The sequence below is a fragment of the Shewanella xiamenensis genome (assembly GCF_014647135.1).
Classification (GTDB): domain Bacteria; phylum Pseudomonadota; class Gammaproteobacteria; order Enterobacterales; family Shewanellaceae; genus Shewanella; species Shewanella xiamenensis.
Map to the genome: position 1 here is coordinate 1 of NZ_BMOP01000025.1, position 54243 is coordinate 54243.

General features: G+C 47.1%; 43 protein-coding genes and 14 tRNA genes. 30 read left to right on the forward strand and 27 right to left on the reverse strand.

Annotation, left to right across the window (positions count from 1 at the left end; translation table 11 throughout):
- Positions 1-47: 47 nt before the first annotated feature.
- The 5 genes from IEY09_RS16695 to IEY09_RS16715 all read right to left on the reverse strand — a co-directional run bounded on the left by IEY09_RS16695 (position 48) and on the right by IEY09_RS16715 (position 567).
- Positions 48-123: transfer RNA gene (locus tag IEY09_RS16695), tRNA-Val, on the reverse strand.
- Between the two features lie 25 nt (positions 124-148).
- Positions 149-224, reverse strand: a tRNA-Val gene (locus IEY09_RS16700).
- Between the two features lie 40 nt (positions 225-264).
- Positions 265-340 (reverse strand) — tRNA-Val (locus tag IEY09_RS16705).
- A 27-nt stretch (positions 341-367) separates the two neighbouring features.
- A tRNA-Val gene (locus IEY09_RS16710) sits at positions 368-443 on the reverse strand.
- Positions 444-491: 48 nt separating this feature from the next.
- Positions 492-567, reverse strand: a tRNA-Val gene (locus IEY09_RS16715).
- A 514-nt stretch (positions 568-1081) separates the two neighbouring features.
- Between IEY09_RS16715 and gltX the strand changes: the two genes are divergently transcribed.
- The 10 genes from gltX to IEY09_RS16765 all read left to right on the forward strand — a co-directional run bounded on the left by gltX (position 1082) and on the right by IEY09_RS16765 (position 3958).
- The gene (gene gltX, locus IEY09_RS16720; protein ID WP_037420556.1) at positions 1082-2491 is read left to right on the forward strand and encodes a glutamate--tRNA ligase; all 1410 of its coding nucleotides are present in this window, start codon (positions 1082-1084) and stop codon (positions 2489-2491) included.
- A 104-nt stretch (positions 2492-2595) separates the two neighbouring features.
- Positions 2596-2671 (forward strand) — tRNA-Ala (locus IEY09_RS16725).
- 59 nt (positions 2672-2730) lie between these two features.
- Positions 2731-2806: transfer RNA gene (locus tag IEY09_RS16730), tRNA-Glu, on the forward strand.
- 107 nt (positions 2807-2913) lie between these two features.
- A tRNA-Ala gene (locus IEY09_RS16735) sits at positions 2914-2989 on the forward strand.
- A gap of 63 nt (positions 2990-3052) precedes the next feature.
- Positions 3053-3128 (forward strand) — tRNA-Glu (locus tag IEY09_RS16740).
- Between the two features lie 78 nt (positions 3129-3206).
- Positions 3207-3282: transfer RNA gene (locus IEY09_RS16745), tRNA-Glu, on the forward strand.
- Between the two features lie 78 nt (positions 3283-3360).
- A tRNA-Glu gene (locus tag IEY09_RS16750) sits at positions 3361-3436 on the forward strand.
- 98 nt (positions 3437-3534) lie between these two features.
- Positions 3535-3610 (forward strand) — tRNA-Glu (locus IEY09_RS16755).
- A 98-nt stretch (positions 3611-3708) separates the two neighbouring features.
- A tRNA-Glu gene (locus IEY09_RS16760) sits at positions 3709-3784 on the forward strand.
- Between the two features lie 98 nt (positions 3785-3882).
- A tRNA-Glu gene (locus IEY09_RS16765) sits at positions 3883-3958 on the forward strand.
- Between the two features lie 368 nt (positions 3959-4326).
- Here the strand turns inward: IEY09_RS16765 and IEY09_RS16770 are convergent.
- Positions 4327-6156, reverse strand: a complete 1830-nt coding sequence (locus IEY09_RS16770) for an ABC transporter ATP-binding protein (protein ID WP_188871954.1) — start codon at positions 6154-6156, stop codon at positions 4327-4329.
- Between the two features lie 181 nt (positions 6157-6337).
- Between IEY09_RS16770 and IEY09_RS16775 the strand changes: the two genes are divergently transcribed.
- The 8 genes from IEY09_RS16775 (at position 6338) to IEY09_RS16810 (ending at position 15350) form a co-directional block, all read left to right on the forward strand.
- Entirely contained in the window at positions 6338-7963 is a 1626-nt protein-coding gene (locus tag IEY09_RS16775; protein ID WP_037428206.1) for a DNA-3-methyladenine glycosylase 2 family protein, read from the forward strand.
- 107 nt (positions 7964-8070) lie between these two features.
- Positions 8071-8637 (forward strand): methylated-DNA--[protein]-cysteine S-methyltransferase, encoded by a 567-nt coding sequence (locus tag IEY09_RS16780; RefSeq protein WP_188871956.1) that lies wholly within the window; start codon positions 8071-8073, stop codon positions 8635-8637.
- Between the two features lie 37 nt (positions 8638-8674).
- On the forward strand, positions 8675-9958 hold the full coding sequence (locus IEY09_RS16785; protein WP_037428208.1) for a DEAD/DEAH box helicase: 1284 nt from the start codon (positions 8675-8677) through the stop codon (positions 9956-9958).
- 66 nt (positions 9959-10024) lie between these two features.
- Positions 10025-10495, forward strand: a complete 471-nt coding sequence (locus tag IEY09_RS16790) for a phosphatase domain-containing protein (RefSeq protein WP_188871958.1) — start codon at positions 10025-10027, stop codon at positions 10493-10495.
- Positions 10496-10750: 255 nt separating this feature from the next.
- Entirely contained in the window at positions 10751-12361 is a 1611-nt protein-coding gene (locus IEY09_RS16795; RefSeq protein ID WP_188871989.1) for a phospholipase D family protein, read from the forward strand.
- Between the two features lie 91 nt (positions 12362-12452).
- Positions 12453-13352 (forward strand): chemotaxis protein CheV, encoded by a 900-nt coding sequence (locus IEY09_RS16800; RefSeq protein ID WP_188871960.1) that lies wholly within the window; start codon positions 12453-12455, stop codon positions 13350-13352.
- 169 nt (positions 13353-13521) lie between these two features.
- Positions 13522-14748 (forward strand): serine/threonine transporter SstT, encoded by a 1227-nt coding sequence (gene sstT, locus IEY09_RS16805; protein WP_037420273.1) that lies wholly within the window; start codon positions 13522-13524, stop codon positions 14746-14748.
- A gap of 77 nt (positions 14749-14825) precedes the next feature.
- Entirely contained in the window at positions 14826-15350 is a 525-nt protein-coding gene (locus IEY09_RS16810; RefSeq protein ID WP_188871962.1) for a CIA30 family protein, read from the forward strand.
- A 65-nt stretch (positions 15351-15415) separates the two neighbouring features.
- Here the strand turns inward: IEY09_RS16810 and IEY09_RS16815 are convergent, their stop codons facing one another.
- Positions 15416-16795 (reverse strand): Gfo/Idh/MocA family oxidoreductase, encoded by a 1380-nt coding sequence (locus IEY09_RS16815; protein WP_188871964.1) that lies wholly within the window; start codon positions 16793-16795, stop codon positions 15416-15418.
- Between the two features lie 336 nt (positions 16796-17131).
- Here IEY09_RS16815 and IEY09_RS16820 point away from each other — a divergent pair, with 336 nt between their 5' ends.
- Positions 17132-17566 (forward strand): hypothetical protein, encoded by a 435-nt coding sequence (locus IEY09_RS16820; RefSeq protein ID WP_037420263.1) that lies wholly within the window; start codon positions 17132-17134, stop codon positions 17564-17566.
- A gap of 133 nt (positions 17567-17699) precedes the next feature.
- On the opposite strand, the gene IEY09_RS16825 is transcribed toward IEY09_RS16820, so the two are convergent.
- The 3 genes from IEY09_RS16825 to IEY09_RS16835 form a co-directional block, all read right to left on the reverse strand.
- Positions 17700-18371: an RluA family pseudouridine synthase gene (locus IEY09_RS16825; RefSeq protein ID WP_037428215.1), complete on the reverse strand. Its 672-nt coding sequence runs from the start codon at positions 18369-18371 to the stop codon at positions 17700-17702.
- A 79-nt stretch (positions 18372-18450) separates the two neighbouring features.
- Complete coding sequence (locus IEY09_RS16830) at positions 18451-19005, reverse strand: protein disulfide oxidoreductase (protein WP_372841892.1); 555 nt, start codon at positions 19003-19005, stop codon at positions 18451-18453.
- Positions 19006-19024: 19 nt separating this feature from the next.
- Positions 19025-19639, reverse strand: a complete 615-nt coding sequence (locus tag IEY09_RS16835) for an acyl carrier protein phosphodiesterase (RefSeq protein ID WP_037428216.1) — start codon at positions 19637-19639, stop codon at positions 19025-19027.
- Between the two features lie 188 nt (positions 19640-19827).
- Here IEY09_RS16835 and IEY09_RS16840 point away from each other — a divergent pair, with 188 nt between their 5' ends.
- The 9 genes from IEY09_RS16840 to IEY09_RS16880 all read left to right on the forward strand — a co-directional run bounded on the left by IEY09_RS16840 (position 19828) and on the right by IEY09_RS16880 (position 28051).
- Positions 19828-20034, forward strand: coding sequence for a hypothetical protein (locus IEY09_RS16840; protein ID WP_172589791.1), 207 nt, complete (start codon positions 19828-19830; stop codon positions 20032-20034).
- Positions 20035-20098: 64 nt separating this feature from the next.
- Complete coding sequence (gene queA / locus IEY09_RS16845) at positions 20099-21136, forward strand: tRNA preQ1(34) S-adenosylmethionine ribosyltransferase-isomerase QueA (protein ID WP_037428218.1); 1038 nt, start codon at positions 20099-20101, stop codon at positions 21134-21136.
- Between the two features lie 161 nt (positions 21137-21297).
- Positions 21298-22422 carry a tRNA guanosine(34) transglycosylase Tgt gene (gene tgt, locus IEY09_RS16850; protein ID WP_011622165.1) on the forward strand — a complete coding sequence of 375 codons (1125 nt, stop codon included), beginning with the start codon at positions 21298-21300 and terminating at the stop codon, positions 22420-22422.
- Between the two features lie 26 nt (positions 22423-22448).
- Complete coding sequence (gene yajC, locus IEY09_RS16855; protein ID WP_023267664.1) at positions 22449-22781, forward strand: preprotein translocase subunit YajC; 333 nt, start codon at positions 22449-22451, stop codon at positions 22779-22781.
- A gap of 17 nt (positions 22782-22798) precedes the next feature.
- Positions 22799-24649 carry a protein translocase subunit SecD gene (gene secD / locus IEY09_RS16860; protein WP_188871966.1) on the forward strand — a complete coding sequence of 617 codons (1851 nt, stop codon included), beginning with the start codon at positions 22799-22801 and terminating at the stop codon, positions 24647-24649.
- Between the two features lie 12 nt (positions 24650-24661).
- The gene (gene secF, locus IEY09_RS16865) at positions 24662-25609 is read left to right on the forward strand and encodes a protein translocase subunit SecF (protein WP_188871968.1); all 948 of its coding nucleotides are present in this window, start codon (positions 24662-24664) and stop codon (positions 25607-25609) included.
- 261 nt (positions 25610-25870) lie between these two features.
- The gene (locus IEY09_RS16870) at positions 25871-26188 is read left to right on the forward strand and encodes a putative signal transducing protein (RefSeq protein ID WP_037420242.1); all 318 of its coding nucleotides are present in this window, start codon (positions 25871-25873) and stop codon (positions 26186-26188) included.
- Positions 26189-26508: 320 nt separating this feature from the next.
- Entirely contained in the window at positions 26509-27420 is a 912-nt protein-coding gene (locus tag IEY09_RS16875) for a precorrin-2 dehydrogenase/sirohydrochlorin ferrochelatase family protein (RefSeq protein ID WP_055648740.1), read from the forward strand.
- An 85-nt stretch (positions 27421-27505) separates the two neighbouring features.
- Positions 27506-28051 carry a YaeQ family protein gene (locus IEY09_RS16880; RefSeq protein ID WP_037420235.1) on the forward strand — a complete coding sequence of 182 codons (546 nt, stop codon included), beginning with the start codon at positions 27506-27508 and terminating at the stop codon, positions 28049-28051.
- 44 nt (positions 28052-28095) lie between these two features.
- Here the strand turns inward: IEY09_RS16880 and IEY09_RS16885 are convergent, their stop codons facing one another.
- The 17 genes from IEY09_RS16885 to IEY09_RS16965 all read right to left on the reverse strand — a co-directional run bounded on the left by IEY09_RS16885 (position 28096) and on the right by IEY09_RS16965 (position 49629).
- Positions 28096-30525: a S8 family serine peptidase gene (locus IEY09_RS16885; RefSeq protein ID WP_188871969.1), complete on the reverse strand. Its 2430-nt coding sequence runs from the start codon at positions 30523-30525 to the stop codon at positions 28096-28098.
- A 585-nt stretch (positions 30526-31110) separates the two neighbouring features.
- Positions 31111-31509 (reverse strand): rhodanese-like domain-containing protein, encoded by a 399-nt coding sequence (locus IEY09_RS16890; RefSeq protein WP_037428230.1) that lies wholly within the window; start codon positions 31507-31509, stop codon positions 31111-31113.
- A 25-nt stretch (positions 31510-31534) separates the two neighbouring features.
- Complete coding sequence (locus tag IEY09_RS16895) at positions 31535-31747, reverse strand: YgaP family membrane protein (protein ID WP_037420227.1); 213 nt, start codon at positions 31745-31747, stop codon at positions 31535-31537.
- Between the two features lie 41 nt (positions 31748-31788).
- Positions 31789-35031, reverse strand: a complete 3243-nt coding sequence (locus IEY09_RS16900; RefSeq protein WP_188871972.1) for an efflux RND transporter permease subunit — start codon at positions 35029-35031, stop codon at positions 31789-31791.
- Positions 35032-35066: 35 nt separating this feature from the next.
- Positions 35067-36080: an efflux RND transporter periplasmic adaptor subunit gene (locus IEY09_RS16905; protein ID WP_188871974.1), complete on the reverse strand. Its 1014-nt coding sequence runs from the start codon at positions 36078-36080 to the stop codon at positions 35067-35069.
- Between the two features lie 186 nt (positions 36081-36266).
- Positions 36267-36983, reverse strand: coding sequence for an SIMPL domain-containing protein (locus tag IEY09_RS16910; RefSeq protein ID WP_055648744.1), 717 nt, complete (start codon positions 36981-36983; stop codon positions 36267-36269).
- A 158-nt stretch (positions 36984-37141) separates the two neighbouring features.
- A complete protein-coding gene (locus IEY09_RS16915) occupies positions 37142-37528 on the reverse strand; it encodes a VOC family protein (protein ID WP_188871976.1) in 387 nt (128 codons plus the stop codon).
- A 100-nt stretch (positions 37529-37628) separates the two neighbouring features.
- Complete coding sequence (locus IEY09_RS16920; RefSeq protein WP_069455254.1) at positions 37629-38924, reverse strand: OmpP1/FadL family transporter; 1296 nt, start codon at positions 38922-38924, stop codon at positions 37629-37631.
- A 339-nt stretch (positions 38925-39263) separates the two neighbouring features.
- A complete protein-coding gene (gene putP, locus IEY09_RS16925; protein ID WP_037428237.1) occupies positions 39264-40715 on the reverse strand; it encodes a sodium/proline symporter PutP in 1452 nt (483 codons plus the stop codon).
- Positions 40716-40873: 158 nt separating this feature from the next.
- Positions 40874-41578 (reverse strand): DUF3379 domain-containing protein, encoded by a 705-nt coding sequence (locus IEY09_RS16930; RefSeq protein ID WP_037420207.1) that lies wholly within the window; start codon positions 41576-41578, stop codon positions 40874-40876.
- Complete coding sequence (locus IEY09_RS16935; protein ID WP_037420204.1) at positions 41571-42134, reverse strand: sigma-70 family RNA polymerase sigma factor; 564 nt, start codon at positions 42132-42134, stop codon at positions 41571-41573. Before IEY09_RS16935 ends, IEY09_RS16930 begins: the two co-directional genes overlap by 8 nt.
- Positions 42135-42214: 80 nt before the next feature.
- Positions 42215-43876 (reverse strand): BatD family protein, encoded by a 1662-nt coding sequence (locus IEY09_RS16940; RefSeq protein ID WP_188871978.1) that lies wholly within the window; start codon positions 43874-43876, stop codon positions 42215-42217.
- On the reverse strand, positions 43870-45936 hold the full coding sequence (locus tag IEY09_RS16945) for a VWA domain-containing protein (protein ID WP_188871980.1): 2067 nt from the start codon (positions 45934-45936) through the stop codon (positions 43870-43872). Before IEY09_RS16945 ends, IEY09_RS16940 begins: the two co-directional genes overlap by 7 nt.
- Positions 45936-46952, reverse strand: a complete 1017-nt coding sequence (locus IEY09_RS16950) for a vWA domain-containing protein (protein WP_188871982.1) — start codon at positions 46950-46952, stop codon at positions 45936-45938. The genes IEY09_RS16945 and IEY09_RS16950 overlap by 1 nt, the downstream gene beginning before the upstream one ends.
- A complete protein-coding gene (locus IEY09_RS16955; protein ID WP_188871984.1) occupies positions 46946-47533 on the reverse strand; it encodes a DUF4381 domain-containing protein in 588 nt (195 codons plus the stop codon). The genes IEY09_RS16950 and IEY09_RS16955 overlap by 7 nt, the downstream gene beginning before the upstream one ends.
- 60 nt (positions 47534-47593) lie before the next feature.
- Entirely contained in the window at positions 47594-48577 is a 984-nt protein-coding gene (locus IEY09_RS16960) for a DUF58 domain-containing protein (protein WP_037420190.1), read from the reverse strand.
- Positions 48578-48672: 95 nt separating this feature from the next.
- The gene (locus tag IEY09_RS16965; RefSeq protein ID WP_047535105.1) at positions 48673-49629 is read right to left on the reverse strand and encodes an AAA family ATPase; all 957 of its coding nucleotides are present in this window, start codon (positions 49627-49629) and stop codon (positions 48673-48675) included.
- A 272-nt stretch (positions 49630-49901) separates the two neighbouring features.
- Here IEY09_RS16965 and fadI point away from each other — a divergent pair, with 272 nt between their 5' ends.
- Together fadI and fadJ are read left to right on the forward strand one after the other, a co-directional pair.
- Positions 49902-51212, forward strand: coding sequence for an acetyl-CoA C-acyltransferase FadI (gene fadI, locus IEY09_RS16970; RefSeq protein WP_188871986.1), 1311 nt, complete (start codon positions 49902-49904; stop codon positions 51210-51212).
- A gap of 5 nt (positions 51213-51217) precedes the next feature.
- Entirely contained in the window at positions 51218-53347 is a 2130-nt protein-coding gene (fadJ, locus tag IEY09_RS16975; RefSeq protein ID WP_188871987.1) for a fatty acid oxidation complex subunit alpha FadJ, read from the forward strand.
- The last annotated feature ends 896 nt before the right edge of the window (positions 53348-54243 follow it).

The window sequence follows — 54243 nt, forward strand, 5'->3', positions numbered from 1 at the left end:
CTCCCGGCTGAGCTAAGCGACCCGGGGTAAATCAGTAGTGCAGAATATGGTGGTCGCTACTGGGATCGAACCAGTGACCCCCTCCTTGTAAGGGAGGTGCTCTCCCGGCTGAGCTAAGCGACCCGGGGTAAATCAGTAATGAAGAATATGGTGGTCGCTACTGGGATCGAACCAGTGACCCCCTCCTTGTAAGGGAGGTGCTCTCCCGGCTGAGCTAAGCGACCGGAATTCTTTCAATACAAATTTTTATGTCATTCACAAATATGGTGGTCGCTACTGGGATCGAACCAGTGACCCCCTCCTTGTAAGGGAGGTGCTCTCCCAGCTGAGCTAAGCGACCTGGGAATGACTACACAGTGAGGTTATATGGTGGTCGCTACTGGGATCGAACCAGTGACCCCCTCCTTGTAAGGGAGGTGCTCTCCCGGCTGAGCTAAGCGACCCGGGTATATAACAACATGTAAACCATGATTAAATTTGCATTTAACACATGGTGGTCGCTACTGGGATCGAACCAGTGACCCCCTCCTTGTAAGGGAGGTGCTCTCCCAGCTGAGCTAAGCGACCTCTGCTGTGTGGAGCCGTATTATAGGGAGGTTCGATCGGGTGTCAACGCTTTTTAATGAAAAAAGCATTGGTCGCGCTATTTTTGTTCGCATTGACTTAATGTTAATCATGCGCTCATTTAAAGTGTTACTTTATTGGGCAATTTAAGATTGAGTGATTTAAGCAAGCTTTGTATATCAGCCCATAGTGAATATTACCGCACAAATAACCACTAAACTTTATCAGGTTTTCTATATCGACGAGACGATGGATTTTTAGGTCGGTTATAGGGCATGAGTTCAACAGCGCTGGTATACATTTATGATCCTGAGTCGAGGTGAGTGAGCGCGTTTAGTTTCTATTATGATTGGTCAGCTAGCGATATCTATATCGAATTAATACATCGACTTTTGTGTTATCTGTATTATCAGCGGATATGTTCCATTTGCAGCGCTGACTTAGGCTGCTAGAATAAGCCCACTTTTTATCGTGATTGTCTTTATCTAGACGACTTTATATAGGTTAGTGTCCCACTATGACAACTAAGACGCGTTTTGCCCCTAGCCCAACAGGCTTTTTGCACGTGGGCGGTGCCCGTACTGCACTTTATTCTTGGTTACAAGCCCGTGCCAATAACGGTGAGTTTGTTTTACGTATCGAAGATACGGATATTGAGCGTTCTACTCAGGCCGCTTGTGATGCCATTTTAGAGGGCATGAACTGGTTAGGTCTAACGTGGGATGAGGGCCCGTACTATCAAACTAAGCGTTTTGATCGTTATAACGAAATCATCGCGCAAATGTTAGAGCAGGGCACAGCCTATAAATGTTATTGCTCGCGTGAACGTATCGATGCGTTAAGAGAAGCACAAGCGGCAAATGGCGAAGCACAAAAATACGATGGTTGCTGCCGTGACTTGCCGGCGCGTGATACTGATGAGCCTTTTGTTGTACGTTTTAAAAACCCTATCGGTGGTTCAGTCGTATTTGATGACCATGTTCGTGGCCGTATCGAATTCTCAAACGACGCGTTAGATGATCTGATCATTGCTCGTACCGATGGTGTACCTACCTATAACTTCTGTGTAGTGGTAGACGATTGGGATATGGGGATTACCTGTGTAGTGCGTGGTGAAGACCATATCAACAACACGCCACGCCAAATCAACATCCTTAAAGCATTGGGTGCACCTATTCCTGAATACGCCCACGTATCGATGATCTTAGGGGATGATGGTGCCAAGCTGTCTAAGCGCCATGGTGCGGTAAGCGTGATGCAATACCGTGATGATGGTTATCTGCCTGAAGCACTGCTTAACTATTTAGTACGTTTAGGTTGGTCACATGGCGACCAAGAAGTGTTCTCTTTAGAGGAAATGAAGCAGTACTTTAAGTTAGATGATATTAACAAAGCCCCTTCAGCCTTTAATACCGAAAAACTGGTTTGGTTAAACCAACACTATATTAAGACGCTTGATCCTGAATATGTGGCTTCCCACTTACAATGGCATATGGACGATCAAAAGATTGATACGTCAAATGGTCCAGCTTTATCAGCTGTAGTGACAGCATTAGCTGAACGTGCCAAAACGTTAAAAGAGTTAGCTGCATCTAGCCGTTACTTCTATGAAGATTTTGCCGAGTTCGATGCCGAGCAGGCGAAAAAGCATTTACGTGGTGTGGCGCTTGAGCCATTACAATTAGTGCAACAAAAGCTAGCGGCATTAACAGAATGGACCGTTGAAGGTATCCACCAAGCCATTGAAGCCACCGCTGCGGAATTAGAAGTAGGTATGGGTAAAGTGGGGATGCCATTACGTGTCGCTGTGACCGGAGCAGGGCAGTCTCCAGGCTTAGATATCACCTTATTCTTAATAGGAAAGGCACGCTCTGAGCAAAGAATATCCAAAGCGATTGAATTTGTAGCAGATAGAATAAATTCCTAAAAAACGAGTTGACACATTTAGGTGCGCTGCATAGAATGCGCCTCGCAGTTGAGACACAGACGAGCAAATGCTTGTAGTGCACTTAAATGTGGTTTAATAAGTTTGGGGCTATAGCTCAGCTGGGAGAGCGCTTGCATGGCATGCAAGAGGTCGACGGTTCGATCCCGTCTAGCTCCACCAAACTTACCGCCGATATTAAGCGAGAGTTTTTAACGAAATTCAAATTAATATGTCCTTGTGTCCCCTTCGTCTAGAGGCCTAGGACACCGCCCTTTCACGGCGGTAACAGGGGTTCGAATCCCCTAGGGGATACCACTATGTTTTACGACATAGTGCTCCTACCAAATAGCTAACGAGTTGTCTGGTAAGAACAAATCTAAATTTCTGCGATATACTGAGTTTCAGTTTTGTCGAAAGAGTTTGGGGCTATAGCTCAGCTGGGAGAGCGCTTGCATGGCATGCAAGAGGTCGACGGTTCGATCCCGTCTAGCTCCACCAATTTCGCCATATTAAGCGAGAGCACTGTTAGTCATAATAGTTGTCAAATTAATATGTCCTTGTGTCCCCTTCGTCTAGAGGCCTAGGACACCGCCCTTTCACGGCGGTAACAGGGGTTCGAATCCCCTAGGGGATACCACTTTCATCCCAAATGACTAACGAGTTGTTTGGGATAAATAGCAAGACCTCAGTTATGAGGAAAAACATAAGTCCTTGTGTCCCCTTCGTCTAGAGGCCTAGGACACCGCCCTTTCACGGCGGTAACAGGGGTTCGAATCCCCTAGGGGATACCACTTTCATCCCAAATGACTAACGAGTTGTTTGGGATAAATCGCAAGACCTCAGTTATGAGGAAAAACATAAGTCCTTGTGTCCCCTTCGTCTAGAGGCCTAGGACACCGCCCTTTCACGGCGGTAACAGGGGTTCGAATCCCCTAGGGGATACCACTCTATCTCTAATAAGATAGAGTGCATCACAAATGACTAACGAGTTATTTGAGATAAATAGTAAGACCTCAGTTATGAGGAAAAACATAAGTCCTTGTGTCCCCTTCGTCTAGAGGCCTAGGACACCGCCCTTTCACGGCGGTAACAGGGGTTCGAATCCCCTAGGGGATACCACTCTATCCCTAATAAGATAGAGTGCATCACAAATGACTAACGAGTTGTTTGAGATAAATAGCAAGACCTCAGTTATGAGGAAAAACATAAGTCCTTGTGTCCCCTTCGTCTAGAGGCCTAGGACACCGCCCTTTCACGGCGGTAACAGGGGTTCGAATCCCCTAGGGGATACCACTCTATCTCTAATAAGATAGAGTGCATCACAAATGACTAACGAGTTGTTTGAGATAAATAGTAAGACCTCAGTTATGAGGAAAAACATAAGTCCTTGTGTCCCCTTCGTCTAGAGGCCTAGGACACCGCCCTTTCACGGCGGTAACAGGGGTTCGAATCCCCTAGGGGATACCACCTCAACTAAAGTTAATCGCTAACGTTAGTTGAAGACAATAAACCATCGAAAGATGGTTTTTTTGTATCTATTATTTTATCGTGCCACAAGCCACAAGCCACAAGCCACAAGCCACAAGCCACAAGCCACAAGCCACAAGCCACAAGCCACAAGCCACAAGCCACAAGCCACAAGCCACAAGCCACAACGTTTATTGGTTTTCTCTGTTTCTATTGGGGTTAGACTTGCTTGCTGCATATTGGGATAAAGTCTTGGAACGATGTCTCGCTGTTAGTATGCAACAACACTATTTAGGACGGGGCAGAACAAAATAAAAAGGCGACTTAATGTCGCCTTTAAAATCAGTTCATTAAGTTACAACTCGGCACTATTCAACCCCTAAAAATCCGCCAGTTTGGTGAGCCCATAACTGGGCATAAATACCGCCAGCAGCAATCAACTCTTGATGTGTTCCTTGCTCGACGATACGTCCTTGATCGAGCACGATTAATCTGTCCATTGCGGCAATAGTTGATAATCGATGGGCTATTGCAATTACGGTTTTGCCCTGCATCAATTCGTACAAGCTTTCTTGAATCGCAGCTTCAACTTCAGAGTCCAAGGCAGAAGTGGCCTCATCGAGCAGTAAAATAGGGGCATTTTTTAATAGCACCCTAGCAATCGCGATACGTTGTCTCTGTCCGCCAGAGAGTTTCACGCCGCGTTCACCGACTTGTGCATCTAAACCATGATTGCCATTAGGGTCGGTTAGTTCATTAATAAAATCATGGGCCTGAGCTTGTTTAATCGCATGTTCGAGTTGGATTTCGCTCGCCCCTGGATTGCCGTACAGAATATTTTCACGAATCGTGCGGTGCAGTAGGGAAGTGTCTTGGGTGACCATACCAATCTGTGAACGTAGCGAATCCTGTTTGACAGATTTAATGTCTTGTCCATCGATACAAATTTGGCCTTTCTCAACATCGTAAAAGCGCATTAACAGATTGACTAAGGTAGACTTACCCGCGCCAGAGCGGCCAACTAGACCGACTTTTTCGCCCGCTTTGATCGTGAGGTTGAGTTCGTCGATTACGCCAGTATTTTCACCATAATGAAAGCTCACCTGATTAAAATCGATCCGACCTTGTTCCACTACTAAGGTGTTTGCATCTGGCGAGTCTTGAATGAGTGTTGTCTTGGAAAGGGTGTTCATCCCATCGGTGACTGTACCAATATTTTCAAATAATGAACTGATTTCCCACATGATCCATTGCGACATCCCATTGAGGCGCAGCGCTAAACTCACGGCAATTGCAATTGCACCCACCGAGATGGCATTGTCACTCCAAAGCGCGATTGATACGGCGGCAATGCTGAACGCGAGTAAGTAGTTAATGATTTGTACACTGACGCTGATCCCTGTGACGAGGCGCATCTGGCGATAAACCGTGTCGAGGAAACTGCGCATACTCGCCTTGGCATACTCGGCCTCTTTATCCGTATGGGCGAAGAGTTTCACCGTGGTGATATTGGTGTAACTATCAACAATGCGTCCTGTCATCGTCGAGCGGGCATCGGCCTGTTCGGTTGAGACCGTTTTAAGCCGCGGCACAAAGTACCATTGCAGACCAATATAGAGCGCTAGCCAAATCAGCATCGGGACCACTAGGCGCACATCGGCACTGGCCACCATCACCAGCATGGAGGTGAAGTAGACTAAAATGTATACCAGTACATCGAGGAGTTTCATCACGGTTTCACGCACCGCAAGGGAGGTTTGCATCACCTTAGTGGCAATACGGCCAGCAAAGTCATTCTGATAGAAGGAGACGCTTTGTTTGAGCAGATAGCGGTGCGCAAGCCAGCGGATCGACATGGGATAATTACCCAGCAAGGTTTGATGCATGATTAGTGCATGAAATAGCACTAATAATGGCATCACCAGTAGGACCATTACACCCATTAATATCAGCGTTGAACCTTCATCCTGATAGAGCGTCTCTGGGCTTTTTTTCACTAACCAATCGACTAATTGTCCCATAAAGCCAAAGAGTGAAACTTCGAGCATGGCGATGAAGGCTGTCAACACTGACATTAATATCAGCGGTAATTCATAACCCTTAGTGTAGTGGCGGCAAAACGCATACACCCCCGTGGGAGGCTTGGTTGGTTCGCCATCCGGTAGGGCTTCCACCCAAGATTCAAATCGTTTAAACATGAATTGACTCTATTTTATTGAGAAAAGTAAATGGGGAAAACGTCGAGGTGTCTAGCATATAGGATCTTGCACTTTAAAAGCACGCGATGATCCAGTTCCGTTTTCCGCGAGTGTGCTAGCATAGGGTGACGTACAGTAACCGACAAGTACAAAATTGTGAATAAGATTGTCGGATAGCCAAATGAAGCTGATAGCAGTGAGTCCAAAACCAACCACTAAACCACTAGTCGTGCCGGTAGTAAACGATTTGCAAGAGTGCTACTTATCCGCGACGATTTGCCGCGAGGCTCGCATCAGCCGTGATCCACGTTTTGACGGTAAGTTCTTTGTGGGCGTGTTAAGTACGGGCATTTACTGCCGAACGGTGTGCCCTGCCGTTGCACCTAAAGAAGAAAACGTACGTTATTTCGACTCGGCCATTAAAGCCGCACAGGCGGGGCTGAGGCCTTGCCTACGTTGCCGCCCCGACAGTGCACCAGGCTCTAATCCGTGGAAAGGGACAGGCACAACCCTAGACAGAGCTATAGGTTTGATTGAAGCTGGCGCCTTATCGGGTGAGCATGGATTAACGGTCGAGGCCTTGGCGGACAAACTGGGGATCAGCAGCCGTTATCTAAATAAGTTATTTACCTCTGGATTTGGCACTTCGCCTAAGCAATTTGCACTCTATCGTCAGTTAATGTTCGCAAAACAGTTGTTGCATCAGACGCAGCTGCCCATCACTCAGGTTGCGCTTGCCGCAGGCTTTAACAGTATTCGCCGTTTCAACGAGGCATTTCAACAGACTCTGCAATTAACGCCCACACAGTTAAGAAAATCCAGTCTGAAGTCGACTGCCAAGTTAGAGGAAGAGGAGAGAACTAATAAGGCTAGTCCGCAGGAGATGCCAGCGCACAGTTTGAGTCTATATCAGTATTACCGACCGCCGCTCGATTGGCCGGCGCAGTTAGCCTTTTATCGCCTGCGCGCCGTGGCGGGAATGGAGTGGTTTAGTGAGGGGGCAAATCATGACTCCAACGACATGATGTCCCAAGATACACTTGAGTATGGTCGCACCTTGCAACTTGAGGATATCTGCGCAGTGGTGCGTATCGCCCATGAGGCACATTTGCATCGCTTTAAAATCACACTGACATTAACACCCGACTCGCCCTTGGCCGGCCTACAAAAACTCATCACCCAAGTGCGGCGCATTTTAGATCTCGATGCAGATATGCAGCTGATTGAGCACAACCTACAGCGTTTGACCGATCTTAAGTTAATCCCTAAATCAGGTCTTAGGATCCCGGGAGCAGGATCTTTATTTGAGGCGGGTTGCCGAGCCGTTTTAGGTCAGCAGGTGAGCGTAGTGCAGGCCACTAAGTTACTCAATTTATTGGTCGAAGCCTATGGCGAACGTTTTAGCTTAAACGGGCAAGAGTATCGCTTGTTCCCTACACCGCAGCTGATCCGTCATGCATGCCTCGATGAGCTTAAAATGCCTGGCGCGCGCAAACTGGCGCTCAATGCGCTTGCTGCGTTTATCTGTGAACACCCAGAAGCCACAGCCGATGAGTGGATTAGGGTAAAAGGCATTGGCCCCTGGACCATTGCCTATGCCAAATTACGTGGGCTTGGCGATCCAAATATCTTCCTGCACACGGATTTAATTGTGAAAAAGCAATTACTGGCGACGATGGGTGAGCAGACAGGGTTAGATACTGAAGCGCAAAAACAACTGGATTATTCAGCGATTGTTGAGCGGATAAGTGCAGATATCGCCCCTTGGGGGAGTTATTTGACCTTCCTGCTGTGGTCCAATGCATAGGACATTTCAGGCCATGTTTATTGATTCAGTACCGAGGCTCTATATGAGAGCCACTATTTGAAACACAGTACGAAAACACTGTACTAAAGCCGCTGACGAGAACCACTATGAGCCCGAATTTATCGCAACTGATTAGCGCCCCAACGGCCAAAGATTATCAGCCCTGCGCTGTCGATATTTTAAGTACCCCTGTGGGAGTACTACAACTTAATGCCAATGCCTACGGATTGAGCCATTTAACTGTTGTGGGGTCGAGTCGTACCGAGATCCCCCTAAAGGTCGCAAGTAATGACCAACTCGCGCGGGCTAAAAGTCATATTGATCAGGCAAAGGCGCAGCTTCTGGATTATTTTCGCGGTGAGCTAACCCAGTTCCACTTAAGCTTAGCGCCCAAGGGCACCGAATTTCAGCAGCAGGTGTGGCAGGCCTTGGTGCAGGTCGGTTATGGCCAGAGTTGCAGTTATGGCGAGATCGCCCAGCGTATCGCAAGACCCAAAGCCGTTCGGGCAGTTGGCGCGGCTAATGGTGCCAACCCCATCGCGATTATTGTCCCCTGTCACCGTATCATTGGTAAAAATGGCCAATTAACGGGTTATGCCTATGGACTTACGATGAAACAGCAACTGTTAATGCTGGAATCGACAAGCAAGGGCGCGCATTTTACGTTAGAATAGCGGTCATATTTGTTATTGATGAGCCATGTAATTTTTTATGACCCAAGCTTCTTCCTCCGTTGCCAGCTTTGCCGAACTTGGCATTATTGCCCCCTTATGTAATCGACTCTCTGAGCTGGGTTATGTTTTTCCCACTCCGATACAGGCGGCTACCATTCCTGCCGTACTCAGTGGACAGGACGTGTTAGCAGGGGCGAATACAGGTTCTGGAAAAACCGCTGCTTTTGCAGTGCCGTTATTGCAGCGATTGAGTGAAGCGAAAAGTGATGATAAGTCGGCAGGCCAAGTGCGGTGTTTGGTGCTCGTACCTACCCGCGAATTGGCGCAGCAAGTGGCCGACAGCTTTTTATCCTATGCATCCCACTTCAATGGCCAACTTAAGATAGTCGCGGCCTTTGGTGGTGTGTCTGTCAATCTGCAAATGCAAAGCTTACGCGCTGGCGCCGATGTGTTGGTCGCAACTCCTGGGCGTTTACTGGATTTATTAGCCAGCAATGCGCTTAAGTTAAATCGCGTCTCGGCCTTAGTGCTGGATGAAGCGGACCGCATGTTAAGCCTTGGGTTTACTGATGAATTAAATCAAGTGCTTGAGGCGCTCCCTGCCAAAAAACAAACCTTACTGTTTTCGGCGACATTCCCCGAAGAAGTGCGCGCGCTAACGACCCAATTACTCCATCAACCGCTTGAGTTTCATCTGCAAAGTGAGCAAGAAAGCACCATTGTGCAGCGTGTGATAACCGTTAACCGCGAGCAAAAAACAGCGTTATTGGCCCATTTGATTAAACAGCATCAATGGTCACAGGCGTTAATTTTTGTCAGTGCTAAAAATACCTGTAACCACCTCGCGCAAAAGTTGTCAAAACGGGGAATTAGCGCCGAAGTCTTCCATGGCGATAAAGCTCAAGGTGCGCGGACTCGCGTCCTTGATGGGTTTAAAAATGGTGACATTAGTGTGCTAATTGCGACTGATATCGCAGCCCGTGGTATTGATATTGATAAACTCCCCGTCGTGATTAACTTTGATTTACCAAGAAGTCCAGCCGATTATATGCACCGTATTGGTCGTAGCGGTCGTGCGGGCGAGGTGGGCCTCGCGGTGACTTTAATTTCCCATGAGGAATATCACCACTTTGGTGTGATTGAAAAGAAAAACAAAATCAAACTGGTGCGTGAACAAATCCCCGGATTTGAAGCCAATGCTGAAATACCGCTGGATGTGTTAGCGCAGGAAAAACCTCAGGCCAAGCCCGAAGGCTCTGGCAAGAAAAAGCGTAAACAGTTACCCGTGGCGAATGTTGAGTTTTGGGGTAAAAAGTCTTAATTCCTCAGGTGTGAGTTATGCTTAGCATATCTTCAGGTTGTTTCGAATTGGTTTGGTAGAGGCAGTATGCAGCATTTATTTTGGTTAGTTGAAGGTAAAATCGCGGGCCGCAGTGGCCCTAATAAGGACCCTTGGGATTTAGCAGAGCTTAAAGCATCGGGGATCCGCGCCGTGTTATCCGTTAATGGCGGAGAAGGCTGCGAGCCCGGTAGTTTTCAGCACCATGGTTTGCGTTATGAATGTATCCCGTTTTCCAGAAACGTGCCGCCCCAGGAAGGGGATATCGCCATTTGTGTCGCCCAATTACCGAAGGCACTCGCTTTTATTCAACAATGTGAGGCTGATAATTTACCCGTGTTAGTTCATTGTCGTTCTGGCAAAGATCGCACAGGGCTTATCATGGCCTACTATCTGATGGTCAATGGCGCTGCGCCTTTGCATGCTGTAAGCCAAGTTCGCAGTATTCGCGACATTGCTTTTAGCGCTGAGGGGTGGGATCAGTTTGCCTTCGACGTGCTCTATGCCTTGCAAGACTAACTAACCTGAGCTTTGGTAAGTAGCGCCGCGGCATGGGCAGCTTTTCGGGCCTCTGTGCGTGGCTCTATGAAACCATAACTCGCGATGGCCTACGACAGAGCACTTATATCTACGCATTCTGTCAGAAAAAGATTTTGCTTTTCAAAATAATCATTTATTGCATTAATTTAGTTTGTAAAATTTAGATTTTTCGACACTGGTTACCCCGAGTTTAGGTTAACTATTTGAATTAATATCATTAAGGAATACCACTTGGTGACGATAATAGGGATATCTTCGCATGATAACTGTGGCGTTTTCGCTAAGGCAATAAGGCTCAATGGATTGATTTCTTCAATCCAACAAAGGGTCTTTCGCCTCTCTATTCCCTTTTGGGGACTCTTGCTTGTATTGATTAACGGTTGTAGCTCAATGCCAGAATTACCCGCAAAATCAATTGAAACCGCCTATCCTTTGGCCACTAATTCAATCTTGTATCAGGCCGTCAAGGGGGCTCTTGAACAACATCCTGAGCAAACGGGTGTTTTTCCCCTCGGCGATGGTGTCGACGCCTTTGTGGCGCGATTGCTGTTGATTGAGTCCGCCGTTAGCAGTATCGATTTGCAATACTATATTTATCGCAATGATGAAACTGGCCGCTTAATGACGAGGGTTTTATTGGATGCAGCACAGCGCGGGGTGCGAGTGCGTTTATTGCTCGATGATATGACCAGTGCCGATATGGATGAGCAGTTAATCGCCCTTGCGAGCCAGCCTAACATCAGTATTCGATTGTTTAATCCAACCACAGAGCGAAATTACCGCGATCTTGCATTTTTGTTTGGTTTTAGCCGCTTAAACCATAGGATGCACAATAAGTCATTCACCGTGGACAATGTGATGACCATTGTCGGTGGACGTAACATTGGCGATGAGTATTTTGCAGCGAATCGTGACCTCGAGTTTGGTGACTTTGATCTATTAGCCATTGGCGATGCCGTATCGCAGGTGTCTGATGAATTTGACCGATATTGGAATGCCGACTCGACCCATCCGATTGAAGTGTTAAGTGGGCATAATCCCACTCAGGCAGAGCTTGAAGCGTTTGCCCAGCAGATCGCCCAGCAGCGCGAGCAGTCTAAGTCTAGCGAATATGTAAAACGCTTAGCCCAGAGCCAGATATTGACTAATTTACAGCGTGACAATATGACTTGGTTTTGGGGAGAAGCCTTAGTGCTGGTTGACCCGCCCGACAAATTAGCCCAGAACGATAAAACCACTTGGTTAATCAGCCAGTTATTACCTTATCTGACGCAGGTGGAGTCCGAATTGTTTATCATCTCGCCTTACTTTGTGCCGACACCATCTGGAGTCGATTTGCTGACTATCTTGGCGCAATCTGGCAAACGGGTGCGTGTACTCACCAATAGTCTGGCTGCGACTGATGTGCTGGCGGTACATGCGGGCTATAAACAATATCGCCAAGCCTTGTTAGCTGCGGGTGTTGAAATATATGAGGTCAAGGCACAGGCGGGAGTGCGCTCCCATAGCTGGCGTGGGAGTTCCAAAAGCAGTTTACATGCCAAGGCATTTGTATTTGATAATAAACAGATATTTGTAGGCTCATTTAATTTTGATCCCCGTTCTGCGGCGATCAATACCGAACTTGGATTGCTGCTCACACAACCGCAGTTTAGTCGTCATGTCACTCATAATATTGAAGAAAAACTAGCGACCAAGACCTATAGACTCGCCTTGGAAGAAGGGAATATCGTTTGGTGGGATGATGCGACTAAACAGCGTTATGACAGTGAGCCTGACGCCGGATTTTGGCGCGTATTTGTCGCCGATTTCCTTGGGGTACTGCCAATCGAGTCACAGTTATAAGCTAAGGTAACTCAATCACAGTTTTAGCGTTCGCAACTCATTTGACGAACCGCTATGATAAAAACAGAATAGATGACGAGAATTTAGGTTTATGAAAAGTAAGGCAAGTCAATCCCAGGGGCTATTACTGTTTCGGCTATCGCAAACACAGATCTTTGCTCTGGGAACGCTTAAAATTCGTGAGTTAGTGCCCTACACGCCGCTGAGTAAAATTCCTCAATCCCATCCCACCATCCTTGGTGCAGCAACCATTCGCGGCCATACCATTCCTGTGGTGGATATGGCGGCTGCCATTGGTTATCGGCCAATCAGTGATGAAGAACGTAAACATTGCTATATCATCATTACTGATTGCCAGCGCATGATTATCGGCTTTTTAGTGCGTGCTATTGATAAAATTATTGAGTGCAATTGGCGTGACATTGAAGCGCCATCGGCAAATTTAGGGAGAAATGCCTTTTTAACTGGGGTGACGCGCTACGATAATCAGTTAGTGCAGTTACTTGACGTGGAGCTGTTACTGTCTAAGGTGTTCCCCGATGCACCTGAGGCCAATCGAGCAATCCTAACGGATGTGCAGCGGGAGAAGTTAAAACCCATGCGGATTCTGTTGGTCGATGATTCTAAGGTGGCCCGCAAGCAACTTTCCGATGCGCTCGATAGTATTAATATTCCCTATTTCGTGACCCCTGATGGAAGAGAAGCGCTCTCTATTATGGAGCAGGCGGCTGCTGAGCGTCACCCGATTGATATTTTAGTTAGTGACATCGAAATGCCGGGGCTCGATGGCTATGAACTGGCATTTGAAGTCCGAGATAATCCACTGTTGGCTAATGCTTATATTATTCTCCATACCTCGTTGTCCAGCGAAATCAGCGTCAGCCAAGCCCATCAAGTAGGGGCAAATGAGGCGCTGACTAAGTTTGATGCCCATGAGCTTGTGGAAGCCATGCTACGGGGGGCTGATTTAGCGGCTAAGCGGTCAAATTAGAGCGTGTTGGATTTTTGTAAGGGTTTTGCAGGGACTGGGTAATTTAATTCGCTTATTTCCCTGCAAAGCTAGACAAGTTCCATCACATCCTATAAAACCTTATTGGCCTCAATTTTGAAGGTGTGGGATGGGGAAACTCAGCCGAAATATAATAACGATAGGTTAAGTAATGAAACAAGAATCATCTTTTTTAGCCAAGTTGGCTAATAGCAGTTTGGTGCTGCAAATTCTCGTCGGGATTATCGCTGGTGTCGCTTTAGCCAGTTTTTCACATGAATGGGCCAAACAAGTCGCTTTTTTAGGTAGTTTATTTGTTGGTGCATTAAAAGCGATAGCGCCTATTCTAGTCTTTATTCTCGTGGCATCCTCCATTGCGAATCAAAAGAAAAATACTCAAACGAATATGCGCCCAATCGTGGTGTTGTACTTATTGGGTACCTTTGCTGCTGCATTAACCGCTGTGATTTTAAGTATGATGTTCCCGACTAATCTGGTGTTAGTTGCGGGTGTTGAAGGCACCAGTCCGCCACAGGGAATTGGTGAGGTGATTAACACCCTGTTGTTTAAACTGGTTGATAACCCCGTGAATGCCCTGATGACGGGGAACTATATTGGTATTTTGGCTTGGGGTGTGGGTCTTGGCTTAGCCTTACATCATTCGAGTGATTCAACCAAACAAGTGTTTGCGGATGTGAGCCATGGTATTTCGCAAATGGTGCATTTTATCATTCGGTTAGCGCCTATTGGTATTTTCGGTCTAGTTGCTGCCACATTTGCTGAAACCGGTTTTGCGGCAATTGCGGGCTACGCTCAGTTATTAGCCGTATTGCTCGGTGCGATGGCTATTATCGCCTTAATTATTAACCCGCTGATTGTTTACGTTAAAATCAAACGTAATCCCTATCCACTTGTGATCCGCTGTCTGCGTGAGAGTGGTGTGACGGCATTTTTCACCCGCTCAAGTGCGGCCAATATTCCAGTGAATATGGCATTGTGTGAAAAGTTAAATCTGCACGAAGATACTTATTCAGTCTCTATCCCGTTAGGGGCAACCATCAATATGGGCGGCGCTGCGATTACGATTACCGTACTGACTTTAGCAGCGGCACATACTTTGGGGATTCAAGTTGATCTGCTGACGGCCTTGCTGCTTAGCGTGGTAGCTGCGATTTCTGCCTGTGGTGCATCTGGTGTGGCGGGTGGTTCGTTATTGCTTATTCCGCTTGCTTGTAGCTTGTTTGGCATTTCTAACGATGTGGCGATGCAAGTGGTTGCTGTTGGTTTTATTATCGGCGTGATCCAAGATGCTGCCGAAACGGCACTGAATAGCTCTACGGACGTGATTTTTACCGCTGCTGCTTGTGAAGCCGCTGAAAACAAAGCTAAACTTGGATAAAGTGTGCTGTTGTTAGTGTAGAAGAAAGTATCATAGGAGCAGTCACTTCGGTGGCTGCTTTTTTTATGGGAGTAGTTATGATCCTTTTCGATTTTAAAGAGTTAAATGCGGCAAAGTCTTGGTATGGTGTTAATGATACAGTGATGGGCGGTTTGTCACGCAGTAAGCTCGCCATCTCTCCGTTAGGCTATGGGATGTTTAGCGGCCATGTGTCACTCGCCAATGGTGGCGGGTTTGCCTCGGTGCGCTGTGAGTTTGAATCCAAAAATGTGAGTGAATTCACTGGGATTTATCTCGAACTCGACCGTGATAGAAGCAAGCACTACAAAGTGAATCTCAAAGATGCCGACACGCCTCAGAGCACGGTTTATCAAGCGCCGATGCCCGATGCTAAGCATCAGTCTTTTGGCGTTAATGGTGGCAGTATTATTCACTGGCAACGTATTGAAATCCCCTTTACGGCGTTTCATCCCCAGTGCCGTGGCAAGCCGATTGAGCGTGCTGAGATTGATTTGAGCCGTCTCACAAGTATTGGGCTAGTGATTGGTGCGCAGCAAAGTGGTGATTTTGCATTAAAAATTAAATCAATAGGCTGTTATTGAGTCATAAGGGGATAAGCTAATGCTTGTCCCCTTAATCTACTGTTACACGCTCAACTCAGCGCGATTTAGGCTCCCACAATCCCTAGGGGCTTAGCATGTTCCCATGCACCGCGGGTAAAGTCGGGAAAGTTTACTGAGTTACTGCGATTATTGAGTGATTGTTCACTTAAAATATTGACCACAGACCAAGCCGCACCATCATAGACATCCTGATCGAGTGCCTCGCCGTTACGTAGGCAATAGATCATTCGCCAAAGCATCACAAAATCCATGCCACCGTGACCGCCGTTGATTTCGGCTTCTTTACCAATACGTTGCCACAGTGGGTGATCGTATTTGTCATACCACTTTTGCATGTCCATATCCCACTCGTGGTAACTCTGACCAAAACCCCCATTTTCGATTGCGATACGATTAGGGAAGCCAGCAAACACACCGTTAGTGCCTTGGATTAGATTATGGCGACTGTAGGGTCTTGGGGTGGTGGTATCGTGTTGAACCATAATGGTTCTGCCTTTCACGGTTTTAATCAGGCTAGTGCTCATATCGCCATTAATGTATTTGAGCTGATTACGTTCATGATCGGCGGGAAATTCTCGCTTAGCATATAAAGCACGACCTAAAGCTGGCGAACTCATGGAAGTCAGGTAATCGAATCTGTCACCACGGTTGATATTCATATACTGGGAAATAGGCCCTAAACCGTGAGTGGGATATAAATTACCATTGCGTTTAGTATGCCAATAAGTGCGCCATGAGCCGGTTTTATGATCAATTTCTTTCATTTGCCAGCGCAGTTCATGGATATAAGCGGCTTCGCCGTGGAGTAATTCGCCAAATAAGCCTTGGCGCACCATGTTAAGCACCATCAGTTCTTCACGGCCGTAATTGACGTTTTCCATCATCATGCAGTTTTTCTGGGTACGCTCGGCGGTATCGATGATTTGCCAGCACTCTTCGACTGTGAGGGCGAGTGGTACTTCAACAAAGGCGTGTTTACCACTTTCCATAGTGTCGATAGCCATTGGAGCATGCCATTCCCACGGAGTGGAAATAATCACAATATCAATGTCATCACGGTTTAATAGCTCGCGATAGCTCAGATCATTGCCGGTATAGATCGCAGGTTTTGGCCGTTTTTGTTTAACGACATGCTCAACGGCTCTATCAATAACCGCTTGGTGCGTATCGCAAATGGCTTTTAGCTCCACGCCATCTAAGTGACAAAACTGTTCGACATGGCTAAATCCACGCTCTCCCACACCGATAAAACCAACTCTAACCACCTCCATTTTAGGGGCAATGAGTCCAATAACTGATTTCCCACGACTGGGTTTCGGGGCAACGTTACTGGCGGTAGCGTCGAGGGCAATATTGGCCGTAACAAGGCCGGCAGTGACGGCGCCTGCGGCTTTCAGAAAATGGCGGCGATGAATATTGTGCATAGGCTTCCTGCTTTATTGTTGTTTATTTGTAGGGCGATTTTAATCCATCTTGTTATATCAGAATCTCACTGTAAGTGGACATTAAAAGATGTAACAAGCTCATTCATACGTAATTAAATAAACCGTATTGCAACAGGTTATTTATCTTTACTTTAGCGATAGGTAAATAGTGATAAAGATCGCGTTTTTATTTTCTAATTAAGCTACACTGCCCATTAATTAATCAAGCTAAATTATCTTTTAGTTTTTAAATGTTTAGCAAATTAAATTTAACCAAAAAATTACATTTTTTGATGAGTTTGACGTAATTTGCGACTCGGGGGAGTAAAGCGGTAAATGGGTTCTATGCTTAATGTACTACCACAACTGACGTTCACTTTAGGTGAGTGGGTATTGCATAAGGATATCAGGATGTCTGGGATTGAAAAACGCCGTCGCCTACATTGGCGGGAGACAGATATGCAAAATCGTGAAATTATTGGTCGTTGGTTAGATGAGCGTCCACTGCTAGGTGACAAAATTACCCTCTATAAAGAAGCGGATAAATATTATTTAGAAACTTGGTTCAGTGATGGCTGCCATAGCTTAGATGAAGTCAATTTAACTGATACGCCACAGGGCAAAAAAGTAGAAGATGTGGGCGGTAATTTCTTCGGTGAGTATTTTATGGTAACGCCTAATATGCAACTGCAATTTTGCAACGAACAGGGCAGTTATTTTCAAGTAGATAAATTAGTTGCGGATATTGATTTTAATCAGCGTGTTGCTTAAAACGGTTGTGATTTTTTAATGGCAACTGAGTTGGGCGAATAATATTCCCTCTCAAGCTTATCCCTGTGTAGCGGGATGGTCAGGTTTGGTTAAAACAGAGGTCGCTTAACGCGACCTCTTGTATTTTTGCCGATTATTCATTGAAAGGATGCTGACTGAAAAAATGCATCCTTTTACCCGAATACGGATGGGTAAAGCTCAAGCTTTGGGCATGGAGACACAGCCTCGGTCTGGCCTTGATCACCTCAGCATTACCATAAAATTCATCCCCTAAAATGGGATGCCCAAGGGCGAGCATATGTACCCTAAGCTGGTGGGTTCGGCCCGTTTCTGGGGTTAATTCCACTAAGGTGCTGTTTTCGCGTCTTTCAAGCACTCGGTAATGGGTAAGAGCACTTTTCGCGCCAGCCGTCCCCGCCGCTTGGGTCTTTTGATAGGGTGGATGCTCGGGGTCGGGGGCGATAGCTAAATCAATTATACCTGCATCCAGCTCGACCAGTCCCATGACCTCAGCAATATACACTTTCTCACTTTGTCGATCTTGAAACTGGGTTTTTAAGTGGGATTCGGCTTTTTTATTGCGCGCAAAAACCATAATTCCTGAGGTGGCGCAGTCGAGTCTGTGCACCAGAATCGTTTCAGGATAAAGACGTTGCAGCCGAGTGAGGGCACAATCGAAGGTATGTGCGGCTCTGCCGGGATTAGACAATAAGCCCGAAGGTTTATTAATAACGATCACATCTCTATCTTGATAGCGAAGATCTAACCAAGGGACTGAAGGGGGCTGGTAATCAAATATCTGCATCGTATCCTCATCTTTTGCGTGGCCATACTAGCAAAATATCAGTTACTAAGCAGTATATTCTCAACAATGTCATGGGGCATTAAAACTGCGCTAACCATAATCTAAACTTCATCCCCCAGGTAGACGTTACTCCTGAGGTAACGTAACGAATATTTCCTTGCGTATCGATAACATAAATGGCTGGAAATGCCATCGCGCCCCAGAGAGCACTCTGCGTTCCACTATCATCATTAAGTACCGGAAAGTGATATTGATATTCATCCATAAAGGTTTGAATCTCACTATCACTACCTGAAGCAACGGCGACTGAAATCACCCGATGATTTTGGCTGATGGTCTCAACCATCGGCGATGTTACGCGGCATACTGGGCACCAGGTTCCCCAGAAATAGACTAATGTTGGCTCAGTTTGGGCTGTATTAAGTGCAAACTTGCCGCCATCAATGGTAATACCGCTTAATACTGGCGCTTGGCCTGTGACCATATCCCGTTGTAAATAGAGGCTTACCCCATAGAGCAGTAGCGCCATAATGGTTAAATCCCTAAGCTGCTTTAGCCAAAATCGAGGGCTTTGCAGTTTTTGTTTCCATCCCTTTGGATGAGGTGATTGCTCCCTTGAGCTTGCTCTTATCACTGAGATGGTCTCCTCGGGATTATTCGGGTAAATAGTCACTCGGAGTTTTACGGCTCCAAATACGGGTATAGGCCATCAACTGGGGGTAGAAGGTACGAAAGGCGGTTTCTGTCTCAATCTGCATTTGGGCTAAAATTTTATCCGCACCGTTAAATAAGGCACTGTGCGGATGACCTTTGGCCCTTTGGGTTAATGCCTGTTGAATGCCCTTAGGTGTGGCGTAGCCGTTTAACCAATCTTGACGGCGCATATCGGCGATAATGTCTAGGCATAGCTGAGGGTGATACACATCGCTTTGCGCGGCAAATTCTGCCAGTTCACTATAGGCTTTTTGGCTAAAATCAGGCAGTGACAGATGATGATATTCTTCCCAGTAGAAGGCTAAATAATAATCGAAACTGATGAACATCAAATCTGCTGCTATACTTGTTAACTGTTTAGGAAACAATGCGATGAGTTCTTGAGTCAACTCATGGGTCGCACAGAGCTGATTGATTTCATGGTTTAACCACAGTCCTTGGCGTAGTGCTTGTGGGGCATTGTCTATCGACGCGGTAATAAAATTGCCTGCTAGATTGGCACCAAGGTGGGTTTTACTGATATCAGCCAGATGTAAGTGTGTAAGAATGTTCATTTTTTGTGCTTGGTTAATCGCGTTGGTTCACGTTATCATGGGCAGGCGCGCTGAGGAAAGTGCAAATAGGCAAAAATCGTGTGCTTTTGTAAGGTAGTGCTAGATTCAGCATTTCTAACAGGAGTGTAAATGCTGATGCTAAAGACAGAAAATGCGCTAATCAACTAACCTGTTAAGGATCATGGACGATGTGGAACTGGTTCATCAAAATGCTTGGTAAAGACGAGCGTCCCAAACGTAAAAAAATGCTGGTTGATATTCCCTATGAGCAACATAGTTTCAGCATCGATCATTTTGCTCGCACTCGGGCTAAATATGATGTGGATGACGCATTGAGCTCAAATACGCTCAATGAGCAGGATGCAGTGACCGATATGGATATCGCGAACAAGTAATCTTGATCTTATTGGCCTCTAACCATAGACTAGCCGCCGTTCTAAGCTATCTAGAGGCCTTTGCATGCGCGTAACAGACTTTTCCTTCGATCTTCCCGACGAACTCATCGCTCGTTATCCCATGGCGCAACGTACGGCGTCACGTCTGTTAACCTTAGATGGCAATACTGGCACGCTCGCCGATAAACAGTTTACCGATCTGCTGGAGATGATTAATCCCGGCGATTTAATGGTATTTAACAATACCCGGGTGATCCCAGCACGTTTATTTGGCCAAAAGGCCAGTGGTGGCAAACTCGAGATTTTAGTTGAGCGTATGCTCGATGATAAACGTATCCTCGCCCATGTGCGCAGCTCTAAATCCCCGAAAGTAGATAGCATTATTCATCTCGACGGCGGTTATGAGATGAAGATGGCTGCTCGCCATGACGCCTTATTTGAACTCGAACTCTTATCCGATCTCACAATTTTAGAAGTGCTCGAAGCAGTAGGGCATATGCCATTGCCACCTTATATCGACCGTCCCGATGAGGATGCCGATAAAGAGCGCTATCAAACCGTGTATAACCAGAACCCCGGTGCGGTTGCCGCGCCTACGGCGGGTCTACACTTTGATGATGTCATGCTTGAGGCATTAAAAGCCAAGGGCGTAAATATCGCCTTTGTGACTCTGCATGTCGGTGCCGGCACCTTCCAACCCGTGCGCGTCGATAATGTGCTCGAGCACAAAATGCATTCTGAGTGGGCCAATGTGCCGCAGGATGTGGTGGATTTAATTGCCCAAACGAAAGCGGCAGGCAAACGTGTGGTTGCTGTGGGCACGACGTCTGTACGTTCACTGGAGAGTGCGGCCCGTGCAAGTGAAGGCGAACTTAAAGCCTTTAGCGGTGATACCGATATCTTTATCTACCCTGGGTATCAGTTCCAAATCGTCGATGCCATGATCACTAACTTTCACCTGCCGGAATCGACGCTCATCATGTTGGTTAGTGCCTTTGCCGGTTTTGATCATGTTATGGCGGCGTATCAACACGCAATCACGCAAAAATATCGCTTCTTTAGCTATGGCGATGCCATGTTTGTGACGAAAAAAGCTCACTAGACCAAGATTTTGTTTTAAAATAGCCGCCCACATTGAGTTTGGGCGGGTATTTTTTTCAGCCAAAGGTTGAACCTTTTTGAACTGTCCCTATCTCTATTGTTAATCAAAATGGCGCTTGCCATTAAAAATGTAGTCAGACTGTTTATCTGGCGAGGTGAATGATGAAATTTGAACTTGACACTACCGACGGCCGTGCGCGCCGTGGTCGCTTGATTTTTGAACGTGGTACAGTGGAAACCCCAGCATTTATGCCTGTAGGGACTTACGGTACGGTAAAAGGGATGACGCCAGAAGAAGTGCGTGCTACTGGCGCCGATATTCTGCTCGGTAACACTTTCCACCTGTGGTTACGTCCAGGCGAAGAAATCATGCGTAAGCATGGTGACTTGCACGATTTTATGAACTGGCAGCGTCCTATTCTGACCGATTCGGGCGGTTTCCAAGTGTTCAGTTTGGGTGACATTCGTAAAATTACCGAAGAAGGTGTGCATTTCCGTTCGCCAATCAACGGCGAGAAAATCTTCTTAGATCCTGAAAAATCAATGCAAATTCAACATGCATTGGGCAGTGATGTGGTGATGATTTTTGACGAATGTACTCCATATCCGGCGACAGAAGATGAAGCGCGCAAGTCAATGCAGATGTCACTGCGTTGGGCTAAGCGTTCACGCGATGAGTTCGACCGTCTGGAAAATCCCAATTCATTATTCGGGATCATCCAAGGCAGTGTTTATGAAGATTTACGCGACGAGAGCTTAAAAGGCTTAGTCGAAATTGGTTTCGACGGTTATGCCGTCGGTGGTTTGGCCGTAGGTGAGCCTAAGGAAGACATGCACCGCATTCTTGAGCATGTCTGTCCACAAATTCCTGCTGACAAGCCGCGCTATCTGATGGGGGTCGGTAAGCCAGAGGATTTAGTTGAAGGTGTGCGTCGTGGTATCGACATGTTTGACTGTGTGATGCCAACCCGTAACGCCCGTAACGGTCATCTGTTTACCAGTGAAGGTGTGATTAAGATCCGCAATGCGCGTCATCGTGATGACACTTCACCGCTCGATCCTAAGTGTGATTGTTATACCTGTAAAAACTATTCACGGGCATACCTTTACCATTTAGATCGTTGTAATGAGATTCTGGGTGCGCGTTTAAACACCATTCACAACTTGAGATACTATCAAATGTTAATGGAAGGTTTGCGCGGGGCGATTGAGACGGGTACATTAGACGCCTTTGTAAAGGACTTCTATACCAGTCAAGGTCGTGAAGTACCAGAGTTAGTCGATTGATTTTTTGCTAATAAGAAGAGAAAACTATGTTCATTTCAAATGCATATGCAAATGCTGCAGGCGCTCCACAGGGTGGCGGCACCATGGAATTGATTTTCATGCTGGTGATTTTCGGTCTGATTTTCTATTTCATGATTTTCCGTCCGCAATCTAAGCGTGTTAAAGAGCACAAGAACCTGATGTCATCTTTAAGCAAGGGCGACGAAGTCCTGACCAGCGGCGGTATCTTAGGCAAGATTGCAAAGATCAGCGATGAAAATGACTACGTGTTACTGAGCTTGAACGACACGACTCAAATTACAATTAAAAAAGATTACATTGCAGCTGTATTGCCTAAGGGCTCTATCCAGTCGTTGTAAGCCAAGAGGGCTCAGGCGTGTTAAATAAATACCCAATGTGGAAAAACATTATGGTGGTGCTCGTCATCGTCATAGGTTGTTTCTATGCCGTACCTAACCTGTTCGGTGAAGATCATGCGGTGCAAGTAGTGGCGACTCGAGGTGCTGAAGTCACGGCATCTACCCAAGCCAGAGTGAACGAGCTGTTAGCCAGTAAGGGCATTGCGGTAAAACGTTCTGAGCTTGAAAAAGGCCAATTGTTGGTTCGTGTACAAAACGCGGATCAACAGTTGCTGGCCAAGGAAACCATCGCCGAAGACTTAGGCGATAAGTTTACCGTGGCACTTAACCTTGCCCCTGCGACGCCGCAGTGGCTCGAGTCTATGGGCGGTAGCCCAATGAAACTCGGTCTGGACCTTCGCGGTGGTGTGCACTTCTTAATGGAAGTGGACATGGGCGAAGCCATCCGCAAGATGGAAGAGGCCAAAGTGGCCGATTTCCGTTCTCAATTACGTGAAGAAAAAATCCGTTACGCGGGCATTCGCAACAATGCACAAGGTATCGAGATTAAATTCCGTGACAAAGAAAGTTTAGCCAGTGCAGAACGTTTCTTAAAATCGCGCAGCAATGACATGGTGTTCACCGATGTGACCAAGGGTGAAGATTTTGCCCTGCAAGCCGTGATGAGCGAAACCTATCTCAAGCAGATTAAAGAAGAAGCGCTGCAGCAGAACATTACCACTATCCGTAACCGTGTTAACGAGTTAGGGGTAGCTGAGCCTGTGGTGCAACGCCAAGGTGCTGAGCGTATTATCGTTGAGCTGCCAGGTGTACAAGATACGGCTCGTGCCAAGGAAATCTTAGGTGCAACAGCATCGATTGAATTCCACATGGTGGACGATAAGGCCGACCCCAATGCGGCGCAATCTGGCCGTGTACCTGCGGGTTCTGAGGTGTATCAACGCCGTGAAGGCGGTCAAGTGGTTCTGAAGAAGGAAGTGATGCTAACGGGTGATCATATCACTGGCGCACAACCTAGCTTCGACCAATACAGCCGTCCACAGGTGAGCATCAACCTCGATGCTAAAGGCGGTACCATTTTCTCTAACGTGACTAAGGACAATATCGGTAAACCGATGGCGACCTTGTTTATCGAATATAAAGACAGCGGTGAGCGTAACGCCGATGGCAGCGTTAAGATGCAGAAAATCCAAGAAGTGATTTCTGTGGCGACCATTCAAGCGCGTTTAGGCCGTAACTTTGTGATCACCGGCTTAAGCCATGGTGAAGCGCAAAACCTCGCACTGCTGCTGCGTGCTGGTGCCCTGATTGCGCCCGTATCGATTGTGGAAGAACGTACTATCGGTCCAAGCCTGGGTGCAGAAAACATCGAAAGCGGTGTGCAAGCCATGATTTGGGGTATGGCAGTCGTACTTATCTTTATGCTGGTTTATTACCGTAGTTTCGGCTTGATCGCTAACTTAGCCTTAACGGCCAACTTAGTGATGGTGGTTGGGGTGATGTCTATGATCCCTGGCGCCGTATTAACTCTGCCTGGTATTGCCGGTATGGTGTTAACAGTGGGTATGGCGGTTGACGGTAACGTACTGATTTACGAGCGTATCCGTGAAGAGTTACGTGCAGGTCGTAGCGTACAGCAGGCGATTCACGAAGGTTACGGTAACGCATTCTCTACCATCGCCGACGCTAACATCACTACCTTCTTGACAGCGCTGATCTTGTTCGCCGTGGGTACTGGCGCGATCAAAGGCTTCGCGGTGACCCTGATGATCGGTATTGCGACATCGATGTTTACCGCTATCGTGGGTACTCGCTCAATCGTGAACGCGATTTGGGGCGGTAAGCGCGTGAAGACGCTGTCTATCTAAGGGGAAGCGATAATGTTAGAAATTTTATCTTTAAAACGTACGGTTAACTTCCTCCGTCATGCGCTGCCTATCAGTATTATGTCGGCCATTTTGGTATTGGGTTCGCTGGTTTCTCTGGCGACCAAAGGCATTAACTGGGGCTTAGACTTTACCGGCGGTACTGTGGTTGAGATGGAGTTTACTCAACCTGTCGATTTGAACGTGTTGCGTACTAAGCTGTCTGCGCCTGAATTGGACGGCGCAGTGGTGCAAAACTTCGGTTCGAGCCGTGACGTATTAGTGCGTCTGTCGGTGAAAGAAGGCGTGAGCAGCGATGCTCAGGTTAAATCTGTGATGACAGCTGCTCAGCAAGTGGATGCAGGCGTTCAACAAAAACGTGTTGAATTCGTTGGTCCTCAAGTGGGTAAAGAACTGGCTGAGCAGGGCGGTTTAGCCGTGTTAGTTGCACTAATCTGTATCATGATCTACGTTTCGTTTCGTTTCGAATGGCGTTTGGCTGCGGGTTCAGTCGCGGCATTGGCCCATGACGTGATTGTGACCTTAGGGGTGTTTTCAGTATTTCAACTGGAGTTTGACCTAACAGTATTAGCTGGTGTGTTAACGGTAGTCGGTTACTCACTGAACGATACCATCGTGGTATTTGACCGTATCCGTGAAAACTTCCTCAAGATGCGTAAGAGCGATCCTGAAGAAGTCGTGAACGTTTCAATTACCCAAACCATGAGCCGTACCATTATCACGACGGGTACGACGCTGGTGACAGTTGTTGCGCTGTTCCTGAAGGGCGGCACCATGATCCATGGCTTTGCGACCGCACTGTTACTGGGTATTTTCGTTGGTACTTACTCTTCTATCTATGTGGCGAGTTTCTTAGCGATCAAACTCGGCATTTGCCGCGAGCATATGATGCCAGTTGAGATAGAGAAAGAAGGTGCAGATCAACCACCGATGATGCCGTAAATTGGTCTCAAATTAATCTATTTTAGATACCAATATTGTTAATAAAAATGCCACTTTTAAAGTGGCATTTTTTTCGCCATGATTACGCGCTTTCGATAATCTGCTATCAAACTCACAACTTTATAGTGACTAATGCTGTAAAACGTAAATGTTAAATTGATTAACAACTGGCGTAAAAAACAGCACTCGACAGGCTCAGTTATTTCACTGTAGGATGTCGGCTGCCGCTATTTTTAAAAGATAAATGCAGTAGGAAGTCGCATGGAAGAACGTAAAACATTAATTGCTGGTGGAAACCTATTACAGGCCCATACATGGAAGGGATTATTAGAAGCCTGCGGTATTCATGTGGAGTTGCGTGGAGAGGCCTTGTTGGGTGGCGTCGGTGAGTTACCTGCCAATCTTCACAATGTTGAGCTTTGGGTTCGAGAGTCGCAGCTGGCTAACGCACAAGCGCAATTAAGCGGCTTGGATGTGGTTAGTCCCCAATGGCAATGTGTACAGTGCCATGAGATGAATGAGGGCAGCTTCGAATTGTGTTGGCATTGTAGTGCTGAGCGTAGCGAGAGCCATAATTAATTTACTCATCAATCCATCTATCGTCGGGATCCATATTCCCGACTATCATTGCATATTTTTATTTAGATAAAAATTTTCTAACTTATTCATATTATTAAGTATTTATTGTTGAGTATCGTGTTAATCTACGCTGACTTATCATTTAGTTAGTACGATAAGATATGCCTGCATTATTCTGTCAGATAATGCGTTTATTCATAATGTTGAGTTAACGCTGTTTAGAATCAGAGCCTTGATTTTTATAGGCCAAAACAGATGTTAACCCTGTGCATGAAAATAATTGAAGTTTGTTTTTACTCAATATTTATTAGGCTTATACGATGCAATATTTCCCGTTATTTATTGATACCGTTAATCTGAATGTTCTGCTTGTTGGGGCAGGGGATGTAGCGAGTCGTAAACTTGCCTTGCTGACGCGTACCGAAGCGAATATCCATGTTATTGCGCCAGAGGTAAATTCTGAGGTGCAAGCCTATGCTGATAAGGGACGGATATTATTGTCACAACGATCAGTCGTGCAGGCTGATATTCAAAATTACGATCTTATTTATCTCGCAACGGCCAACGATAAACTCAATAGTGAATTAGCGACCTTAGCCACTGAGCGTGGCATTTGGGTTAATGCCGTGGACAATCCCGCTTTTTGCCGTTTTATTACGCCGTCCATCGTGGATAGAGGGCGCCTTGTTGTGGCGATCAGTACGGCAGGGGCCGCGCCTGTATTTGCCCGTACCATCCGAGCGAGATTAGAAGCCAGTCTACCGCAATCCTTGAAACCGCTATTTGACTTTGTGGCCGACAAACGTCTCGAAGTACAACAACGCCTCACCAAAACCGCGACACGTCGATTATTTTGGGAACGTTTTTTCGATACCAATGGTGATAGGTTTGATGCACGTACGCTAGAGCATTACCAAAATGCTTTTAACCATATCGTCAGCCGTGGAGAAATCCTGTTATTGGATGAGGCTACCCCCGTCGAGTTATTGCCGCTGGCGGCCATGCCGTTACTGCAACGCCTTGACTGGATTTATAGCCAAGAGACCTTAACGGATGAATTATCAGAATTCGTTCGCCGTGATGCTAACCGCGGCGGATTACTCGCTCTGAGCGAAATAACTCACGAATATGAGCAGGGCACAAGAATGCTGATTGTTGCCGATACTCAGAAAATTAATCAGCTAAAGGCCCACTTTCCTGTCGCGAAGCATTTACGCCCCGGTGCGATTTAGTCTTCTTTATCGTAGTTTGTTTGAGCTGACGGCGAGTCTTAGGTAGACTCGCCGTTATTTTTTATCATTAAGCTTAGGATGTACTATGGCGCTTAAAGCGACCGTGTTTAAGGTCAATCTTCAGATCGCTGATATGGACCGGGGATATTATCAAGATCATCAACTGACGTTAGCTCAGCATCCTTCGGAAACCGATGGTCGCATGATGGTGCGTTTGCTGGCTTTTATCCTCAATGCTTCCGAGACCTTAAGCTTTACTAAGGGATTGTGTGTGGATGACGAACCCGAACTGTGGGATAAGAGTCTCTCAGGGGAAGTAAACCTGTGGATTGAGTTTGGCCAAGCCGATGAAAAATGGCTGCGTAAGGCGAGCGGCCGCGCGAAAGCGGTGCAGCTGTTTACCTACGGCGGACGTAGTGTTCCTATTTGGTGGAAACAGAATCAAGCGGCATTAGAGCGCTATAAAAATTTGAAAGTATGGAATATTGCCGAAGAGTCAGTGACGGCGATGGAGGCGTTAGTGAGCCGCACTATGTCGCTGCAAGCGTCTATCAGTGAAGGGCAAGTCTGGCTATCTGACAATGAGCATAGTCTGCTTATCGAACCAGAGATGCTTAAGGATTATCAATAATAAAAGAGCCTGTGATTGCAGGCTCTTGTGTTAATTCGCTGTGATTATTGGAATTTCAATTCCCAGCTATCGATATAGCCTACGTCACCACGGCCGCTATCTACCGCTTTAAGTTTCCACACACCGCTTGACTCAACGCCAGTCATATCCACTGTGTAGCTCTTATTGATATTATCTGCGCCTGCGCCAGTGTTGCTATGCAGTGTTGCCGTTTGGCCTGTAGGGCTGATGAGCTGCACTTTTAAGTCACCAATATAAGGGTGAACAATATTCACCACGGCAGTCACTGTGCCTGAGTTACCCGTGCGAGTCACTGTGATTGGGCTCGTGATACCTGTGGTCTTGTTATCAGGAATATTGTAGTTATCGGTGTTGGTGTAGCTTGCTGGCGTGGTCGGAGTACCACCACCGCTTTGGGCTGTGTAGCTTGCGGTTAACGATACACCGCTAAAGGCTGAATAGCCTTTCACCATCGCGTAGTAAGTACCTGATTGAACGTTGCTGATTGGGCAAGATTCACTGTTACCACCTTTGTATGGACGGCAATCGTAGTTTGAGGTCGTTGGCGCTGCGCCGTACTGTACGTACAGATCCGCATCACCCGTGCCACCGTTCATCACAAAGCCTAAGTTAGTTGCACCCTGTGGTACTTCAAAAGAGAAATGCAGTTCTTCACTGGCGGCGCCGCTTAGACCTGTTTTTGGCACACCGTTCACTAACACGCTGTCAGTTGGTGTAGGGTCAACCGGATCCGTAGGACCATTACAGGACGCATCTAAGAAGGTTTTCGCTGCAACGGCATTGACCAGACCATAACCATAGTAATCATCACGGCCAGCTGTGCCTAAGTCTTCAGCCGTTTGCTTGAGTGCATTACGCACCTGAGCAGCGCTACATTCTGGGTGATAGCTCCACACTAAGGTTGCCACGCCTGACACATGTGGAGTCGCCATCGATGTACCGTTGTAGTACTCGTAGTCTTTATTACCTTGGTTGCTCACGGTAACGGTTGCACCTAACTGGTTACGCAGTGCTAGACCGGTTGCACGGTCAACAGACACTGACACCATGTTGATTTCGCTGTTAGCATCGACCAAGAAGGGGTTTTGTAGTCCAGGTAAGGCGGTGTTACTGTACACGATAACAGCGCTAGCGCCCGCATTCTTACAGGCTTTTACCGCATTGATTTCTGGATAAGAAGTGCCTTGGTTACCCACTCGCTCAACTAGACAGACTTTGTTGGTCATATTGCCGCAGTTGAAGGTTGAGCCGCTAACCGTACATTCGGCTAAGGTTGCGGTTGCCGTGCCATTGTATGGATTGGGCGCATAGTTAGTGCCTGATGGCGTAAAGCGATTGTGTGGCACAACGCCGGAGTTAAAGTATGACTGACCACCGATAGTAATATCGGCTAAACGTCCTTCACCGCGTGTAACGGTAGAGAGAATGGCTTCACCAGGACCAGAGATCTCGACTTGGTTGGTGTATTGCGAGAAGGCTGAGTGGTCTTTGTGATTATCAACAGACGCTACTGACATTACCGCATCGTACGAAGCGGGGTAGCTATGGGTATTGTTACCATCGTTACCCGCGGCTGCAATCAAGAGTACGCCGTTATTGTAGTGGGCGGCTAAGGCATTGCGCTCGGTTGTACTTGAGCCTGCGCCACCTAAACTCATGGTGACCACATTGGCGCCATTATTAACACAGGTATCGACCGCGGATACGAGTGAAGATGAGTAACCCCAGCCAGCTTCATTAAATACTTTAATCACATGGATATTGGCATTTTGATTTGGCATCACGCCAATCACGCCGTCGTTGTTGGCGATCGCCGCGATAGTACCGGCAACGTGGGTACCATGGGCATTGTTATTGCCAGGTTCAAACCAATTACCGGTGCCGGAGTTATTGGTGCCTGTGACATTGTTACCGCTTAAGTCGCTGTGACCACGGTCATAACCTGAGTCGATAATACAGATGGTGCGGTTACCCGCTTGGCTATCGCTTAATTGGGTCGCACCCACAAAGGTTTGTCCCCAGGGTGTTGTTTCGTTTAAGAGCCTACGTGGCATGTCTTCTTCCACATATTCCACATCGGCGCGGGCTCTTAATGCCTTAATGCCATTGTTATCTAGCTTGACCGAGTAGCTGTTACTGCGGCCGATACGCTTCATTTCTTTGGCTTGCGCCTTGTTCAGCACACTGTGCTGGGCGCTAATTTCAGTCACTTTAGGCTGGTAGTTCATGGTGGTGGGTAATTGGTCGCTGACTTGAGCACTATCGACAGACATCAGAGCGGGAGCATCGGCATTTTTAAATTTAACGATATAGCGCTTAGGCAAAGGAGAGGTCTGTGCTTGCATCGCTGCGTTGAAACCCGGTACGTCGGGGGCAGCATGAACACTTGCTGAAATTGCAATAGCTAAGCTGGATAAACTCAGGGCTATTTTAGTGGTTCGGTTGATTGTCATGTTTTTCTTCCATGTTCAATTTAGAGTTAATCATTATTATTTTGTGCTTTTAAAGAATAACTACGACTCAGATGCTACTCGGTTAGTGAATTTATCTTTCGTGTAAGTATTTGTAAATTAAATGTTAATGGTATGGCGGTTGGTAAAATTGACTGAGGTAATAAGCGAATTTATTGAATAAATAATCAATTGTTACAACTTGTAACGAATGTGTTGGCACTATTTATGTTTATTTATGTGGAAAAGGTGAATAAGTAAAAGTGAATTCTAGCGGCTTTAACAGCGAATAATGGGCTGAGGTAGTTGTATAAATTATTGAAATTTAAATTTATAATTTTTTGGAATTAAAATGTGAGAAATCTGTAGTGTTTTTCGGTGTTTGATATTGAGTTTAATTCAAGTGATTGATTATGCAATTTTATTGAGTTAATGCGTCGGTGGTTTGGCATTTGCCAATTTATTGGCTTTTATGCATGAGCGCAACAGGATAATCGACTAGTGAGTGGTGGGTGAGATACATGAATCTCGGCAGAAATATAAAAAAGCGCCAACTGGCGCTTTTCCATCGTGAATCGAAACAGCAAGTTACTCTGTTTTAGGCTGAGCGTCGGCTAAGGTCTGATAACCGCCACCGTTATAGGTTTGAGTGTAACCCGCCGCGACTAAGGCTTCGGTCGCGATACTGCTGCGTCGACCGCTGCGGCAATACAACACCACTGGCGCATCTTTGGCGATACCGCGTTTAGCGAATTCTGCGGCGACTTGCTCAAAGGGAATATTAACCGCATTGGCTAAATGGCCCGCGGCAAATTCCTCAGGGGTGCGAACATCAAGCACCATGGCCCCAGCAGCGATTTTCTCCCATGCTACTTGAGGCTGTTGATCTGCCGCATTTGCTGCATGAGGTACTATGGAGAGTGACAAAAGACTCAATAGGGCTACTCCAAGTAATTTTTTACTGCCAAACAGTAACTTGTTAAACACTGACTTTCTCCTTTGCAAATCTGCATTAACGTTGTTTAGCGATTTCAGCTTCGGATTTGACGCCGAGTTTGCGTAATACCATTGCCGCTGGGCAAAAACCCGTGAAAGCGCTTTGGAATAGGTTAGCGCCAACGAAGGCGGTTAACCACAAAAAGTTATGGTGAACAAAAGCGGTTAATACCAAAGACAGTAACACCATAAATCCGGCAAAGGCCATAATGCTGCGTTCGAGTGACATAGCTTGCTCCTAGCGGCAGCGCGATGGCTGCCTATTGTGGGTTAATCGGCTGTTTGAGTTAAGTTTATGCGATTTTTCATCGCCGCGTAGTAAAGCACAGGGATCACGATTAGGGTCAGTAAGGTCGAGATAAAAATCCCGAAAATCAGACTGATCGCAAGCCCGTTGAAGATTGGGTCGTCCAAGATAAACAGGGCGCCAATCATGGCCGCTAAAGCGGTCAGCATAATCGGCTTGGCCCGCACGGCGCCCGAGTGGATGACAGCGCGCTCAAAGGGCACACCTGAGGCGGTTTCCTGATTGATAAAATCCACTAATAATATCGAGTTACGGACAATAATCCCCGCTAAGGCAATCATGCCAATCATCGAGGTGGCGGTAAATTGTGCACCAAGCAGGGCATGACCCGGCATCACTCCAATCACCGTCAGTGGGATGGGCGCCATAATGATAAGCGGCACGAGATAGGATCTAAATTGGGCGACGACCAATAAGTAAATTGCAATCATGCCCACGGCATAGGCGATACCCATATCTCTAAAAGTTTCATAGGTGATCTTCCATTCCCCGTCCCAAAGTACGGCCACTGAGTCTAAGCCTGTTGGTTGGTGGATATAATGCTGATCGAAACCTAAGCCACCGTCGCCGTCGATTTTGCCTGCCATGTCAAACATGCCATAGAGCGGACTGTCGAGCGGGCCTGCCATATCGGCAACCACCATCACCATAGGGATCATATTCTTATGGATAATAGGGGCATCGATTTTTCCGCGCTTGATGGTCACCAGCTCAGACACGGGCACGGATTGCCCAGTTTGGCTTTGTAACTTCATGTTTAGCACTTGCTCTAAATCGATTTTCGCCCCTTCTTGCAGTTGCAGGCGGATAGGCACGGGGTGTTTTTGCTGAGCAATATGCAAGTAGCTTACATCCTTACCGCCTACTGAGGTCGCAATTAAATCAACGATATTGCTATAGGGCACCGCCATCAGGCTAGCTTTCGAGCGGTCGATCATCACCTGCCATTTTTGCTGTGCTGCGGGTAAGAAGATATCAATATCGACCACATCTTGAGTCTCACGGAACAGTGACTGCAGATCATAAGCTGCTTGTTCACGAATCGCAGGACTTGGGCCATAGACTTCGGCCACAATCGGCGACCAGACTGGTGGGCCTGGTGGTACTTCAACCACTTTTATATTGGCTTGATATGGCGCACCTATTTGCTGTAGTTCCTCTCTCACTGAGAGTGCAATGCTATGGCTATCGCGTTTGCGATGCTTTTTATCGACTAAATTGACCTGAATATCGCCTAGTTCTTGGCTATTACGCAGGAAATAGTGACGCACTAAGCCGTTAAAGTTCATTGGCGCATTGGTGCCAGCATACAGCTGCAAATGTTCCACCTCGGGTATAGTGGCAAGGTAACGACTTAAATCCTGAAGTACGCGCTGGGTTTGTTCCACTGGTGTGCCTTCTGGCATGTCCACCATCACTTGGAACTCTGACTTATTATCGAAGGGCAGCATCTTTAACACCACGAGCTGACCTATGGGCAAGGCCACGGCGATACCGATCAATACAAATACACCCGCAGCGAGTCCAATCCGTGCTTTACGGGCGCCTTTACCTAATAGGAAGGGGCCAATTAGACGGGTAAACAGGCGCACCATTTTACTTTCATTTATCACGGCATCGTCGCTGTGGACAGTTTCGGTAGCTGGGCCACTATGGTGTTTGAGCAGCTTACGGCTTAGCCAGGGTGTGACCACAAAGGCAACCACAAGGGAGATCAGCATGCCCATACTGGCGTTGATGGGAATCGGGCTCATGTATGGGCCCATTAGTCCTGACACAAATGCCATGGGCAGCAGGGCAGCGATAACCGTAAAGGTGGCGAGAATCGTCGGGCCGCCGACTTCATCCACTGCAACGGGAATGAGTTCACTAAAGGATTTTTTACCCAGCGCCATATGCCTGTGAATGTTTTCCACTACCACAATGGCATCGTCGACCAAGATCCCGATGGAGAAAATCAGCGCGAAGAGTGACACTCTGTTGAGGGTAAATCCCCACGCCCATGAGGCGAATAGAGTGATCGCCAAGGTGATAATAATGGCGACACCGACCACTAAGGACTCGCGGGCGCCCATGGTTAAAAATACCAATACGACAACGGCGCTGGTGGCAAAAATCAGCTTAAGAATAAGGGTGTTAGATTTATCCGCCGCCGTCTCACCATAGTTGCGCGAAACAGTCACTTCGACATTGCTGGGGATCAACACATTCTTGACCTTAGCAATGCGATCAATCGTTGCATCGGCGATATCGACAGCGTTTTGCCCCGGTTGCTTACCTATGGCAATCGTCACCGCAGGGTAAATATCTGTCTTGTCACTGTGCCAAACGCTTTGAGTGGGAATATCACTCTTTAAACTGATGTCGGCGATATCGGCCAAATAAACCGGGGTAGGCTTGCCGTTTTTATCCTGCGAAATACTCACAACGAGCTGTTTTACATCGTCTATTGTTTGTAAAAATTGCCCAGCCTGAACCTTAATCTCTTGATTACCTTGTACTAAAGACGCAGGCATCGAGATGTGATTATTGTCATTTAGGCTTTGTCTCAACTTGTCGTAGGTGAGATTAAAGCTATTCATTTTGGCGGGATCGATGCGTACATTGGCCACTATTTCATGTTGGCCGACGGTGTATATCTCCCGCGTGCCCGGGATACGCTTGATTTCGGTTTCTAACCCTTGCGCAACATGGGTCAATTGTTCGGCAGATACCTGTTTATCCTTGGACCATAAGGTCAGGCTAACAATAGGCACATCATCGATACCGCGTGGTTTAATCAATGGTTCACCCACTCCCGCCCCTTGCGGCAGTTTATCCATATTGGAATAAATCTGGTTGTAGAGACTCACTATGGCATCATTGCGGGTTACGCCGACTTTAAAGATCACAATGATCATGGCGCCATCGGGTTGGGAGAAAGAATAGAGCGTGTCTATCCCTTTGATTTCAGAGATCACTTGCTCGGCGGGCAGGGTGACTAAGTTTTCAACTTCGACCGGAGTGGCGCCAGGAAAGGGGATAAAGACATCGGCAAAGGTAACGTCAATCTGTGGTTCTTCTTCCTTTGGGGTCACTAAAATAGCAAATAAGCCGAGCAATAAGCCTAAAAGTGCCAGCAGCGGTGTGATGGCACTGTTTTGGAAGGCGGCCGCAATCCGACCCGAAATACCAAGTGTCATCGGAGATTCATTAGCGTGTTTCATTCAACAACCTCATCAAATTGATATCGCTAGGGAATTTATTGCTTTTGCTCAAGCAACACTTGGTAAGCATCCATGGCGACAATATCTCCGGATTTAAGTCCTGCGAGTATTTCCACTTCACCATTGACAGGTTCTGATACTCGTACCTGAGTGAGTACAAATTGCTCGCCTTTTTTCAGGTAAACGCTACTGAGTTCATTCATAGTGATTAGCGCTGAGGTCGGTAGCTGGATTTTTTCTCGCTCGCCATTTTTAAACAGCGCCTTGGCCCAAGTTCCGGGTTGCAGGTTAGGTTCATCCTTTGGCAGGTTAATCCGCACTTGATAGCTATGGCTCACGGGATCGGCAAAGCTAAAGATGGTGAGGTCCTTAGAGAGGATTTCACGACCATCATTTAAGCGTACTAAAAATTCTGGGGCGTTTTTTAGCTGTTGAATATAGCGTTGTGGCACTTGGGTGATAGCGCGCATTTGGCTTGGTGAAAATCCAGAGAGTAGCGGCTGACCGACAATCACGGTTTCACCTAATTCGACTAAACGCTCGGTAACAATCCCGCTAAATGGGGCCGATACCACAGTATATTTGAGAGACTCAGTCGCCTTGATAACCCGCGCCTTAGCCGCACTCACGGCTTGTTCGGCAGCTTTAGCATTGGCGGTTGCTTCATCCATAGCGCCTTTTGAAATCGCGCCTTGGGGAAAGAGTTCTTTGTAGCGTTTATATTGTGCCTGCGCCTCCACATTTAGTGCGGTGGCTTTGGCGAGATCGGCTTCATAGCTTGCGAGTTCAGCGCCTTGCTCTTTACTAGTTATCTCGAGTAAGGCTGCGCCTTCTGGTACCACATCATTGACATCGTAGTTGAGTTTGACGATACGCCCTGAGGTTTGCGCTGATACCGTGGCAGCTTTTACCGCCTCAATATTGGCATCTAAAGTCACCCAATTCGCGTAGGGTTTGCTCATCACTTCGAGAGTTTCTAAAGAAGATGCCTGCGTCGTGAAGGTAGAAAATGCTAATAATGTGAACAGAGTTCGTGATATTGCTGCCATAACAAATCATCCCAAAAGTAATTCATGAGTAAATTCTAATGGAGTTGGTTTCAATAGGCAATCAATATTTATTAGAAAAATTTAATGTAATCGATTTCACTAATATAGGGGAAAGGCGAATGCGTTTTCCCTTACATCAATCGCCATCGTCATCATTTTTAAGCCGCAATCAGAGCGGCTTAAATATCAGTCGTTTAAATAATAGGTCAGCGTAGAAACAATGCGAATTTGTTTTATATAAGGCGTGCTGCTGTCACGATCGGAAATCGTGAACTGGCCTTGGCTGGCACTCTTAATCTTACCCAGACGCGATTGTGAGTCCTTAGCAAACTTTTCGGCCACTTCCCGCGCATTTTGCGTTGCTTCCTGCACCATGATCGGTTTGACATCATTGAGCGCCGTAAATAAAAACTCAGTGCGGTTTTCATAGTCTTGGCTGGCGATAGCAATGCCTTCTTTAACTAAGTTTATCATTTGCTTACGGGTGCTTAGCATGAGATCAATTTGTGAGGTATAGACAGAGAGATTAATCTTAGCCGAGTAACGATACCTGACATTGGGGTCGACATAGCCTTGGGCTTGACGATCTTCAATGGATGGCAATGACACCGTAATCTCACTGTCGCTAAATCCACTTTCTTTAAGGAAGGCGACGACTCTGTCGGTTTTTTGCTGAACAGTTTCATAAAGTTTAGGGAGGTTGTTGTCGACCTCAGTAAAGTTAATCGGCCAGATAGCGATGTTGGCTTTGACTTCTTTTTCTGCAAGACCTTTTACGGTGACTGTGCGTTCTAGTGCTTTCATTTCTAGTAGCGCTGAGCTGGCGCTTTGTCCAACATAAACCATGCCTGCACATAAAAAACCACCGAGCACGATGGCGGGAAGTAGATAATTGCGTTGCATAACAGACTCTCTTGATAGAATTCCTTCAGATACCTTACTTCAATTAGCTAGCTTTGTGCATAGGCAAATGCCTAACACATTCAACTTTATACTAAATGCTCAGGTGTTATTCAGGATTAGCATCATGCTGTTGTAAAAGTGGCTTGTAAGTTAACCTGTTAGCTTATGGGTGGGATTGCACTAGGTTGCCACAATTCGACTTTATTACCATCGGGGTCAATAAACCAGCCGAAACGGCCGAATTCAGAGTCTTCAATATCGCCGATTTGCTCGCCGCCACCCTGCGTGACTTGAAGTAGGGCTTGCTCAAGATCGTCCACGATAAAGTTCACCATAAAGCTTTTATTCGTGGGGGCAAAATAGGTCGTGTTATCGTCAAACGGTGTCCATACATGGTAACTCGGGATGGATTTATCACTATGATAGAACGCCGCGCCTCCCCAGTTTTCAATAGGGATCTCAAGGTGAGTTTTATACCAGGTTGCTAAGGCAACGGGATCGGTACTTTTGAAGAAAATACCACCAAGTCCAATGACTTTTGCCATAAGGGTTATAGAGTGAGAGGAATATGGATTAACTTTAGGCAATAAATACGCAAGATACAAAAAAGCCGCAAAAATGCGGCTTTTTTGTGTTCGAAACAGCTTAGAACTGGTAGCTGTACTGTACTGAGTAGTACATACCGCTTGATTCAGTTACCGCGTTCACAGGGCCTGTGATTGCGCTGTTTTCAATCAGGTGAACTTCTTCACCCTTAATAAAGGCAATACCAAAGTCAAGGGTGTTTTGTGGATTGATGTGGTAGCTCATACCTGCTGTGTACCAGTTACGGTCAGAGTCTGGGAATGAAATCGAACTAATCTCGTCTACAACGCCTTGGTCATGCATATAACCCGCACGAACGGTGAATTGTTCGTTGATGGTGTAAGTACCACCTAAGCTGAATAACCATGAATCTTTCCATTGGTATTCTTTAAGGGCGATATCACCTACGCTTTTAGTGGCGCCTACAGCTGCAATTGTTGCTGTACCGTCTTTAGCTGTGATTTGATCAAAGTTGCCCCACTTACTGTATTGCGCGGTATAGTGCAGCGCAAATTTAGGCGTAATTTGATGGAAGCCCGCAACTTGGAAAATATCTGCTAGCGGTACATCTAAACTATCAAAACTGGTCGTAACAGGAACCGTACCCACACCAGGTATTGTTGTTGAGGTGATGGTGTTGATATCCCCTTCAACATTGACTGTTGGGCTGAAACGGTAGCTGATACCGAAACGGTTATCTTTATCTAACTCAACTGTGGCACCCACAATACCACCAAATGCCCAGCCGTCTGCGTCTACGTCAACCAGAGGCGTGGTGCCCATATTACGGGTTAAACGACCTTCACCATAGACGGCATCTACACCCGCACCGATGCTGAACATATCGTTGATGCGGTAAGACACGCTGGCGTTAAAGTTGACTGTTGTGACTTCTGTTTCACCAAGTAGGTCATAAGGTGCTGGTGAGCCTGCTGGTAAATTCTTCGAAAGTGAGCTGGCATCGGTACCTGTGCCAAAGTTAGAGAATGCCGCAAAACCTACGGCTAACTTATCGTCGATTGGGTGGATGTAGAAAATGTTTGGGATAACTTTAGAGCTACCCGCATCATCGATGCTGCCTAAGTCATAGGCGCCACCAGCAAAGTTAACGTCTTTAACGTCAACAGTAATATCGGCATAGGTTAAGCCGAAAGAGATCGCATCTTTATCAAATAATGCCATCGCTGCGGGGTTACGCGATAACACGGAAGCGTTGTCAGCAATAACAGCATCACCTGCAAAAGCACGACCCATACCCGTGGCCGATTGACTGTTTAATTGGAAACCCGAAGCGAAAGTCTGTGAGCTCGCCAATGCAACAGCAACAGCAAGCAACGTCTTGTTGAATGATTTCATTATTATTCTCTCATTATTTTGATATTGGATTTTGTTCGGTCCTAGTTACCAGAACAACGCGCAAATCCTTTTATAGTCTTCGGCATGTTAGGGATTGTGTGTAATCTCAACAAGTCCGACCAGATTTGAAATTTGTTAAATTTCAGTTAATTAAAACTAAGTTGTACTTTAGCTTGAACGAATGGTCTGGCCAGATGCTTGGTATCTATGGCTTTTAATTGGTGAGGTGGTTTTAATTGAGGTTAATACTTTGTAATGAGGCGAAGGTTAATAAAATTATACAAATTGTAAAAAGCGTACACTTGTACGCTTTTTACAAGAAGAAGCGATATTCGGCGGTTATAACGCTGACTTAAATTGCTCAAATTCGGCGGTGATTTCATCGCTTGGTCGAGTGAGTTTACTCACAATTACACCGGCGATAATGGCAAACATAAATCCTGGCAAAATTTCATATAAGTCAAAAATACCGCCAGAAAGTTGCTTCCAAAACACCACGGTTAACGCACCGACGATAATCGTTGCGATAGCGCCATTACGGCTATAGTGCTTCCAAAACAGCGACAAAAGCACAACTGGGCCGAAGGCCGCACCAAATCCCGCCCACGCATAACTCACCAGGTTTAATACACTGCTTTCAGGATTCAAGGCGATAACACCGGCAATCACTGCAATTGCAAGTACGCCCATGCGACCAACCATCATAAGTTCGCGATCATCTGCTTTAGGGCGTAACCATTTGCGGTAAAAGTCTTCGGTAATCACACTCGAGCACACCAATAATTGAGAATCAATGGTACTCATAATGGCCGATAAAATGGCCGCAATCAGTAAGCCTCCTATCCAAGGATTAAATGCCGCCTGAGCTAAGTGAATGAAGACAGTTTCGGCATTTGCGAGTGGTTCATTGGCAAAATACAATGATCCCGCCAAGCCTGTCGCTAGTGCACCGAGCAGGGATAAAATCATCCAGCTCATGGCAATACGGCGTGACACAGGCAGCGCATCGGCACTACCGATCGCCATAAAGCGCGATAAAATATGTGGCTGACCAAAATAACCTAGTCCCCAAGCCAAGAGTGATAACAAACCAATCACGGTAGTTTTATCGCTGATTAATGCCAGCATGGCAGGATCGATAGATTCAATGCCTGCATGACTCTCGGGATGAGAAAATACCGCAAACGGGATGATCAGCAGGGCAATTAACATCAAACAGCCCTGAAAGAAGTCGGTCCAACTCACGGCAAAAAAACCGCCAATAAAGGTATAACCTACGATAATGGCTGAGCCTATTACCAAGGCTACGTTGTAATCTAAGCCAAAGACCTTTTCAAATAGAATGGCACCGCCCACCATGCCTGAGGAAGCGTAAAAGGTAAAAAACACTAGAATAGTGATCGCGGAAACCAGCTTGAGATACCCCTGTTTATCGTGAAACCGTTTCTCGAAAAAGTCGGGTAGGGTGAGAGCGTTATCTGCTAATTGGGTATAAATGCGTAAGCGTTTTGCTACAAATAACCAGTTCAGCCAAGCACCTATCACTAAGCCAATACCAATCCACGCTTCACCTAAACCACCTAAATATACCGCGCCGGGTAAGCCTAACAGTAACCAACCTGACATATCGGAGGCGCCAACGCTGAGTGCGGTTACGGCGGGGCCCATTTTGCGGCCACCTAAAATATAATCATCCACAGTATCGGTAGCACGGTAAGCCCAAAATCCGATGCCCATCATCAATACTAAATAGCCAACAAATGTGATTAAAATTGGGGTTTCAATCGTCATATTGTTTTTATCCCATCTTGTTATTATTTAAAGTGGCAAGCATGCTACCAGATGTTTGAGCAAGAGCCCATTAGTAGATGGAGATGTGATCGAAATCCGACCTCCGATCGTGAAAAAATATCGGAGATGGATTTAATAAAGGTTTATATATTAGTTGGTTAGATAAAGGTATTGTTGATTTCGTCTTTTACAAAGCTAAGGTCTGCTTGATCCTCACCCACAAGCAAAATATAAGCATCGCGGGTTTCAAATCCCATTCCTTTATATTTACCATCGGCAAAGGTGTTATCCAGCACCATACGTTTTTCAATCGGCACAATAAACAGTGTGACTTTGCCTTTTTCTGCTTGTAAAACTAAATGCAGACTCTTAACACCTTGAAAATCACAGTAAGAGGTGTAGTAAACTTTGCCTGGTTGTTCGATAAATTTTGCATTTTGAAGGTTTTTCATCGAGGCAAGCTGCGCATTCACTTGGCTGAAATTGACATTCTGATCAACCTGCAACGCCACTCCTTCATGGTAGACATGGGCTAATGCATGCTCAGCTAAATCCACCGGACCTAAACGTAGCAGGCTAAAACTGATGCCCACGATAAAGGCGATGGAGGCAGCCATCGCCACTAAAAAGCCCGTTTGACGGCGCTGTTTGTGGTGTTGTTGTAGTTGTTGGCGTAGGATGAGTTTATCGGCTAAGTCTTCCGGTACTTCCACTTTTAAGGCTTGGTTGAGCTTAGCATCGAAGCGTTTAAGCTCAGAAACCAGGGCCTGATGCTCAGGTTTGGCACGCATTTGCTCAAGAAACTCTGGGTCTTGATTATGAGGATCTTCATAAGCTTGACGTCTAAATTTAAGCTCATCCATTGGATTGACCTCTTACCTCTGTTTTCTCAAGTAATTCTTTCAATTGGTTCCTCGCCCGAAATAAGCGCGTCATTACTGTGTTACGATTCAGTTCCAACAGTTCGGCGATTTCATCCCCACTAAAACCACCAATCAATTGCAGTAGTAATGGCTCTCGATATTCGATATCCAACTTAGCGATTTGCCTTCTCAACCAGTACTGCTCGGTTTGCTCTTCAGTGCTGGAGGCAATGTGATCTTCTAAGCTGTCTTGCTCGACATCGGCGTAATCAAATTGTTTGCGCTCGAATCGACGGGCATTTTCACGTCTTAAAATCGTGATCAGCCAAGCCTTCGCCGCTTTATCATCCTGAAGGGAATCTAAAGAGCGCCACGCCCGCAAGAAGGTTTCTTGGGTTATATCTTCAGCAACCGGCTTATCACCGCACAACCAAAAGGCATAACGGAAAATATCGGCGTGCAGCGCCTTGACTAGGCTGTTGTATCGTCGTTGTTTACTCAGCATGTCAGAAGAGACCGCAGGCTCAACGGATTTCTTTCGCCAGTTAGTAAACATTTTTTTGATTTTTTCTTTTTATTTTACGATTCAAAACATTACACCTTATTCATTCGAGTAAGCCGTTGCGCCGTTTAGGATTAGCCGTTTGGATTTAGCGGCCGTAATGGCGTAGATGGCTGCACCATGGTTTTTAGATTGCCGCTTTTTACCGCGCTTAACAATGCTTTTACCGCGTCAGCCAGTTGTGTACCGCTATTGGCTTTTCCGCCGTAGGCCAATGCTTGTAATTGGCGAATAGCCTCTGCTAATTCATTCGATTGCGCGGCAATTTTATCGAGCGTCATAGGGCGAGCGGCCTGCTCACTAAAGTATTGCTGTAATTGCTGCAAAATATCGCTGACATGACCTCTAGCGCAGGCCTGCTCCAAGCCTTTAAGACCATTGCCAAGGACGAGTGGTTGAGGTTGAACCTGAGTGTTAACAGGTGTTTGGCGCTTAAGTGCACGGCGCCAAGCAACCAAGGTCACGCCCCATGCAATTAATGTTACTAGCCATAGCAGGGCAAACAGATTGGCGCTCCAACTACCTTCATTGCGGGTGCTGGTATTTGCCTGCCAGTTGGGTTCGACGGGCGTATCGACCACGGCGCCACCTTTTACTTCAATAGTGCGAGCGGGCAGGGTCGCGATTTCTTGGCGTTTAAGATGTGGATTCCACCAAGGTACTTTCACTTCAGGTAAGGTAAAAGTGCCTGCTTTACTGGGCACAATCGCTGAGGTAATACTGTATTGGGACACTATCTGCGCGTCACGCACAAAGCTCTGGCGCTGGGGTTTTTCGGGATAGGATTTGAGCTCTGGCGGCAGCCCTTGCACAATATCCGGTAGACTATTTTCATCGGCATTGGATGCCAACAAGGTGATTGTGCGGGTAATGGGACTACCAACAGTAAACTCTTTTACATCCTCAGGAAAACTCTCTTTTAATACTACCAAGTCGGCTACAAGCCATTGCCCCTGGAAGCTTGCTGGGGCCGGATTTACTTGAATGCTTAAGGACGGCGCACCTGCTTGCATAGGACGGCTTTCATTAAAGCCAAACATGCCACCGCGGCGTTGTGATTCTACTAATACATCACCAGAAAAGGTGGCGCCTTTAATGTTCACTTGGCCGGGCAAATCGGGAATGATGCCATAGGTGCGCTCAATGACGCGGTAACGACGGCCATCGATGATCTCCGAGCCGTCTTTATCTTCGCCAATTTGCTTAATCTGCGCGCCTTCGATAACGGGAGCATTAAGCACACCGCGTTGCAGTTCGACCGCAAGGTAGAGCTTCACTTTATAGGTGATAAGCTGGCCGACGTAGGCCTCATCACTCGATACCTTAGCATCGATAAACAGATTCTTAGCCTGCTCAGGTTGCGCACCGGCTTCGACTACTTTGAGGGGAATTTCGGCGGAGCTGACGCCATCAATACTAAAGGATGGAATGGTCAGTTGACCCTTTTGCTTTGGCGCTAGCAGCACTTGCCAGCGGGTTTCTTTAACCGCGTCAAAGTTCATGATCTGAGTGCTGCGGCTCACGCTGGTGCGGCCCACAATAAAATCCTTTAGCAGGATGGAGGTGTCGAGTTTACCTGTGTCGACCTCATCGTCGGCACTGACATTGAGCACAAAGTACTCTCCCTCCATTACTGGATTGCGATCGACCGACGCCTCGAGTTTGCTCAGGGCAAAGGCGGGATTGATAACCGCGATGCAAAGAATGAGGAGGATAAAAAATTGTCTGATTACCACTGTTCGTTATCCCTTGATATTTGGCCATTTTGACGGCGTTTTTGATATTCGAGTTGCATCTTGTTTCGCAGCAACACCTGCGGATCTTCACTCACGCCTCGCAGGGCTCGCTGCATCTCCGCGGGCAAAGGTTCACTGTTACTGGGCGGGGCTTCTAGTGTTTCACTGATGGCTGTTTCAGTGTCTTTATCTGCCTGTGACTGTTTCTCTTTATCCGCTTTTTGCGCTAGGGCTTGTTGCTGTTCTTGCTCAGTATTGGACTTATCATCAGCGACCTTTGCCTGCATTTGGGCTTCGTTGCTGGCTTGCTCTTCTGCATTATCTTCAGCATTGTTATCGGCGCTATTTTGCTGATTGGCCTCTTGCTGTGCCTGCTGTTGTTCATTTTTAGCTTCTTGCTGATCTCGTTGTGCTTTATCAGCATCTTGCTGTTTATCCTGCGCGCCTGGCTCAGCATTATCCTGCTGCTCGGATGAGGTGTCTTGATCCTGCGACGGTTTTTCGTCCGCTTGGTCGGCATTATTTTGCTGTTGGGACTGTTGCTCTTGAGACTGCTCTTGAGCTTGGTCGTTTTGCGAGGATTGCTGATCTTGCTGCTGGTTTTGTCCTTGCTGCTGATCGTTTTGGTTCTGTCCCTGTTGGTTTTGGTCGCCCTGAGACTGCTGATCTTGGTTGTCAGCATTTTGCTGGGATTGTTGCTGATCCAGCAGTTTTTCCGCTAACTCAAGGTTGGCCTTGGCCTGTGGGAAATCGGGTTGCTTGTCGAGCGCTGCTTGGTACCGTTCTTTAGCTTTATCGGGTTTGCCCATTTGCATCAGCGCGTTGCCTTGATTGTAAAGCCCATTGGCTGAATTATCTTGCTCAAAGGTTTTTAGCGCTTGTTCGAAATTGCCTGCCTTATATTGCGCAGCGCCTTGCCATTGGGGCGTTTCAAATTTTTGGGCTGCATTGGCATAATCTTCGGCTTGATAGGCCCGCATCGCTTGCTGCTCTTGGGTGTGCCAGAGCGAATCCCAGGCGCTGGCGTGGGCGTTTTGCGGCAATGCGCCGAATAATAAACCAGCTAATCCCATCAACAGCCAGTTGGCGAGTATACCTTGCTTAAAGCTCAGCAGGGCAGGAATGAGTAAGAATAAGGCGAGGTAAGGGCCGAGATCCTGCCATGTTTCACCATCGAGATCCGTGGCTTTGGCATCACCACTATCGCTTAACCAATGTTGAAGTTGGACAAGATCCTCACCATCGGCGCGATTGGGGATCATAGTGCCATTATGGTTATCGGCTAATTTTTGCAGCAAGCCAAAGTCGGTTTTCGCGACGACAACCTCATTACTGCTATCTCGTTGTAGTTGACCATCGGGTAAGCGAATTGGTGCGCCTTGGGGGCTACCAAATCCCATAATCGCGAGGCGATATTGGCTGCCTGATAAGGCTGAGTTGGCCTCATCGAATTGTTTAGGCGTGATGCCATCCGTCATCACAATAATATCGCCACGAAGATGTCCACCCTGTGCCAGCAGGTTTTTGGCTTGGGTTAATGCGGCGGCTAAGTTTGACCCTAGCACGGGCATTATCTCAGGGCTTAAGGTGGGTAATAAATTGAGTAGTGTGCCCGTATCGCGGGTTAAGGGGCTTATGGTAAAGGCATCGCCGGCGAAGGCGATGAGCCCGGTTTCCCCTTCTTTTAGGCCGCGTAATAAATCCGTCGCCCTAAACTTGGCTTGGGTTAAACGGTTAGGTGCCAAATCGGTGGCAAACATGGAGACGGACATATCCATCACCAGCACTCGTCCTTGCTCCGCGGCGAAGACGGGTAAAGATTGTTTATTGAGGGCGGGTCCCGCTAACGCTAACACGGCGATAAACCAAGAAAAGGCCAAGATATACAGCGGCCTGCGGGACTTTTGCGCACCTTCTGTGACTAATATTTTTGCCAAATGTGGCGCAATATAACGATTCCACGCACTGTTAGTTGCATGCTGGCGCCAAAGCGCCCATAAAATAATCCCTAACGGCAACAGGGCGAGTAACCATTCAGGACGAATAAAATGCAGGCTCATTAACGGACATTCCCCCGCGGTGTGGCTGATAAAACAAGGGTTTTAGCGCGAGTAAAAAACGGTAACTGCGCTAGTGCAATCCATAGACTGGTGAGAAGTGCTAATGCGAGCGGCCAGTAAAATAGCTCCGCTTGAGGGCGATAACTGAGTTGATCGCGGCTAACGGGTTCAAGTTTATCGATTTCTTGATAAATCTGCTCTAACTCCTGACTATTGCGGGCGCGGAAATAGCGGCCGTGGGTGACATCGGCAATCTGCTGCAGTTGGTTTTCATCCAAATCCATTGACGGATTGACGCGCTCACGACCAAAGAGGGTGCGTCTTTCCATGACATCGGCGCCCACGCCAACGGTATAAATCGTCACTTTACGATTGGCGGCAATTTGGGCCGCTTGCTCAGGATCGATATTGCCGGCGTTGTTTGAACCGTCAGTCAATAAAATCAATACTCTGTTACTCTCATCCATTTTATCGAAACGTTTTACCGCGAGTGCAATCGATTCGCCGATCGCCGTTTGTTTACCAACGAGGCCGATTTGGGCCTCTTTTAAAAACTGGGCAACGGAACGTCTATCTTGAGTCAGTGGTGCCTGTAAATAGGCGTGATCGGCAAATAAAATCAAACCGATGCGATCGCCTTTGCGGCGTTCAATAAACTCACTGACCACGTGTTGGATGAGGGTAAAACGGTCGACCACTTTGCCGTCGATCACCATATCTTCAATCTGCATACTGCCGGATAAATCCACCGCCAGCATGAGATCGCGACCTTGGCTAGGGAGCTCAATTGGATCGCCAAGCCATTGTGGACGGGCGATAGCAAGCACTAACAAGCACCACATTAACCAATAGCGTTTACGGCTTTGACGGTTTTGGGTGGCTAAGTTTGCCTTGCCCGTTTGACTGATGCCGGGCAGTTGCAGGCGCGCACCTTCGGCATGTACTGATTGGCGACGCCAAAAAATAAAAGGTAAAGGCAGTAAAATCAATGCAAAAGGCCAGGCGAAAGTTAACATTGCTCCTCCGCAGGCTTTGCTGGAGCCTGTGTTAATGCTGCTGACGTAGCCGGGTTTGTAGCCGCGTGCATTATCGGTGCGCTTAATTTGGCTTTTGAGGCAAACCAGCTGCGGGCGAGGGCCTGTAACTCACGGGCCTCGTCAGCGCTTAGTGGTTTAACCTGATGGCGCTTTTCCAATAAGGGTCCAATGCGGCCGCGCTGTTTTGCGGGCAAATGGCTATCTAACCAAGTTGCCCAAGCGGGGCCGTCGAGTTTCGCTATTTCTTCCCTTGGTAAGTAACTCAGTGCAGTTCGTTTTAATAGCTGATTGACTTCCGAGGCGTACTGGCTTGAATTGGGGTCAAGTGCTGCAAACAAACCTTGGGCGGCTTTTTTCGGCGCTAAGTAAGCGGCGCGTTTTTTAAGCCAAAGGATCGCGCTGATGATTAGCACCAGCAGGATAGCAAGTACTAACCAATAGCCTACGGCCCATGGCCAAGCACCAATAGGATCGGGGAGAATAATATCCTGCAAATCCGCCAACATGGGATTTGGCGTTACAGCCTTATCCGAGGCTGGCGGTAAAGTTTGTGGGTTCACGCTTTGGACTCACTTATTCTTTCTGTTCATTGTCAACTGAATTGCTTCTCTGCCATGTGGTTACTGCAGCAATGCTAATTGCTCTGCAAGCGGTAAGCCTGCATCGATAAATTGGGTGTGTACCCTAAGCTTTTGCATCATGGTAATAAAGTCATTCTGTTGCTGGTGTTGCAGCGCAAGCCACGCCTGATAGCTATGGCGAGTCAACACTAAGTCTTGCTCCCCATCTCGGACGGGTAAACTGAACTGTTTAGGCAAATTCAGGTTACCTTGCCTCAAAGGGTCTGTTATCAAATACGCGCCAATATCACAGTGGCGTTTGAGTTCTGTCAGCGGCGCGATACATTGCGGCGTAAAATGGCTGCCATCGGTGATGATCCAAATTAATGAGCCCGGTTTAGCGATGCGTTGCAACCGCTGGCAGGCGCGCAGGATATGATCAGGATCGCGCGGATGACTGCCGAGCTGATTGAGTTGCTGCTCGTGCACTCGGCGCAGGCCTGAGATGAGCTGCAATATCCCTTGGCGGCGACTGCGGGGTTTTAATTCAAGGTGCTCCGATTCGCAGGCGATTAAGGCGCCGAGTCGGTCGCCGTGGTTAATTGCGTTCCAGCCAAGCGTGGTAGCCAGATGCCCCGCTTGAACCGACTGTAACAGCAAACTCGAGCCAAAATACAGACTCTGGCTTAAATCGAGCAGCAGCAGAATAGGGCGCTCGCGCTCCTCAATAAATAACTTAGTGTGGGTTTGCCCAGTGCGGGCGGTGACGCGCCAATCTATGGTGCGGACATCATCACCTTGCTGATAATGGCGCACTTCGGCAAATTCCATCCCGCGGCCTTTGATTAGACTGCTGCGATGACCTGCCAGATTGGCGCGTGCTCGGCTGTGACGCTCAGGAATAGCCCGCGCAATCGTCTGGCAGGCGAGCAGTTCCTTCTCGGTTAAATGCAACCCATCAGCAAACAAGGGCAAACCATTAAGAGGTAAGCCATGTTGTGCAACATCATTGTGTAGGGATGCGTTTAGCGCACTGTTATTCATTCAAAGTCACTCATTTAAAGCCATTTATTTAACTTAACATTAGTTTGTTCGCCACCTGAACACATAGCTATGGGACTGTTTTATGGCGTTCAGGTCTAAGGCACGGCGACTTGAGTCAAAATATGGTTAATCACTTGGTCGCGGCTGACCCCTTCGGCCTGCGCTTGATAGCTCAGCAGCAGTCTGTGTCTTAATACATTGGGCGCAACAGCTTGAATATCCTCGGGAGAGACAAAATCGCGCTCGTGTAACCAGGCTCTGGCGCGGGCGCAGCGTTCAAGCGAAATCGTCGCACGAGGACTCACACCGTACTCTAACCATTTAGTCAGTTCGTCGCTGTAACGCGCGGGTTGGCGGGTTGCCATAATAATTTCGACTATGTATTTCTCTAGCGGCTCAGCTAGATAGATTTCCATTGCTTCATCACGGGCGGCAAAAATATCCGCTTGAGCAATCGGCTCAGTGGTTGGCAACTCGTGGGTGAGTGCTTCCTTACGGGATTGACGCAAGATTTCGATCTCAGTGTCGCCACTTGGGTAATCCAAATTCAGGTGCATTAAAAAACGGTCGAGCTGAGCTTCGGGCAGCGGATAAGTGCCTTCGTTTTCCAAGGGGTTTTGCGTTGCCATCACTAAAAATAACGGTGGCAATTTATAACTATTTTTCCCCACAGTCACTTGACCTTCGGCCATAGCCTCTAATAACGCCGACTGCACCTTAGCGGGGGCACGGTTGATTTCATCGGCGAGGATCAGGTTATGGAAAATCGGACCAGCTTCAAATTCAAAGGTACCGGTTTGGGAGCGATAGATATCCGTTCCTGTTAAGTCGGCAGGCAGCAAGTCGGGGGTAAATTGGATCCGGTGAAAATCGCCTTCAACTCCGTCGCAAAGGGCTTTAACCGCGCGGGTTTTGGCAAGTCCTGGTGGACCTTCTACTAATAAATGGCCATTGGCGATGAGGGCAATGAGCAGATTTTCGGTCAGTACTGGCTGCCCTAAAACAACCTTATTTAGGTAAGTGCGTAATGCATGGAAGCGACTCAAAGGCATGATGCTACTCGTTTTTAGGTTGAAAATATCAATTGAAAATACGTGTGTGGGCTTAAGACAACGAATATGGTAAAGAATTCCCTAAGGGTTTGGCTAGTGTTAAAAAAACAAACAGGTGTTTAAAACTTGCTGACAAGAAGTTAGAATCAGATCACACTTTAATGGTCAGACCTGTTATTAGGCTTTTTTGGTGCCAAACAGCAGGGCAAACATGGAAATCGATAGCGCCGCCTGAAATCTCTCAGCGATAGCGCACATAAAGAGGGTGACAAATGAGTGATAGACAACAGGTAACTAATGCAAAGGGTGAGCGTATCGCTATTGTGGCGGGCTTAAGAACGCCATTTGCGAAACAGGCGACCGCATTCCACGGAGTATCGGCGCTCGATATGGGTAAAATGGTGGTTAACGAACTGCTTGTTCGTAGCGAACTGGATCCTAAATTGATTGAGCAACTCGTGTATGGTCAGGTGGTACAAATGCCTGCGGCACCGAATATTGCCCGTGAAATCGTATTAGGAACGGGTATGGATGTGTCTACCGATGCCTATAGCGTGACCCGTGCCTGTGCGACCAGTTTTCAATCTGCGGTGAATGTGGCTGAGTCAATCATGACCGGTAATATCGACATCGGGATTGCCGGCGGTGCCGACTCTTCTTCTGTATTACCTATTGGTGTGTCTAAAAAGCTCGCCCATGCCTTAGTTGATCTAAATAAAGCCCGCACTTTTGGCCAAAAATTACAGATTTTTCGCCGTTTAGGCATTAAAGATTTATTGCCTGTACCGCCAGCCGTGGCTGAGTATTCAACGGGTTTGTCCATGGGACAAACCGCGGAGCAAATGGCCAAGACTTACAACATCAGCCGCGCCGATCAAGATGCGCTGGCGCACCGCTCCCACACGCTGGCGAGTGAAACCTGGGCTTCGGGCCATCTACGTGATGAAGTGATGGTGGCCCATGTCCCACCCTACAAACAGTTTATCGAGCGCGATAACAATATTCGTGAAAACTCCGATTTAGCTTCTTACGCCAAACTGCGTCCCGCTTTCGATAAAAAGCATGGTAGCGTGACGGCCGCGAACAGTACGCCGCTGACCGATGGCGCCTCGGCGATCATTTTGATGAGTGAAGGCCGCGCTAAAGCTTTAGGTTATCAACCAATTGGTTACATTAAGAGCTACGCATTTACCGCCATTGATGTCTGGCAAGATATGCTAATGGGCCCATCTTATGCGACGCCATTGGCATTAAAACGTGCTGGCATGGAATTAGAGGATTTAACCCTCATCGAAATGCACGAAGCTTTTGCAGCGCAAACTCTCGCCAATATGCAGATGTTTGCCTCAAAGAAATTTGCCGAAGAAAAATTAGGGCGTAATCGTGCCATTGGTGAAATCGATATGAGCAAATTTAACGTGCTCGGTGGTTCTTTAGCTTACGGCCATCCATTTGCGGCCACAGGTACACGTTTAATCACTCAGGTTTGCCGTGAGCTTAAACGTCGTGGCGGTGGAACGGGTCTGGCAACGGCCTGTGCTGCGGGTGGTTTAGGGGCTGCAATGATTGTGGAAGTGGAGTAATGGCGATGGAAAAGACATTTAATTTAACCCGCCGTGAAGACGGTATCGCCATTCTAACGATGGACGTACCCGGCGAAACCATGAATACCCTCAAGGCAGAATTTGGCCCTGAGATCAGTGAGATCCTGTCTGAGATTAAACGCGATAGCAGTATCCGTGGCCTAGTGCTGATTTCGGGTAAAAAAGACTCCTTCGTAGCAGGGGCGGATATCTCTATGCTCGATGCTTGCCAAACGGCGGGCGATGCGAAAGCCTTATCCCAGCAAGGGCATGTGGTGTTTAACGAGTTAGAAGCCTTGAATATCCCTGTGGTTGCCGCGATACATGGCGCCTGTTTAGGGGGCGGTTTAGAGCTTGCGCTCGCCTGTCATCAACGTGTGTGTAGTGATGATGGCAAGACCATGCTGGGCGTACCCGAAGTGCAACTCGGTTTATTACCCGGTGGCGGCGGTACTCAGCGTTTGCCTCGTTTAGTGGGGATCACCACTGCGCTAGATATGATGTTGACTGGCAAACAAATTCGTCCTAAACAAGCGTTAAAGATGGGCTTAGTCAACGACGTAGTACCACAGACGATTCTACTTCAAACCGCGGTGGAAATGGCGCTTGCGGGTAAGCGCACGGCGAAACCAGTTAAAAAATCGCTGGTCAATCAATTACTCGAAGGCACAGGGTTTGGTCGTAACATTATTTTCGATCAAGCCGCCAAGCAAGTCGCTAAGAAAACCCAAGGTAACTATCCTGCGCCGGCAAAAATTATCGATTGTGTGCGCCAAGGTATGGCGAAGGGGATGCAAAAAGGGCTTGAGGTGGAGGCCAGCCATTTTGCTGAGCTGGTGGTGTCGAAAGAATCAGAGGCGCTACGCAGTATTTTCTTTGCCACCACAGAGATGAAGAAAGAAACTGGCGCCGAAGGGGCGACACCACGTAAAGTCAAAAAAGCCGTGATCTTAGGTGGCGGTTTGATGGGCGGTGGTATTGCTTCGGTCACGACGACTAAGGCTAAAATTCCAGCACGGGTAAAAGATATTAACGAAAAGGGCTTAAGCAACGCGCTTTCCTACGCCTATAAGTTATTGGATAAAGGCGTTAAACGTCGTCATATGACGCCGGCCGTTCGCGACAATTTAATGGCACTAATGACAACGACGACCGAATATAAAGGTGTTAAGGACGCTGATATTGTTGTTGAAGCCGTGTTTGAGGATTTAGCGCTTAAACATCAGATGGTAAAAGATATTGAGCGTGAATGCGGTGAGCACACGATTTTTGCATCTAACACCTCATCTTTACCCATTGGCCAAATTGCACAAGCGGCCAGCCGTCCTGAAAATGTGATTGGCTTACATTATTTCTCACCCGTAGAAAAAATGCCGCTGGTGGAAGTGATTGCCCATGCGAAAACGTCTCCTGAGACGATTGCCACCACGGTGGCCTTTGCCCGCAAACAGGGTAAAACGCCAATCGTGGTACAAGACGGTGCCGGTTTTTATGTTAACCGTATCCTCGCGCTTTATATGAACGAAGCTGCGCAATTACTGCTGGAAGGGCAGAGTATTGGGCACTTAGACAAAGCTTTAGTGAAATTCGGCTTCCCCGTTGGCCCTATCACTCTGCTCGATGAAGTGGGTATCGATGTCGGTGCTAAAATCGCTCCAATCCTTGAAAAAGAACTGGGTGAGCGCTTTAAAGCGCCTGCAGCCTTCGATAAGTTACTGAGCGATGATAGAAAAGGCCGTAAAAATGGCAAAGGTTTCTATCAATATGCTGCTGGCAATAAAGCGTCGAGCAAGAAGAAAGCCGTGGATGAAAGCGTGTATGGCGTATTAGGTATCAAACCGGGTATCGATAAAGAAATGAGCGCGGTAGCGGAACGCTGTGTAGTGCAAATGCTGAATGAAGCTGTGCGCTGCTTAGATGAAGGCATTATTGCCTCACCGCGCGATGGTGATATCGGCGCTATCTTTGGCATCGGTTTCCCACCATTCTTGGGTGGCCCATTCCATTATATCGATACTTTAGGCGCGGATAACTTAGTCAAAATACTTGAACGTTATCAAACGCAATATGGCGATCGATTTGAGCCTTGCCCACGCCTTAAGGGGATGGCGGCAGAAAAAGCTCGCTTCTTCTAATACTTAGATGTTTTGGTCAAAAAAGCGGCAATGCTATGCCGCTTTTTTATTGCCTCAAGGCTAAGTTTTGCCTAAAAAACGTTCACATTTATTGGGGGGATCTTGTATTATGGCGTCCTATTACGGCAGTTGTGCTGTTATACCGTATGTGCATATCTGATGTTGATTAATGCTTATAAGTAGCCTCGCTCGGAGTCCATTTGTATAGCAAACTGCTATTTTGGGTTTTCAATATCAGGACTTAGTCGATTAAAGAGGTTGCTGTGGGATTGATGTTTTATATAGTTGCTGCCTTGTCGGTGAGTTGTTCGTGGTGTTTTGGGATTGCGGCTTTTAGAGCTGGGTTAACGGTAAGCTATTGGGCTGTAATGGGATTTATACTAGGGCCCTTAGCATTTCCACTCTTTTCCTCCCATAAGCGTATTGCACTAAGAAGAGTGTGTCAGAGTTCTGACGGAAGTCTAACCGCTTAATATAGATATGATTTGTCGTAAATGTGACTAATAAAAAAGGAGCTTGATGCTCCTTTTTTATTGGTCTAGGCCGCGCGCTAGCTGAGTAGCTCTAGACTATCTAAACGATAATGTTTTCAGATTTAGATGGAATTAATTCCACCAACCCTTTGCTGGGATCACTTCAAGGTGGTTTAAGCCTTCTGGTAATTTTACTTTTTTACGAACAGGCTTTGCGAAACCAAGTGCTTTTTTGATTGAATTTAACATAGACACTCTCCTTCACATGATTAATATTATGCGATTTGCTCAAGAGATTTGAATTTCACATATGGAGAACCAGCGACTTCGAGAGGTTTGAATTTCACATATGGAGAACCAGCGACTTCAAGAGGTTTGAATTTCACATATGGAGAACCAGCGACTTCAAGAGGTTTGAATTTC

Excerpts from the sequence above, each read along its gene's own strand:
- gltX (WP_037420556.1), top strand. The coding sequence starts at position 1,082 with ATGACAACTAAGACGCGTTTTGCCCCTAGCCCAACAGGCTTTTTGCAC.
- IEY09_RS16770 (WP_188871954.1), bottom strand. The coding sequence starts at position 6,156 with ATGTTTAAACGATTTGAATCTTGGGTGGAAGCCCTACCGGATGGCGAA.
- IEY09_RS16775 (WP_037428206.1), top strand. The coding sequence starts at position 6,338 with ATGAAGCTGATAGCAGTGAGTCCAAAACCAACCACTAAACCACTAGTC.
- IEY09_RS16780 (WP_188871956.1), top strand. The coding sequence starts at position 8,071 with ATGAGCCCGAATTTATCGCAACTGATTAGCGCCCCAACGGCCAAAGAT.
- IEY09_RS16785 (WP_037428208.1), top strand. The coding sequence starts at position 8,675 with ATGACCCAAGCTTCTTCCTCCGTTGCCAGCTTTGCCGAACTTGGCATT.
- IEY09_RS16790 (WP_188871958.1), top strand. The coding sequence starts at position 10,025 with ATGCAGCATTTATTTTGGTTAGTTGAAGGTAAAATCGCGGGCCGCAGT.
- IEY09_RS16800 (WP_188871960.1), top strand. The coding sequence starts at position 12,453 with ATGAAAAGTAAGGCAAGTCAATCCCAGGGGCTATTACTGTTTCGGCTA.
- sstT (WP_037420273.1), top strand. The coding sequence starts at position 13,522 with ATGAAACAAGAATCATCTTTTTTAGCCAAGTTGGCTAATAGCAGTTTG.
- IEY09_RS16810 (WP_188871962.1), top strand. The coding sequence starts at position 14,826 with ATGATCCTTTTCGATTTTAAAGAGTTAAATGCGGCAAAGTCTTGGTAT.
- IEY09_RS16815 (WP_188871964.1), bottom strand. The coding sequence starts at position 16,795 with ATGCACAATATTCATCGCCGCCATTTTCTGAAAGCCGCAGGCGCCGTC.
- IEY09_RS16820 (WP_037420263.1), top strand. The coding sequence starts at position 17,132 with ATGGGTTCTATGCTTAATGTACTACCACAACTGACGTTCACTTTAGGT.
- IEY09_RS16825 (WP_037428215.1), bottom strand. The coding sequence starts at position 18,371 with ATGCAGATATTTGATTACCAGCCCCCTTCAGTCCCTTGGTTAGATCTT.
- IEY09_RS16835 (WP_037428216.1), bottom strand. The coding sequence starts at position 19,639 with ATGAACATTCTTACACACTTACATCTGGCTGATATCAGTAAAACCCAC.
- IEY09_RS16840 (WP_172589791.1), top strand. The coding sequence starts at position 19,828 with ATGTGGAACTGGTTCATCAAAATGCTTGGTAAAGACGAGCGTCCCAAA.
- queA (WP_037428218.1), top strand. The coding sequence starts at position 20,099 with ATGCGCGTAACAGACTTTTCCTTCGATCTTCCCGACGAACTCATCGCT.
- tgt (WP_011622165.1), top strand. The coding sequence starts at position 21,298 with ATGAAATTTGAACTTGACACTACCGACGGCCGTGCGCGCCGTGGTCGC.
- yajC (WP_023267664.1), top strand. The coding sequence starts at position 22,449 with ATGTTCATTTCAAATGCATATGCAAATGCTGCAGGCGCTCCACAGGGT.
- secF (WP_188871968.1), top strand. The coding sequence starts at position 24,662 with ATGTTAGAAATTTTATCTTTAAAACGTACGGTTAACTTCCTCCGTCAT.
- IEY09_RS16870 (WP_037420242.1), top strand. The coding sequence starts at position 25,871 with ATGGAAGAACGTAAAACATTAATTGCTGGTGGAAACCTATTACAGGCC.
- IEY09_RS16875 (WP_055648740.1), top strand. The coding sequence starts at position 26,509 with ATGCAATATTTCCCGTTATTTATTGATACCGTTAATCTGAATGTTCTG.
- IEY09_RS16880 (WP_037420235.1), top strand. The coding sequence starts at position 27,506 with ATGGCGCTTAAAGCGACCGTGTTTAAGGTCAATCTTCAGATCGCTGAT.
- IEY09_RS16885 (WP_188871969.1), bottom strand. The coding sequence starts at position 30,525 with ATGACAATCAACCGAACCACTAAAATAGCCCTGAGTTTATCCAGCTTA.
- IEY09_RS16895 (WP_037420227.1), bottom strand. The coding sequence starts at position 31,747 with ATGTCACTCGAACGCAGCATTATGGCCTTTGCCGGATTTATGGTGTTA.
- IEY09_RS16900 (WP_188871972.1), bottom strand. The coding sequence starts at position 35,031 with ATGAAACACGCTAATGAATCTCCGATGACACTTGGTATTTCGGGTCGG.
- IEY09_RS16905 (WP_188871974.1), bottom strand. The coding sequence starts at position 36,080 with ATGGCAGCAATATCACGAACTCTGTTCACATTATTAGCATTTTCTACC.
- IEY09_RS16910 (WP_055648744.1), bottom strand. The coding sequence starts at position 36,983 with ATGCAACGCAATTATCTACTTCCCGCCATCGTGCTCGGTGGTTTTTTA.
- IEY09_RS16915 (WP_188871976.1), bottom strand. The coding sequence starts at position 37,528 with ATGGCAAAAGTCATTGGACTTGGTGGTATTTTCTTCAAAAGTACCGAT.
- IEY09_RS16920 (WP_069455254.1), bottom strand. The coding sequence starts at position 38,924 with ATGAAATCATTCAACAAGACGTTGCTTGCTGTTGCTGTTGCATTGGCG.
- putP (WP_037428237.1), bottom strand. The coding sequence starts at position 40,715 with ATGACGATTGAAACCCCAATTTTAATCACATTTGTTGGCTATTTAGTA.
- IEY09_RS16930 (WP_037420207.1), bottom strand. The coding sequence starts at position 41,578 with ATGGATGAGCTTAAATTTAGACGTCAAGCTTATGAAGATCCTCATAAT.
- IEY09_RS16935 (WP_037420204.1), bottom strand. The coding sequence starts at position 42,134 with ATGTTTACTAACTGGCGAAAGAAATCCGTTGAGCCTGCGGTCTCTTCT.
- IEY09_RS16945 (WP_188871980.1), bottom strand. The coding sequence starts at position 45,936 with ATGAGCCTGCATTTTATTCGTCCTGAATGGTTACTCGCCCTGTTGCCG.
- IEY09_RS16950 (WP_188871982.1), bottom strand. The coding sequence starts at position 46,952 with ATGTTAACTTTCGCCTGGCCTTTTGCATTGATTTTACTGCCTTTACCT.
- IEY09_RS16960 (WP_037420190.1), bottom strand. The coding sequence starts at position 48,577 with ATGAATAACAGTGCGCTAAACGCATCCCTACACAATGATGTTGCACAA.
- IEY09_RS16965 (WP_047535105.1), bottom strand. The coding sequence starts at position 49,629 with ATGCCTTTGAGTCGCTTCCATGCATTACGCACTTACCTAAATAAGGTT.
- fadI (WP_188871986.1), top strand. The coding sequence starts at position 49,902 with ATGAGTGATAGACAACAGGTAACTAATGCAAAGGGTGAGCGTATCGCT.
- fadJ (WP_188871987.1), top strand. The coding sequence starts at position 51,218 with ATGGAAAAGACATTTAATTTAACCCGCCGTGAAGACGGTATCGCCATT.